The sequence below is a fragment of the Arthrobacter sp. 4R501 genome, assembly GCF_002929755.1.
Lineage (GTDB): Bacteria > Actinomycetota > Actinomycetes > Actinomycetales > Micrococcaceae > Arthrobacter.
This window is the reverse complement of sequence record NZ_PJIW01000006.1, coordinates 170947-227209: the sequence shown is the minus strand read 5'-3', so window position 1 is coordinate 227209 and position 56263 is coordinate 170947. Positions and strand designations below refer to the sequence as shown.

The 56263-nt window shown below is 65.6% G+C and carries 55 protein-coding genes (2 of these 55 running past the window's edge); 26 read left to right on the top strand and 29 right to left on the bottom strand.

All coding sequences use genetic code 11. The features are described 5' to 3' along the window. Positions 1 to 176, bottom strand: the 5' end (the start) of a protein-coding gene (locus CXR02_RS07960) for an acetyl-CoA C-acetyltransferase (RefSeq protein ID WP_104061469.1). The gene continues 1192 nt to the left of window position 1, outside the view; the window shows 176 of its 1368 coding nt (coding positions 1-176); it begins with the start codon at positions 174 to 176; the stop codon falls past the left edge of the window. Here CXR02_RS07960 and CXR02_RS07955 point away from each other — a divergent pair. Both CXR02_RS07955 and CXR02_RS07950 read left to right on the top strand, forming a co-directional pair. Beyond that, positions 175 to 930, top strand: a complete 756-nt coding sequence (locus tag CXR02_RS07955; protein ID WP_104061468.1) for a TetR/AcrR family transcriptional regulator — start codon at positions 175 to 177, stop codon at positions 928 to 930. The two genes, CXR02_RS07960 and CXR02_RS07955, sit on opposite strands and share 2 nt — an antisense overlap. Before the next feature lie 53 nt (positions 931 to 983). Beyond that, complete coding sequence (locus tag CXR02_RS07950) at positions 984 to 3116, top strand: acyl-CoA dehydrogenase (protein WP_104061467.1); 2133 nt, start codon at positions 984 to 986, stop codon at positions 3114 to 3116. A gap of 135 nt (positions 3117 to 3251) precedes the next feature. Here CXR02_RS07950 and glgA read toward each other — a convergent pair whose 3' ends face one another. After that, a complete protein-coding gene (gene glgA / locus CXR02_RS07945) occupies positions 3252 to 4475 on the bottom strand; it encodes a glycogen synthase (RefSeq protein ID WP_104061517.1) in 1224 nt (407 codons plus the stop codon). A 101-nt stretch (positions 4476 to 4576) separates the two neighbouring features. On the opposite strand from glgA, the gene glgC reads away from it, so the two are divergent. The 3 genes from glgC (at position 4577) to CXR02_RS07930 (ending at position 8108) form a co-directional block, all read left to right on the top strand. Next, positions 4577 to 5986: a glucose-1-phosphate adenylyltransferase gene (glgC, locus tag CXR02_RS07940; RefSeq protein WP_104061466.1), complete on the top strand. Its 1410-nt coding sequence runs from the start codon at positions 4577 to 4579 to the stop codon at positions 5984 to 5986. 82 nt (positions 5987 to 6068) lie between these two features. Then, positions 6069 to 7520: an SDR family NAD(P)-dependent oxidoreductase gene (locus tag CXR02_RS07935; protein WP_104061465.1), complete on the top strand. Its 1452-nt coding sequence runs from the start codon at positions 6069 to 6071 to the stop codon at positions 7518 to 7520. A 45-nt stretch (positions 7521 to 7565) separates the two neighbouring features. Next, on the top strand, positions 7566 to 8108 hold the full coding sequence (locus CXR02_RS07930) for a pyridoxamine 5'-phosphate oxidase family protein (RefSeq protein WP_258060867.1): 543 nt from the start codon (positions 7566 to 7568) through the stop codon (positions 8106 to 8108). Positions 8109 to 8153: 45 nt separating this feature from the next. Here the strand turns inward: CXR02_RS07930 and CXR02_RS07925 are convergent, their stop codons facing one another. The 3 genes from CXR02_RS07925 to CXR02_RS07915 all read right to left on the bottom strand — a co-directional run bounded on the left by CXR02_RS07925 (position 8154) and on the right by CXR02_RS07915 (position 11560). Then, positions 8154 to 9005, bottom strand: coding sequence for a transglutaminase family protein (locus CXR02_RS07925; protein ID WP_104061463.1), 852 nt, complete (start codon positions 9003 to 9005; stop codon positions 8154 to 8156). Next, positions 9002 to 9928: an alpha-E domain-containing protein gene (locus tag CXR02_RS07920; RefSeq protein ID WP_056339904.1), complete on the bottom strand. Its 927-nt coding sequence runs from the start codon at positions 9926 to 9928 to the stop codon at positions 9002 to 9004. Before CXR02_RS07920 ends, CXR02_RS07925 begins: the two co-directional genes overlap by 4 nt. Before the next feature lie 75 nt (positions 9929 to 10003). Continuing rightward, positions 10004 to 11560 carry a circularly permuted type 2 ATP-grasp protein gene (locus CXR02_RS07915; RefSeq protein ID WP_104061462.1) on the bottom strand — a complete coding sequence of 519 codons (1557 nt, stop codon included), beginning with the start codon at positions 11558 to 11560 and terminating at the stop codon, positions 10004 to 10006. A 193-nt stretch (positions 11561 to 11753) separates the two neighbouring features. Between CXR02_RS07915 and CXR02_RS07910 the strand changes: the two genes are divergently transcribed. Beyond that, a complete protein-coding gene (locus CXR02_RS07910) occupies positions 11754 to 12743 on the top strand; it encodes a YeiH family protein (protein WP_258060872.1) in 990 nt (329 codons plus the stop codon). A gap of 53 nt (positions 12744 to 12796) precedes the next feature. Then, on the top strand, positions 12797 to 15412 hold the full coding sequence (gene pepN, locus CXR02_RS07905; protein ID WP_104061460.1) for an aminopeptidase N: 2616 nt from the start codon (positions 12797 to 12799) through the stop codon (positions 15410 to 15412). Positions 15413 to 15430: 18 nt separating this feature from the next. Here the strand turns inward: pepN and CXR02_RS07900 are convergent, their stop codons facing one another. The 5 genes from CXR02_RS07900 to CXR02_RS07880 form a co-directional block, all read right to left on the bottom strand. Beyond that, complete coding sequence (locus tag CXR02_RS07900; protein WP_104061459.1) at positions 15431 to 16522, bottom strand: biotin/lipoate A/B protein ligase family protein; 1092 nt, start codon at positions 16520 to 16522, stop codon at positions 15431 to 15433. 114 nt (positions 16523 to 16636) lie between these two features. Then, a complete protein-coding gene (locus CXR02_RS07895; RefSeq protein WP_056339888.1) occupies positions 16637 to 16894 on the bottom strand; it encodes a type B 50S ribosomal protein L31 in 258 nt (85 codons plus the stop codon). 122 nt (positions 16895 to 17016) lie between these two features. Next, positions 17017 to 17841, bottom strand: coding sequence for an RNA methyltransferase (locus tag CXR02_RS07890; protein WP_104061458.1), 825 nt, complete (start codon positions 17839 to 17841; stop codon positions 17017 to 17019). Between the two features lie 7 nt (positions 17842 to 17848). Then, positions 17849 to 18634: a sulfite exporter TauE/SafE family protein gene (locus CXR02_RS07885; RefSeq protein WP_104061457.1), complete on the bottom strand. Its 786-nt coding sequence runs from the start codon at positions 18632 to 18634 to the stop codon at positions 17849 to 17851. A gap of 18 nt (positions 18635 to 18652) precedes the next feature. Beyond that, a complete protein-coding gene (locus CXR02_RS07880) occupies positions 18653 to 19438 on the bottom strand; it encodes an ABC transporter ATP-binding protein (RefSeq protein ID WP_058932497.1) in 786 nt (261 codons plus the stop codon). 167 nt (positions 19439 to 19605) lie between these two features. Here CXR02_RS07880 and serB point away from each other — a divergent pair, with 167 nt between their 5' ends. Further along, complete coding sequence (serB, locus tag CXR02_RS07875) at positions 19606 to 20499, top strand: phosphoserine phosphatase SerB (protein ID WP_104061456.1); 894 nt, start codon at positions 19606 to 19608, stop codon at positions 20497 to 20499. A 63-nt stretch (positions 20500 to 20562) separates the two neighbouring features. Here serB and CXR02_RS07870 read toward each other — a convergent pair whose 3' ends face one another. Then, a complete protein-coding gene (locus CXR02_RS07870) occupies positions 20563 to 21408 on the bottom strand; it encodes a VOC family protein (RefSeq protein WP_258060866.1) in 846 nt (281 codons plus the stop codon). A gap of 161 nt (positions 21409 to 21569) precedes the next feature. Then, positions 21570 to 22322, bottom strand: coding sequence for an SDR family oxidoreductase (locus CXR02_RS07865; protein WP_058932500.1), 753 nt, complete (start codon positions 22320 to 22322; stop codon positions 21570 to 21572). Positions 22323 to 22469: 147 nt separating this feature from the next. Between CXR02_RS07865 and CXR02_RS07860 the strand changes: the two genes are divergently transcribed. After that, positions 22470 to 22847: a DUF5655 domain-containing protein gene (locus CXR02_RS07860; RefSeq protein WP_104061454.1), complete on the top strand. Its 378-nt coding sequence runs from the start codon at positions 22470 to 22472 to the stop codon at positions 22845 to 22847. A gap of 26 nt (positions 22848 to 22873) precedes the next feature. Here CXR02_RS07860 and fabG read toward each other — a convergent pair whose 3' ends face one another. After that, positions 22874 to 23599, bottom strand: coding sequence for a 3-oxoacyl-ACP reductase FabG (gene fabG, locus CXR02_RS07855; protein WP_104061453.1), 726 nt, complete (start codon positions 23597 to 23599; stop codon positions 22874 to 22876). A gap of 143 nt (positions 23600 to 23742) precedes the next feature. On the opposite strand from fabG, the gene CXR02_RS07850 reads away from it, so the two are divergent. The 4 genes from CXR02_RS07850 to CXR02_RS07835 are packed head-to-tail and all read left to right on the top strand — an operon-like array spanning position 23743 to position 25826. Continuing rightward, positions 23743 to 24177: a DUF3099 domain-containing protein gene (locus CXR02_RS07850; RefSeq protein WP_181037163.1), complete on the top strand. Its 435-nt coding sequence runs from the start codon at positions 23743 to 23745 to the stop codon at positions 24175 to 24177. After that, complete coding sequence (locus CXR02_RS07845) at positions 24174 to 24449, top strand: hypothetical protein (RefSeq protein ID WP_058932504.1); 276 nt, start codon at positions 24174 to 24176, stop codon at positions 24447 to 24449. The genes CXR02_RS07850 and CXR02_RS07845 overlap by 4 nt, the downstream gene beginning before the upstream one ends. Then, a complete protein-coding gene (locus CXR02_RS07840; RefSeq protein ID WP_104061451.1) occupies positions 24450 to 25343 on the top strand; it encodes an SURF1 family protein in 894 nt (297 codons plus the stop codon). Between the two features lie 3 nt (positions 25344 to 25346). Then, positions 25347 to 25826, top strand: coding sequence for a YbaK/EbsC family protein (locus tag CXR02_RS07835; RefSeq protein ID WP_104061450.1), 480 nt, complete (start codon positions 25347 to 25349; stop codon positions 25824 to 25826). Positions 25827 to 25959: 133 nt separating this feature from the next. Here the strand turns inward: CXR02_RS07835 and CXR02_RS07830 are convergent, their stop codons facing one another. After that, a complete protein-coding gene (locus CXR02_RS07830) occupies positions 25960 to 27558 on the bottom strand; it encodes an ABC-F family ATP-binding cassette domain-containing protein (RefSeq protein WP_104061449.1) in 1599 nt (532 codons plus the stop codon). Positions 27559 to 27839: 281 nt separating this feature from the next. Here CXR02_RS07830 and CXR02_RS07825 point away from each other — a divergent pair, with 281 nt between their 5' ends. The 3 genes from CXR02_RS07825 to CXR02_RS07815 are packed head-to-tail and all read left to right on the top strand — an operon-like array spanning position 27840 to position 29813. Beyond that, on the top strand, positions 27840 to 28469 hold the full coding sequence (locus CXR02_RS07825) for a biotin transporter BioY (protein ID WP_104061448.1): 630 nt from the start codon (positions 27840 to 27842) through the stop codon (positions 28467 to 28469). A gap of 7 nt (positions 28470 to 28476) precedes the next feature. Beyond that, positions 28477 to 29193 (top strand): energy-coupling factor ABC transporter ATP-binding protein, encoded by a 717-nt coding sequence (locus CXR02_RS07820; RefSeq protein WP_104061447.1) that lies wholly within the window; start codon positions 28477 to 28479, stop codon positions 29191 to 29193. Then, positions 29190 to 29813: an energy-coupling factor transporter transmembrane protein EcfT gene (locus CXR02_RS07815; protein WP_104061446.1), complete on the top strand. Its 624-nt coding sequence runs from the start codon at positions 29190 to 29192 to the stop codon at positions 29811 to 29813. The genes CXR02_RS07820 and CXR02_RS07815 overlap by 4 nt, the downstream gene beginning before the upstream one ends. Positions 29814 to 29834: 21 nt before the next feature. Here CXR02_RS07815 and CXR02_RS07810 read toward each other — a convergent pair whose 3' ends face one another. After that, positions 29835 to 31037: a thiolase family protein gene (locus tag CXR02_RS07810; RefSeq protein WP_104061445.1), complete on the bottom strand. Its 1203-nt coding sequence runs from the start codon at positions 31035 to 31037 to the stop codon at positions 29835 to 29837. 16 nt (positions 31038 to 31053) lie between these two features. Then, the gene (locus CXR02_RS07805; RefSeq protein ID WP_104061444.1) at positions 31054 to 32460 is read right to left on the bottom strand and encodes a class I adenylate-forming enzyme family protein; all 1407 of its coding nucleotides are present in this window, start codon (positions 32458 to 32460) and stop codon (positions 31054 to 31056) included. A 61-nt stretch (positions 32461 to 32521) separates the two neighbouring features. On the opposite strand from CXR02_RS07805, the gene CXR02_RS07800 reads away from it, so the two are divergent. Continuing rightward, complete coding sequence (locus tag CXR02_RS07800) at positions 32522 to 33403, top strand: neutral zinc metallopeptidase (protein ID WP_104061443.1); 882 nt, start codon at positions 32522 to 32524, stop codon at positions 33401 to 33403. Between the two features lie 78 nt (positions 33404 to 33481). On the opposite strand, the gene CXR02_RS07795 is transcribed toward CXR02_RS07800, so the two are convergent. The 6 genes from CXR02_RS07795 to CXR02_RS07770 form a co-directional block, all read right to left on the bottom strand. Beyond that, the gene (locus tag CXR02_RS07795) at positions 33482 to 33814 is read right to left on the bottom strand and encodes a metal-sulfur cluster assembly factor (protein WP_056339832.1); all 333 of its coding nucleotides are present in this window, start codon (positions 33812 to 33814) and stop codon (positions 33482 to 33484) included. A 12-nt stretch (positions 33815 to 33826) separates the two neighbouring features. Beyond that, a complete protein-coding gene (sufC, locus tag CXR02_RS07790; RefSeq protein ID WP_104061442.1) occupies positions 33827 to 34615 on the bottom strand; it encodes a Fe-S cluster assembly ATPase SufC in 789 nt (262 codons plus the stop codon). A gap of 101 nt (positions 34616 to 34716) precedes the next feature. After that, positions 34717 to 35076 (bottom strand): non-heme iron oxygenase ferredoxin subunit, encoded by a 360-nt coding sequence (locus tag CXR02_RS07785; RefSeq protein ID WP_056339825.1) that lies wholly within the window; start codon positions 35074 to 35076, stop codon positions 34717 to 34719. Positions 35077 to 35092: 16 nt separating this feature from the next. Beyond that, on the bottom strand, positions 35093 to 36379 hold the full coding sequence (gene sufD / locus CXR02_RS07780) for a Fe-S cluster assembly protein SufD (RefSeq protein ID WP_104061441.1): 1287 nt from the start codon (positions 36377 to 36379) through the stop codon (positions 35093 to 35095). Positions 36380 to 36381: 2 nt separating this feature from the next. Beyond that, positions 36382 to 37845, bottom strand: a complete 1464-nt coding sequence (sufB, locus tag CXR02_RS07775) for a Fe-S cluster assembly protein SufB (RefSeq protein ID WP_104061440.1) — start codon at positions 37843 to 37845, stop codon at positions 36382 to 36384. Beyond that, complete coding sequence (locus CXR02_RS07770) at positions 37845 to 38687, bottom strand: metalloregulator ArsR/SmtB family transcription factor (RefSeq protein ID WP_258060865.1); 843 nt, start codon at positions 38685 to 38687, stop codon at positions 37845 to 37847. Before CXR02_RS07770 ends, sufB begins: the two co-directional genes overlap by 1 nt. A gap of 106 nt (positions 38688 to 38793) precedes the next feature. Between CXR02_RS07770 and CXR02_RS07765 the strand changes: the two genes are divergently transcribed. The 3 genes from CXR02_RS07765 to CXR02_RS07755 are packed head-to-tail and all read left to right on the top strand — an operon-like array spanning position 38794 to position 41481. After that, entirely contained in the window at positions 38794 to 39762 is a 969-nt protein-coding gene (locus CXR02_RS07765) for an ABC transporter ATP-binding protein (RefSeq protein ID WP_104061439.1), read from the top strand. Further along, positions 39759 to 40529 (top strand): ABC transporter permease, encoded by a 771-nt coding sequence (locus CXR02_RS07760; protein WP_104061438.1) that lies wholly within the window; start codon positions 39759 to 39761, stop codon positions 40527 to 40529. Before CXR02_RS07765 ends, CXR02_RS07760 begins: the two co-directional genes overlap by 4 nt. Positions 40530 to 40536: 7 nt before the next feature. Beyond that, positions 40537 to 41481, top strand: coding sequence for a heme A synthase (locus CXR02_RS07755; RefSeq protein ID WP_104061437.1), 945 nt, complete (start codon positions 40537 to 40539; stop codon positions 41479 to 41481). A gap of 273 nt (positions 41482 to 41754) precedes the next feature. Here CXR02_RS07755 and CXR02_RS07750 read toward each other — a convergent pair whose 3' ends face one another. Continuing rightward, entirely contained in the window at positions 41755 to 42714 is a 960-nt protein-coding gene (locus tag CXR02_RS07750) for a heme o synthase (protein ID WP_104061436.1), read from the bottom strand. 510 nt (positions 42715 to 43224) lie between these two features. On the opposite strand from CXR02_RS07750, the gene tkt reads away from it, so the two are divergent. Genes tkt through pgl form a run of 6 tightly spaced genes read left to right on the top strand, consistent with a single transcriptional unit; the run spans position 43225 to position 51455 of the window. Beyond that, the gene (gene tkt, locus CXR02_RS07745) at positions 43225 to 45342 is read left to right on the top strand and encodes a transketolase (RefSeq protein WP_104061435.1); all 2118 of its coding nucleotides are present in this window, start codon (positions 43225 to 43227) and stop codon (positions 45340 to 45342) included. A gap of 23 nt (positions 45343 to 45365) precedes the next feature. Continuing rightward, positions 45366 to 46481, top strand: coding sequence for a transaldolase (tal, locus tag CXR02_RS07740; protein ID WP_104061434.1), 1116 nt, complete (start codon positions 45366 to 45368; stop codon positions 46479 to 46481). 6 nt (positions 46482 to 46487) lie between these two features. Next, positions 46488 to 48122 carry a glucose-6-phosphate isomerase gene (locus CXR02_RS07735; RefSeq protein ID WP_104061433.1) on the top strand — a complete coding sequence of 545 codons (1635 nt, stop codon included), beginning with the start codon at positions 46488 to 46490 and terminating at the stop codon, positions 48120 to 48122. 15 nt (positions 48123 to 48137) lie between these two features. Continuing rightward, entirely contained in the window at positions 48138 to 49709 is a 1572-nt protein-coding gene (gene zwf, locus CXR02_RS07730; protein WP_104061432.1) for a glucose-6-phosphate dehydrogenase, read from the top strand. Then, positions 49706 to 50647: a glucose-6-phosphate dehydrogenase assembly protein OpcA gene (locus CXR02_RS07725; RefSeq protein ID WP_104061431.1), complete on the top strand. Its 942-nt coding sequence runs from the start codon at positions 49706 to 49708 to the stop codon at positions 50645 to 50647. The genes zwf and CXR02_RS07725 overlap by 4 nt, the downstream gene beginning before the upstream one ends. After that, positions 50637 to 51455 (top strand): 6-phosphogluconolactonase, encoded by an 819-nt coding sequence (gene pgl / locus CXR02_RS07720; RefSeq protein WP_104061430.1) that lies wholly within the window; start codon positions 50637 to 50639, stop codon positions 51453 to 51455. The genes CXR02_RS07725 and pgl overlap by 11 nt, the downstream gene beginning before the upstream one ends. Here the strand turns inward: pgl and CXR02_RS07715 are convergent. The 6 genes from CXR02_RS07715 to CXR02_RS07690 all read right to left on the bottom strand — a co-directional run. Continuing rightward, complete coding sequence (locus tag CXR02_RS07715) at positions 51408 to 51803, bottom strand: RNA polymerase-binding protein RbpA (RefSeq protein ID WP_104061429.1); 396 nt, start codon at positions 51801 to 51803, stop codon at positions 51408 to 51410. The genes pgl and CXR02_RS07715 overlap by 48 nt on opposite strands. 123 nt (positions 51804 to 51926) lie before the next feature. After that, positions 51927 to 52184, bottom strand: a complete 258-nt coding sequence (gene secG / locus CXR02_RS07710) for a preprotein translocase subunit SecG (RefSeq protein ID WP_058932520.1) — start codon at positions 52182 to 52184, stop codon at positions 51927 to 51929. A gap of 51 nt (positions 52185 to 52235) precedes the next feature. Beyond that, positions 52236 to 53051: a triose-phosphate isomerase gene (gene tpiA, locus CXR02_RS07705; protein WP_104061428.1), complete on the bottom strand. Its 816-nt coding sequence runs from the start codon at positions 53049 to 53051 to the stop codon at positions 52236 to 52238. Positions 53052 to 53138: 87 nt separating this feature from the next. Beyond that, complete coding sequence (gene pgk / locus CXR02_RS07700; protein ID WP_104061427.1) at positions 53139 to 54365, bottom strand: phosphoglycerate kinase; 1227 nt, start codon at positions 54363 to 54365, stop codon at positions 53139 to 53141. A gap of 10 nt (positions 54366 to 54375) precedes the next feature. Further along, a complete protein-coding gene (gene gap / locus CXR02_RS07695) occupies positions 54376 to 55386 on the bottom strand; it encodes a type I glyceraldehyde-3-phosphate dehydrogenase (protein WP_058932523.1) in 1011 nt (336 codons plus the stop codon). Between the two features lie 264 nt (positions 55387 to 55650). After that, a protein-coding gene (locus CXR02_RS07690; RefSeq protein ID WP_104061426.1) for a superoxide dismutase crosses the window boundary here: on the bottom strand, positions 55651 to 56263 show its 3' portion. Its footprint extends 14 nt past the window's final position; 613 of the gene's 627 nt are visible here — the last part of the coding sequence; its start codon lies beyond the right edge, outside the window — the gene reads right to left on this strand; its stop codon occupies positions 55651 to 55653.

Genomic DNA, 56263 nt, shown 5'->3' with positions numbered 1-56263 from the left:
AGTGCGGCAGTGAGCATGTCCTGGTTGGAAGACTTCGTGTAGGCCCCGCCGGACCGGGCAAACGGGATCCGGTTACCACCCACAATTACGGCCCGGCGGACTGGACGCGCCGCGCCGGAAGTCGTGGGGCTGGCGAATTCGTGGGGTCCGGTGCCGGACGGTCCATTGACGGACATGGGTGACTCCTCTGATCTGCGACGGTTACCGATACCCAGCGTACCTGATACGCTGAGTATCGTGAACAACCTCCACCCAGAAGTCCAGGCGCCGGCCACCGGCGCAATTGCCGACGGCCGTTCGGCCCGCTGGCAGACCCACCGGGAGGAACGACGCCGGGAGCTCATCAAGTCCGCACGCCGCGCGGTCCACGCGCTGGGCAGCGATGCCTCCATGGAGGAGATTGCAGCGGCCGCCGGCACCTCAAAGTCGGTCTTCTACCGCTATTTCGGCGATAAGGCAGGACTTCAGCACGCCGTCGGGGAAGTTGTCCTGAGCCAGATGCAGCGCAAGATCCGCGAAGCGGCGCAGGGTGCCCAGACTCCTCGGGAAGGGCTGCTGGCCATGATTTCTGCCTATCTCCAGATGGCGGAAACCAGCCCCAATGTCTACAGTTTCGTCACCCGCTATGCGCCGGTGGATGCGGAAAGCCACCAGGGATCGGCGGCCATTTCGGGAGCCCTTGGCCACTTCTTCGACTCCATCGCTGAGATGATCGCCGCGCCAATGCGGACCCACCTCGGCGAAGGCAAGGAAGCGGTGATCGGCTACTGGCCCACGGCGGCCATCGGCCTGGTCCGAAATGCCGGTGAGCAATGGCTCAGCACGCCGGCTTCGGCGGCGAAGCCGGACCAGGAAGCCATGGCCCGCCAGATCACGGCCTGGTTATGCGTGGGGATCGCCCCCGAGCTTAGCCCCGCCAGCGCGGCATGATTCCGCCCCAAGAACCTCACACCCTCCTGTCAGAACCAACGAAGGACATTGACATGACCGAAGTAGTGGACCGCCCCACCGGCCCGGACGCCGCCGTAACGAATACAGCCGCTGCGGGCCCAGCGGCCACCAGCCCCAGCGCCAACGATGGCTCGGCTGTGCAGCCCGCCGTCGACGTTGCCGCCCTCGGCGAGCAACTCCTGGGCAAATGGGCGGACTCCCGTCGCCAATCCCGCGCGCTGGCCAGTGACCCTGCACTGCACAAAATTGAAGGACTGACGCACACCGAACACCGGACGCGAACCTTCGGCCAGTTGAAGTACCTCGTGGACAACAGCGCCGTACACCGGGCCTTCCCGTCGGCGCTGGGCGGTTCCGATGACCACGGCGGCAACATCGCGGCGTTCGAGGAACTGGTCACCGCCGACCCGTCCCTGCAGATTAAGGCTGGTGTCCAGTGGGGCCTCTTCGGCTCGGCCGTGATGCACCTGGGCACGCAGCAGCACCACACCGACTGGTTGCCAGGCATCATGAGCCTGGAGATTCCCGGCTGCTTCGCCATGACGGAGACCGGTCACGGTTCCGATGTGGCCAGCATCGCCACCACCGCGACCTACGACGTCAAAACCCAGGAATTTGTGGTCCACACACCGTTCCGCGCTGCGTGGAAGGACTACATCGGCAATGCAGCCATCGATGGCCTCGCCGCTGTTGTGTTCGCCCAGCTCGTGACAAATGGCGTCAACCATGGCGTGCATGCCTTCTACGTTGACCTCCGGGACCCCCAGACCAGGGAGTTCATGCCCGGGATCGGTGGGGAGGACGACGGAGTCAAGGGCGGCCTCAACGGGATCGACAACGGCCGGCTGCATTTCGACAACGTCCGCATCCCCCGCACGAACCTGCTGAACCGCTACGGCGATGTGGCACCGGATGGGACCTACACGTCGTCGATAGCCAGCCCAGGCCGCCGCTTTTTCACCATGCTGGGAACCCTCGTCCAGGGCCGTGTGTCCCTGGACGGCGCCGCCGTGGCGGCGTCGAAGGTCGCCCTGACAGCAGCCATCCGCTACGCCACCGAACGCCGCCAGTTCAACGCGTCATCGCACACTGACGAAGAGGTCCTCCTGGACTACCAGCGCCACCAGCGGCGCCTGTTTACCCGGCTGGCCACCACGTATGCCGCGGGCTTCGCGCACGAGCAGCTCCTCCAGAAGTTCGATGATGTGTTCTCCGGTGCCCACGACACCGATGAGGACCGGCAGGACCTGGAGACCCTCGCCGCAGCCCTGAAGCCGCTGAGCACCTGGCACGCACTGGACACCCTGCAGGAATGCCGTGAGGCGTGCGGCGGGGCGGGCTTCCTGATCGAAAACCGCTTCGCCTCCCTCCGCGCGGACCTGGACGTCTATGTCACGTTTGAGGGCGACAACACCGTCCTGCTCCAGCTTGTGGCCAAGCGCCTCCTGGCCGACTATGCCAAGGAGTTCAGGAATGTCGATTTTGGCGTCCTGGCCCGCTACGTGGTGGCTCAGGCAACGGGCGTGGCGATCCATCGCACCGGCCTGCGGCAGGTGGCACAGTTTGTCGCCGATACCGGATCAGTCCAGAAGGCTGCCATTGCGCTCCGGGACGAGGAAGGCCAGCGCGCCCTCCTGGCGGACCGCGTCCAGACCATGGTGGCCGACGTCGGGGCGGCCCTGAAGGGCGCCAGCAAGCTGCCCGTCGAAAAAGGGGCGGCCCTCTTCAACCAGCACCAGAACGAGCTGATAGATGCTGCCCAGGCCCACGCGGAGCTCCTGCAATGGGAGGCGTTCACGGCGGCCCTGGAAGACGTCACGGACCCCGGCACCAAGCGGGTCCTGACCTGGCTGCGCGACCTGTTCGGCCTGTCCCTGATCGAAAAGAACCTGTCCTGGTACCTGATGAACGGCAGGCTCTCCATGCAGCGGGCACGCACGGTGGGTGACTACATCAACCGGCTCCTGGTCAAGATCAGGCCCCACGCCCTGGACCTGGTGGACGCCTTCGGGTACGGCGACGAGCACGTGCGCGCATCGATCGCCACCGGTGCCGAGAAGACCCGGCAGGACGAGGCCCGCGCCTACGTCAGGGCACAGCGGGCCAGCGGCAACGCGCCCGTCGACGAAAAAGTGCTACTGGCGCGCACAACTACCTCCCGATAAAGCAACGCGAGGTCAGTTCAGGCCCCTCCGACACCCCGGAATGGGCACTATGTGACCCCGCGTTGGATCAAGCGTTATGAACGAACGACGGCGCCGGTCCCCTCGGTGGGGGCGGCGCCGTCGTTCGCTGCTTGGTCAGTAATGCTGTTGTTCCTGCCGTCCGCCAGGAAGCACTGAGCGGTAGACCTCAAGGGTGGTCTCGGTGATGGAGTCCCAGGAGAAGTGCTCCTCCGCGCGGCGGCGGCCGGCCTGGCCCATGGCACGTGCCCGATCGGGATCGGACACCACCTCGGTCAGAGCGGCGGCAAATTCCGTCACGAACTTCTCCGGATCAAGCGGCGTGCCGGTACCGTCGGTGACCTGCTCCAGGTCCACCAACAGACCCGTCTCGCCATGCTGGACCACCTCGGGAATGCCGCCCGTAGCGCTGGCCACCACGGCAGCACCGCAGGCCATCGCCTCGAGGTTGACGATGCCCAGCGGTTCATAGATGGACGGGCAGGCGAACGCTGTGGCGTGGCTGAGGACCTGGATGAGTTCGTTCCGCGGCAGCATCCGTTCGATCAGGACGACGCCGGTCCGCTGGCTCTGCAGCTCCTCGATCAGGCGTGCAGTTTCTGCGGCGAGCTCGGGGGTATCCGCCGCGCCAAGGCACAGCACGAGCTGCACATCGGCCGGAAGCTTCGCGGCGGCACGCAGGAGGTACGGCACGCCCTTCTGGCGCGTGTTGCGGCCGACAAACACCACGCTCGGCTTGTCCGGATCAATGCCCAGGGCGCGGATGGCGTCCTGGTTTTCGTCGCGCTGCCACAGTTCGACGTCGATGCCGTTGTGGACCACCCTGACTTTGGCAGGGTCAACGTCGGGGTAGCTGCGGAGGATGTCCTGGCGCATGCCTTCCGAAACGGCGATGATCGCTGCTGCCGCCTCGTAGGCGGTTTTCTCGACCCAGGAGGACAACGCGTAGCCGCCGCCAAGCTGCTCGGCCTTCCACGGCCTCAGCGGCTCCAGGCTGTGGGCACTTAATACGTGCGGGATGCCGTGGAGCAGGGACGCCAGATGGCCGGCCATGTTCGCATACCACGTGTGCGAATGGACCAGATCGGCACCTGCCACGTCCGGCACGATCCGCAGGTCCACCCCGAGCGTCTGGACGGCGGCGTTGGCGGAGCCCAGGTCTTCGGGAACGGAATAGGAGGTCACCCCGGCACCGTGGTAATCGGCGTCGCGGGGTGCACCGAAGGCACGAACCTGCAGGTCAACATGCTTACTAAGCACCCTGCTCAATTCGGCCACGTGGACTCCGGCGCCTCCGTAGATCTCGGGCGGGAACTCTTTAGTCACAATGTCTATTCGCACGTTACCCAAGGTAGTCCTTCCGCACTATCTGTTCTAGTGTGAAGGAGTCCGGGCATGCCGGACTGTTTGGGGAGTTACGAAGGCGTACAGGAGCTACTACCATGCCGTTGAATAAAAGAGTCCTGGCCATTGTCCTCGCGGGCGGCGAGGGAAACAGGCTGATGCCACTGACGGCAGACCGGGCGAAACCTGCAGTGCCCTTTGCCGGCAGTTACCGGCTGATCGACTTTGCGCTGTCCAACCTGGTGAATTCACGCTACCTGCAGATCGTGGTCCTGACCCAGTACAAGTCCCACAGCCTTGACCGCCACATTTCCGAGACCTGGCGGATGTCCACGCAGCTGGGCAATTACGTGGCGTCCGTGCCGGCGCAGCAGCGCGTCGGCAAGAGCTGGTTCCTCGGCAGCGCCAACGCCATCTACCAGTCCCTGAACCTGATCCATGACGCCAACCCCGACATCGTCGTCGTGGTTGGTGCGGACCACGTGTACCGCATGGACTTCGCCCAGATGGTGGAGCAGCATGTGCAGAGCGGCGCCAAGGCCACTGTGGCCGCCGTGCGCCAGCCGTTGAGTATGGCCAACCAGTTCGGTGTAATCGAGGTGGACCAGGAGGACCCGCAGAAGATCGCCGCATTTGTGGAGAAGCCCGCCACAACTCCTGGCCTGGCCGCTGATCCCACCCAGTTCCTGGCGTCCATGGGCAACTACGTCTTTGACGCCGACGCGTTGGTGGATGCCCTCCATGTCGACGCCGAACGGCTCGATACCAAGCACGACATGGGCGGGGACATCATCCCCTACTTCGTCAGCCAGGGTGAGGCCGGAGTCTACGACTTCACCCTCAACGACATTCCCGGCTCCACGGAACGCGACCGGACTTACTGGCGCGACGTCGGCACCATCGATTCGTTCTACGACGCCCACATTGACCTCATCTCGCCGTTGCCGGTGTTCAACCTCTACAACTCTGAATGGCCCATCTACACGCGGCAGAGCATCTCCCCGCCGGCCAAGTTCGTCCGCGGCGAAAACGACACCGTGGGCACCGCCCTGGACTCCATTGTGTCCAGCGGCGTGGTCATCTCCGGCGGCGTGGTGGAGGGATCCGTCCTGTCCAACGACGTCTTTGTGGGTAACGGCAGCAGGGTCATCGACTCGGTCCTGATGGACAAGGTGAACATCGGCGAAGGCGCCGTAGTCAACCGGGCCATCCTGGACAAAAACGTGAAGGTGCCGGCTGGCGCCGCGATCGGCCTGGACCATGACCTGGACCGCGCCCGCGGATTCAAGGTGACCGAGTCCGGCATCACCGTGCTCGCCAAGGGCCAGCAGGTGCCTGAGCCCGGGGAGGCGGAACGGGCGCTTGCCGCCAGGAACCTTCACCTTGTACCCAATGCCATCAAAGCGGCCACGGCCAACTATCCAGAAATCCGCGAATCTGTGGAACAGGTTGCTGCGGTCCATGCGGAGGCGGCATCCCAGGCCGCCCCGGGCGGCCGCCGCTCCTAGGCGAGGGACGGGCAGGCCCGGCAGGACAGCGACAGCTGGACCCGGTCGGGCCGGATCTTCCCCAGGCTGTAAAATCGGTACAATGAGCTCCCCCGATCTGTCGCCTGAGGAAATCCAGGCCTGCCTCAAGGTTTTGAACACCATCCACGTCTATGACGAGGAACACCCCGACTATGTCTCGGTGCGCCGTGCCACCGGGAAGATGTTCAAGGCCGTGAAGCGTCACCGCCGCGTCACCAAACGGGACCTGATCTCCGAAGCCGACCGGGCCGTCATCGCCCAGACGGCAACGGCAGCACCGGACCGGATCGACGACGAGACCCGCGGCAACAAGCTGGAGACGTCGGCGACAGGCAAGGTGGCGGGGCACCTGATCCGTTCCCGCCCCTGCTACATCTGCAAGAAGCACTACACGCAGGTGGACGCTTTTTATCATCAGCTCTGCCCGGAATGCGCCGCCTTCAGCCACAGCAAGCGGGATGCCCGCACGGATCTGACAGGCCGGCGGGCGCTGCTCACCGGCGGGCGCGCCAAAATCGGCATGTACATTGCGCTGCGCCTGCTCCGGGACGGAGCCCACACCACCATCACCACCCGGTTCCCCAAAGACGCGGCGCGCCGATTCGCGGCAATGGAAGACAGCGGCGACTGGCTGCACCGGCTCCGGATTGTGGGCATCGACCTGCGCGATCCGTCACAGGTGATGGCCCTGACGGATTCGCTCAACGCCGCGGGCCCTTTGGACATCATCATCAACAACGCCGCCCAGACCGTGCGCCGGTCCGGCAACGCCTACAAGCCCCTGGTGGACGCCGAGGACGAGCCATTGCCCGCCGCGCTGGAGCCCGCCAACGGCGGACCAGAACTGGTTACGTTCGGCCACGCCCACGACAAACACCCACTCGCCCTGGCGAGCAGTGTCACCGATCACCCGGTGCTGGCCGGCGACGCCATCACTTCACTGGCGCTCTCCACCGGCTCGGCCTCGCTGGAGCGGATCGCCGCCGGTACAGCAATCGACGCCGGCGGGCTCGTCCCGGACCTGGCCGGCATCAACAGCTGGACCCAGGTGGTGGACGAGGTTGACCCCCTGGAAATGCTGGAGGTCCAACTCTGCAACGTCACGGCCCCGTTCCTGCTGGTCAGCAGGCTCCGGGATGCCATGAAACGCTCCACCGCGCACCGGAAGTACATCGTCAACGTTTCCGCCATGGAAGGCCAGTTCTCGCGGGCCTACAAGGGCCCCGGCCATCCGCACACCAACATGGCCAAAGCGGCCCTGAACATGATGACCCGGACCAGCGCCCAGGAAATGCTGGACGCCGACGGGATCCTGATGACCGCGGTGGACACCGGCTGGATCACCGACGAACGCCCGCACTTCACCAAGGTCCGGCTTATGGAAGAGGGCTTCCACGCGCCCCTGGACCTGGTGGACGGCGCCGCCCGCGTCTACGATCCGATCGTGATGGGCGAAAACGGCGAGGACCAGTACGGGGTCTTCCTCAAGGACTACAAGCCCAGCCCCTGGTAGGACGGGCACTGTCCTGAGCAGGGTGTTGGGCGTAGGCTCGGCGGCATGAGCAGCGAGCCAATGTCCGGTGAACCACTGTCCGGCGACCCAGCGTCCAACGAGTCAACGTCCCGAGAGTCCAACTCCGGCGAGTCAACGTCCCAGGTCCAGAACCTGGAACACCACGAATGCTGGTCCCTGCTGCGGACGGTTTCGGTAGGCAGGCTGGCCGTCCTGGTGGACGGCCAGCCTGACATCTTCCCCATCAACTACACGGTGGACGGCGGAACATTAGTGTTCCGCACCGGCGCTGGAACCAAGCTGGCCGCCGCCTCAGGAGGTGCCGCTGTGGCGTTGGAGGCCGACGGCGTGGATGCCGTCAGTGGCCTGGCCTGGAGCGTGGTGGTCAAGGGACCGGCAAAGGTCATCACAGGAACCGAAGGCATCCTGGACTCCGCAGCCCTGTACCTCTTCCCATGGCAGGCCGGGAAAAAAGACACCTTTGTCCGGGTGAGCCCGGGAACAGTGACCGGGCGCCGGTTCAAAGTCACCGCACCCATGACCTGGTGGACCCAGCTCAGCGGAGCGGCCAAGGCATCCCCGGAGTAGTCCTTGGCCGGACCCTGGGCAGGACGAGGAAACGCCCCCGACTGCCTAAGCGAGGCGGGTGATTTCCACGCTCACGCTGAGCGCCGATCCGCCGCCGCCGGACAGGATGCCCTTCAGCGGTGGTACGTCCCGGTAGTCCCGGCCCCTGGCGACGGTGACATGGTAGTCCCCTGCCGGCTTGTGGTTCGTAGGATCCCAGCTGCGCCACTCGCCGTCCCAGAACTCCAGCCACGCATGTGACTGGCCGGCGACTGTCTCGCCGATGGCCGCCGTCGACCGCGGGTGCAGGTATCCGGAGACGTACCGGGCGGGAATGCCGCAGCTGCGCAGCGCGCCGATGGCGAGGTGCGCGAGGTCCTGGCAGACGCCCTGCCGCTGTCCCCACGCTTCCTCGGCGTTGGTGGTGACCGCGGTGGAACCGGACATGTAGGTCATCTCGCCGCGCATCCATTCGAAGATGGCCATGGCGGCCTCGTGCGGGTTCTTGCCCTCCACGACACCTGGAATGATGCCCAGTACCTCGTCACCGGGACCGCTCAGCTGGGACTGCGGCAGCCAGTCGCTGAACGTATTCAACGATTCCTTCGATGCCAGGACGTCCCAGCCGGCGATGTCTGCGTCAGCCGGGATTTTTTCCGCCCGGTGAACTTCAACGGTGATGTTGGAAACGACCTCAAGGTGGTCGTGCGGCATCTGCATGTCGAAGGCGGTGACCCTCGTGCCCCAGTAGTCCCGGTAGTTGCTCACGGCCGCCTGCGTCGGCGAGACCTTGAGCACGGATTCAAGGACCACCTGCTGGGGGTCGGTCAGCGGCGTCATGCGGGCCTCGTTGTACGAGAGCGTGACGCGCTTGTTGTACTTGTAGGCCGTGGTGTGGATGATGCTCAGCCGGGTCATGAAACTTCTCCCACCCAGGCGAGTTCGTCTGCCTGATTGAAGTACTTACGGGAAATGGCGTCCGAGGCCTGCGAGACGGCCTTCTGCACGCGTTCCATGTGCTCGGGCAGTTCGGACATCAGATCGTCCGTCCGGTGGAACTCGAGGAACGTGCGGGCCTGGCCCACAATCCGGCGGGCGTCGTTGATGAAGCCCACGCGCTGTGCCGAAGGGTCCAGCTTCGCGAGGCACTCATCGGCGTCACGCAGGGCATAGACGATGGACCGCGGGAACAGCCGGTCGAGCAGGAGGAACTCGGCGGCGTGCTGGTCCCCGAAGGCGGCCCGGCGGGTCCGCAGGAAGGACTCATAAGCCCCCGCGCAGCGCAGCATGTTGACCCAGGACATGCCGGCAGAGAGGACATCCCGGGTGGAGAGCATCCGCGCGGTCATGTCGGCGCGCTCCAGGGACCGGCCCAACACCAGGAACAGCCAGCTTTCATCATGGCTCACGGTGGTGTCGGCCAGGCCGCTGACCATGGCGGTCCGTTCCAACGTCCAGTTGCAGAAGCGGTACGTCCCCACCACGTCCTTGCGGTGCTGGCTCAGCCCGTAGTAGGTGGTGTTGAGGCTTTCCCAGAGGCCCGAGGATACGGTCTCGCGGGCACGCCGTGCGTTTTCGCGGGCCGCGCCCAGCGACCCGGCGATGGACGTTGCGCTGGTTTTGTCGTATGCCAGGGCGTGGAGGAGTTCGGGCAGGCCGAAGTCTTCGCTCTGCGGCCGGGCGCCCATGACTGCGAGCAGCTCCTGGGCCACCCTGCGGCGTTCGTCCATGGGCAGGTGGTTCAGGCGTTCCAGGTGCACGTCCAGGATGCGGGCGGTGCCGTCGGCCCGCTCCACATAGCGTCCGATCCAAAATAGGGACTCAGCAATACGGCTAAGCATTCGCGGTGACCTCCTGCGCGTCCGAAATCTGTGGGGATGAACCCGTGAACATTTGTGCCGGTTCGATGGCCCGGCTCACTGCTGCTGCTCCGACTGGCGGTCGCGCCAGTTGCTCTCCACTGGCCAGACGGATACTCGCTCGCGGATGGAAATGGTGGGCCGGGGAACAGTTTCCACCGGCACCTGGGGTGAGTCTGCCAGCACCCAGGTGTCCTTGGAGCCGCCGCCCTGGCTGGAGTTCACAATGAGGGAGCCTTCCTTGAGCGCCACCCTGGTGAGTCCGCCGGGAAGCACCCAGACGTCGTCGCCGTCGTTGACGGCAAAGGGGCGCAGGTCCACGTGCCGCGGGCCGAACTTGTCCCCGCCGAGTGTGGGCACGGTGGAAAGCTGCAGGACCGGCTGGGCGATCCAGCCCCGAGGGTCAGCGACGACCCGCTTGCGCAGGGCCTCAAGTTCGTCGTTGGAGGCGTCCGGCCCGATGACCAGGCCTTTGCCGCCGGAGCCGTCCACGGGCTTCACCACAAGCTCAGCCAGGTTGTCCAGGACATACTCCCTGGAATCCTTCTCCTCCAGCCGGAACGTATCCACGTTCGCGATGACGGGCTCCTCACTGAGGTAGTAGCGGATGAGGTCCGGAACGTAGCTGTAGACAAGTTTGTCGTCGGCCACGCCGTTGCCCACGGCGTTGGCGATGGTCACGCCGCCGGCCCGGGCGGCGTTGACGAGTCCCGGGCAGCCGAGCATGGAATCCGAGCGGAACTGCAGGGGGTCCAGGAACTCGTCGTCGATGCGTTTGTAGATCACGTCCACGCGCTGCTCACCGGCCGTGGTGCGCATGTAGACGCGGTTGCCGCGGCAGATGAGGTCGCGGCCCTCGACAAGCTCCACGCCCATCAGGCCGGCCAGCAGGGTGTGTTCGAAGTAGGCGCTGTTAAAGACGCCGGGGGTCAGCACCACTACCGTGGGATCGTCGACGCCGGCGGGCGCCGTTTTGCGCAGGGCGGACAGCAGCCGGCGGGGGTACTCTTCAACCGGCCGGATGAGCTGCTGGCCAAATGCCTCGGGCAGGCCCTTGGCCATGGCCCGCCGGTTTTCCAGGACGTAGCTGACACCGGAAGGCACCCGCACATTGTCTTCCAGGACGCGGAAAGTGCCTGCTGCGTCGCGCACCACATCGATGCCGGAGATGTGCACGCGGACTCCGCCGGCCGGCTCGAAGCCGTGCACCTGGCGGTGGAAGTGGGCGCTGGTGGTGACGAGCTGGCGCGGGATGACGCCGTCCGCCACCACGTTCATTTTGTCGTAGACGTCGTTGAGGAAGGCTTCCAGGGCCCGGACGCGCTGCGCCACGCCCTTTTCCAGCACGGTCCACTCATCGGCGGGGATAACGCGCGGGACGATGTCGAGCGGAAACGGCCGCTCCTCCCCCGCGAAGTCAAAGGTCACGCCGCGGTCCAGGAAGGTCCGTGCCATGGAGTCCGCCCGGGCGGAGACATCGGCGAGGGAGAGCTTGCTAAGGGCATCGGCCACCTGGCCGTACGACTCGCGTGCTTCCTGGCCGGGAGTGAACATCTCGTCGTAGGCGCCCGTGCGCCCGGCGGCCTCGGAGTAATCCTGGAATAGGTCTGACATGTCCTTTAGCCAACCATCTTTTTGTTTCGAAATCATTACCGCGATCCATTGTGGCGTGTTGCAGGGAGGCAACGGCGGTTCGTTGAATCCGTGTCCTATCCGGCAAGGTTAGTGAGTGCCAGAGACAACTAATCCCGGGAGCTTCGGAGACGGCGGGAACAGCCGCCTGAGGGCCCGCGTGCGTGACGCGACGATACGTTCCGGCAGGCTCCTGCCCGGCCTCCTGACGGCCACCCCCGCGCTGGCCGTGGCCTTCGCTGTACATGCTGTGGTGCCGGCCCTGCCCGCCATGACCGTCGCGGTTGCGCTGGGCGTGCTCGCCGCGAACCTGCCCGGCACGGCGGTGTGGATCGCCGGACGGGCGCGTCCGGGCCTGGACTTCGCGGGCAAGCACCTGATGCGGGGCGGCATCGTCCTGCTGGGCCTCAAGGTGAGCATCATGGACATCCTGGGCCTCGGCTGGCTGGCCATGGTCCTGATAACAGGCGTGGTGCTGCTGAGTTTCGGCGGCACCTACCTGCTGGTGCGGCTGTTCCGGCTGCCGCGTGAGACCGCGCTGCTGGTGGCAACCGGCTTTTCGATCTGCGGGGCGTCCGCCATCGGTGCCATGGCGGCCGTGCGGCGGATCCGGCATGCGGATACTGTCCTGCCGGTGGCGCTGGTGACACTGTGCGGCACGCTGGCGATCGGCATTCTGCCGCTGCTGATGCATCCCCTGCAGTTGAGCCCCCTCGCTTTCGGCGCATGGACGGGTGCGTCGGTGCACGACGTCGGCCAGGTGGTGGCCACGGCGCAGACCGCCGGCACGGCAGCACTGGGCATCGCCGTCGTCGTTAAGCTCACCCGAGTGCTGCTCCTGGCACCGGTGGTGGCCGTGGCGGGCGTGCACCACCGCATGAGCACGTCAGGACAACATGCGCTGCCGCCGCTGGTGCCCCTGTTCGTGGTGGGGTTTGTGGCCATGGTGGCGCTTCGGTCCACGGACTGGCTCTCGAAAGGCTGGCTCGACGCCGGTGCGGGGCTGCAGGACATTCTCCTGGGAGCGGCGCTCTTCGGGCTCGGGTCGGCCGTGCGGATCCGCACGCTCCTGCACACCGGAGCGAGGGCGCTGCTCGCGGCGCTGGCGGCCTGGCTGCTGATCGCGCTGCTGGGCCTGGCAGCGGCCCTGCTGATGACGGCCTAGGCCGGCAGCCGGATGGTGACCGGCACGCCCGGGTCCCGTGATTAGATAGCTGAGTGTCACATGAGAATCTGCAGCGCGATGAAGCCGCTCAACGGTCAGCCCTGATCAGCACCCACAGTTACGACGTGTCCCTGGATGTGCGGCAGGCAGCGGACCCGGACGTGGCGGGCTACATGAGCCGCAGCGTTATCCACTTCTCCGCCGCTGTACCGGGCCAGGGGCAGGTGGCGTCCACGTTTCTGGATTTCATCGCCGACGAAGTCCACAGCGTGTTCTTCAACGGCAAAGCGCTGCCCGTGGCCGACGTGGTGGAGGGTTCCCGGATCCGCCTGGACAACCTGCAGGCGGAGAACCAGGTCACCGTTACCGGCACTGCGCTGTACAGCCGGTCCGGCGAGGGCATGCACCGCTTTGTGGATCCGGCTGACGGCCAGTGCTACCTCTACACGCAGTATGAGCCCGCCGACGCCCGGCGAGTGTTCGCGAACTTTGAGCAGCCTGACCTCAAGGCCGAGTACACCTTCCACGTCACGGCACCGTCCGGCTGGGAGGTGGCCTCAAACGGGGTGGAAGCGGCCCGCACGCAGCTGACCAGTGATCCGGACACCAGTCGCTGGGACTTCGCCACCACACGCCCCATGTCCACCTACATCACCACAGTCCTTGCCGGGCCCTACTTCAAAGCCGAGGACCACTGGAGCACCACGCTCGACGACGGCACGCCGCTGGAGGTGCCCCTATCGCTGTACTGCCGGGCTTCCATGGCGGAATCCTTCGATGCCGCGGAGATGTTCCGCCTGACCAAAAACGGGCTGGACTTCTTCAACCGGCTGTTCGACTACCCGTACCCCTGGGGCAAATACGACCAGGCCTTTGTGCCCGAATACAACCTGGGCGCGATGGAAAACCCGGGGCTGGTCACGTTCACCGAAAGCTACGTGTTCACATCCCGCGCCACCGACGCGCAGTACCAGGCCCGGGCGAACACTCTGATGCACGAGATGGCGCACATGTGGTTCGGGGACCTGGTCACGATGCAGTGGTGGGACGACCTGTGGCTGAAGGAGTCCTTCGCGGACTACATGGGCACCCTCGGCGTGGACCGTGCCACCGACTGGGACACCGCGTGGGTGAACTTCGCCAACAAGCGCAAGGCCTGGGCCTATGTCCAGGACCAGCTGCCCACCACCCACCCGATCGTGGCCGACATTCCGGACCTCGAGGCCGCCAAACAGAATTTTGACGGCATCACCTACGCCAAGGGTGCGTCCGTGCTCAAGCAGCTTGTGGCGTACGTCGGGTTCGATGCTTTCATCGCCGGCTCACGGCAGTACTTCCGCGATCACGCCTACGGAAACACCACCCTGGCGGACCTGCTGAAGGCCCTCAGCGCTGCTTCCGGCCGCGACCTTGGCGACTGGGCTGCCGCCTGGCTGCAGACCTCCGGCATCTCCACACTGTCCGTGGAGACCGGGACGCACGACGGCGAACTGGGCGCCGTGACGATCGTCCAGGCTGCGGTGGACCCCGTTACCGGACGGGAGGAACTGCGGCCGCACCGTCTGCGCGTGGGCTCGTACAACTTCGATGCCGACGGCGCCCTGGTCCGCACCGGGAGCGTCGAAACGGACGTTGCCGGAGCGCGGACAGAGGTCCCGGAACTGGCCGGGCAGCCGCGGCCCGCCCTCCTGCTCGTCAACGATGATGACCTGACCTACGCAAAGGTCCGGCTGGACCCGGTGTCCGAGGAAACAGTTTTGGCATCCCTGGACCGCATCACCGATCCGATGGCCCGCGCCCTCTGCTGGACCGCGCTGTGGAACTCCGCCCGCGACGGGGAAAGCCCGGCCTCCCGCTACGTGGAGGCCGTGACGTCGTTCGGCCCGTCCGAAACGGGAGTCGGCGTGCTGCTGAACATCCTCGAGAACGCCGCCACCGCCGTCGAACGCTACATCCCCTTGGCCCAACGCGACGCGGTGCGCGGCGCCTTCCGGGCGGAGGCCGACGCCCAGCTGGGTAAGGCAGCGCCGGGCTCGGACCACCAGCTGGCCTGGGCGCGGACGCTCGCCGCCATCAGCCGTCATGACGCTGCCCTCCTCCCCCGGCTCAGGTGCCTTCTGGACGGCACGGTGGTGGTGGACGGCCTGGCCGTGGACGCCGAGCTGCGCTGGAGCTTCTGGCACGCCCTGGCGGCCAATGGGCAAGCAACCCCCGAAGAGCTGGACGCAGAACTCGAACGCGGCACCACCGCCTCGGGCCGGGCGGGCCACGCCACAGCCCTCGCCGCACGTCCGGAGCCTGGTGTGAAGGCCGCCGCATGGCACTCTGCCGTGGAGGGGACGGAGCTGTCGAACCAGCTGCTCAGCGCCACCATCGTTGGATTTGCCACCGCCTCTGCTGCCCTGCTGGAACCCTATGTGGAGCCGTACTTCGAGTGCCTCCGCGGTGTCTGGGACAACAGGAGCATTGAAATCGCCAGCCGGATCGTCCGGGGGCTCTATCCCGTGGCGCAGGATCTGCCGGCGGGGACCTCGCCTGCGGAGCACGCCGTTGTGCTCCGCACGGATGCCTGGCTGACGGCCAACTCTGACGCGCCGCGGGCGCTGCGCCGGATCATTGTGGAGCAGCGGAGCCACCTTCTGAGGGCGCTCAGGGCACAGGCTCTGTAGATCACCCGGCAAGGGCTCTTACGGGACCCGGTGCAGCCAATCCTCGGCGCCGAACTTGGTGGTCACCCGGTCCCGGGCGGCACTGAGCTCGGCGGCAGTGAGTTCGGACGAGGTGGCGACGTACCGTTCGCTGAACACTTCCATCATGGCCGCGATGATCTCCGTGCGGGCCAGCCCGGTCTGCCGGCGCAGAGGATCAACCCGTTTCTTGGCGCTGCGCGTCCCCTTGTCCGAGAGCTTCTCCTTACCGATGCGCAGCACCTCGACCATCTTGTCGGCGTCGATGTCGTAGCTCATGGTGACGTGGTGCAGCATGCCCCCGTTGGCCAGGCGTTTCTGGGCGGCGCCGCCGATCTTGCCCTGGTCCGTGGCGATGTCGTTCAGGGGCACGTAAAACGCGGTCACCCCGATTTTCTCGAGGGCGGCCATCACCCAGGCGTCGAGGAATGTGTAGGAGTCCGCGAAGCTGATCCCGTCCACGAGGGTCTGCGGCAGGTACAGGGAGTACGTGATGCAGTTGCCGGCCTCCATGAACATGGCTCCGCCGCCGCTGATCCGCCGGACCACGGTGATGCCATGCCGGGCGACGCCGTCGGGATCCAGCTCGTTCCTGAAGGACTGGAAACTGCCGATCACCACGGACGGTTCTTCCCAGTCCCAGAACCGCAGGGTGGGGTTGCGACGGCCGGCGCCCACCTCTTCGGTCAGCACCTCATCCAGGGCGACGTTGATATGCGTGGGCAGTACCGTGGGGGCGATGATGTTCCAGTGGTGGTCGGTCCAGGCCGTGGCCTTCGCCAGCGCGCGGCGGACCGTGACGGCCACGGCGTCGGCCGAAAAGCCGAACAGGACGGCGCCGGGAGGCAGTGAAGCGGTGACGGCCGCGGACAGCTCCGCCGCCGTAGTGCTTTCCGGAAGTCCTGTCAGCGCCCGGTTGATGGCGGGCAGCGACTCATCGGGTTCGAGGAAAAAGTCGCCGCTGAGGGAGACATCGGCGAGGACACCGTCCACAACGTCGAAATCCACCACCACAAGTTTGCCACCGGGGACTTTGTACTCACCGTGGTGGCTGCGGGGGCGGTCTTCCGCGGCAAACGGCGAGGCAGTCATGACATCCATCCTGCCCCACGATCTGGGCTCCCCGAAACGACAAAACCCCAGACGCAAAAAGCCCGCACCGTTGCCGGTGCGGGCTTTCCAAAGAACCTTGGGGGGTGAAGTGAATTACTTCGCGCCGCCGAAGCCCTTGAAGCGAGCGTTGAAGCGCTCGACGCGGCCTGCAGAGTCCATGATGCGCTGCTTGCCCGTGTAGAACGGGTGGGACTCGGAGGAGATTTCGACGTCAATGACCGGGTAGGTGTTTCCGTCTTCCCACTCGATGGTCTTCTTGGAAGACACGGTGGACTTGGTCAGGAACTTGACGCCGGAAGCCAGGTCGTTGAAAACAACAGCTTCGTACTTCGGGTGGATATCAGACTTCATAATGGGGCCTTTGTTCGCACAACTGGATTTTGCCAGCTGCCAGGTATGAATGGGATGGCTGGTGCCTGCTTCACTGCCGCAAGGCAGAAAGCGCAGGACAGCCAGCTGTTAATAATAGCTGATCAGCGCGGACCCTGCGAACCGCGTGGCCGGAGTTCCCAGAACGCCACGGCAGAGGCCGCGGCCACGTTGAGGGAGTCCACACCGGCGCGCATGGGGATCTTCACGGCGAGGTCGACGGCGGCAAGCGTCTCGGCGCTCATGCCGGCGCCTTCGGTGCCGAGCACCAGGGCCAGCCGGTCCGGATTGCGTGCGGCAAGCGCGTCCACGTCCACGGCGTCCCCGGTGAGTTCCAATGCGGCCACGGTGAAGCCGGCTTCCCTAAGCAGCGACAGGTCCTGCGGCCAGGACTCCAGCCGCGCCCAGGGCACCTGGAAGACCGTTCCCATGCTGACCCGGACGCTGCGGCGGTAGAGCGGATCGCCGCAGCGCGGAGAAATCAGGACGGCATCGATGTCCAGGGCCGCGGCCGACCGGAAGATGGCACCTACGTTGGTGTGGTCCACGATGTCCTCCAGGACCGCGACCCGGCGCGCGCCTGCCAGCAAGTCGTGGAGAGGCACCGGTTCCGGCCGTTGCATGGCTGCCATGGCGCCGCGGTGGAGGTGGAACCCGGTGATCTCTTCAAGCAGGGCAGCGCTGCCAATATAGGCGGGAACGTCGGGGTAGGCACTGAGGACATCCTGCAGGTCAGCCAGCCATTTCTCCGCCAGGAAGAACGACCTTGGCCGGTGGCCGGCCGCCAACGCCCGGCGCAGGACCCGTGAGGATTCGGCGATGTACATTCCTTCAGCCGGTTCACGGAGCTTACGCAGGTGAACGTCCGTCAGCTGCGTGTAATCGGAGACGCGGGGATCCGCGGCGGATTCAAGATAGTGGATTGTCACCGGCTGATTATTTCAGCAGGTTGGCGATCATAAAGCCCAGCGCCATCAGGCCGAGCGCAAAGATGACAGTCCGCAGCACAGCCGGGGACAGCCGCCGCCCCACTTTGGAGCCTAGGAGGCCGCCGATCGTGGAGCTCACCGCAATCAGGAGCACCACCAGCCAGTTGATCCGGTCAAAGGCGAAGAGCAGGTAGGACACCGCGGCCACGAGGTTCACGCCGAGGACCAGGATGTTTTTCATGGCATTGGCGTTCTGAATGGTGCCGGTGAGGAACACCCCCAGAATGCCGACCAGGAGGATGCCCTGGGCGGCCACGAAGTAGCCCCCGTAGACGCCGGCCAGGTACACCAGCACGATCAGGAGGATGCCATGGCGCTTGTCCTTGATGGCGTGCTCGGGGTTTTCCTCGCGGTTGCGGACCCAGGCCTGGAGCCGCGGCTGGAACACCACCATCAGCAGGGCAAGGACCAGGAGGACCGGTGCGACGTAGTGGAAGACCTTCTCCGGCAGGTGCAGCAGCAGCCAGGCCCCGGTGATGCCGCCCAGCAGCGACGCCGGGAGGAGCTTCAGCAGCTGCAGGCCGCGGCCCTTGAGCTCGCGGCGGTAGCCCCACGCGCCCGCTGCGGTGCCGGCCACAAGGCCCATGGCGTTGCTCATGGAAGCGACCACCGGAGTGACTCCGAGGGCGATCAGGACCGGGAAGGTGACCAGGGTGCCGGAGCCTACAACGGCGTTGATGGTGCCGGCCCACAGGCCGGCAAAAAACACAAAGATGCTGCTGAGAAGATCCACGGTTGGCGGCGCCGCGGCCTAGCGGCGGGCGGTGGCGGTGTAGCGGCCGGCGTTGACGGTGACGTCGAGTTCCACGCCGAAGGTCTTGCTGAGGTGCTCCGCCGTGAGCACACCCTCGAGGGGTCCGGCCGCCACCACGTTGGATTCACGGAGCAACATCGCGTGGGTGAAGCCAGGCGGCACTTCTTCGAGGTGGTGGGTGACCAGGACAATGGCCGGAGCGGCGTCATCACGGGCCAGTTCGGTGAGGCGGTGCACCAGGTCCTCGCGCCCACCCAGGTCCAGGCCGGCGGCAGGTTCGTCCAGCAGGAGGAGTTCCGGGTCGGTCATCAGGGCACGGGCAATCTGGACGCGCTTGCGCTCACCCTCGGACAGGGACGCGAAAGCCCTGTTCAGGAACGGGCCCATGCCCCAGTCATTCAGCAACCGGAAGGCCCGGCGTTCGTCAGCCCTCTCATAGCCCTCACGCCACCGCCCCGTCACGCCGTACGCCGCGGTGACGACTACGTTGAGGACCGTTTCGTGCCCGGGAATCTGGTTGGCCAGTGCGGCGGAGGACAGTCCGATGCGGGGGCGGAGTTCAAACACGTCCACGGAGCCGAGGATTTCCTCCAGGACGCCGGCTATGCCGCTGGTGGGGTGAAGACGGGCTGCAGCAATCTGCAGGAGAGTGGTCTTGCCTGCGCCGTTGGGTCCCAGGATGACCCAGCGTTCGCCCTCCTTGACCTGCCAGTCCACCTTGTTCAGGAGCGTCTTAGACCCACGGACAACGCTGACGGCGGCCAATTCAAGAACATCACTCATAGGAGTAGACACTAGGACAAAACAGGGACGGACTGATAACTGAAACGTGGACAGGGACGCGTGTCACAGTCCCAGCCACGGCCCGTCTGCTGGCTGGCCCACGGGTTCGCCATCAACGTGGCGCAATCAATTCGGGCGGCTCTCCCCCGCTGGCTAAGATTGCAGCCATGACTTCGAACGTGACTGCGGTCAGCTATGGCCCAAAACTGACTGCCTCCGGGCTCGACAAGCTGCGCTCGGCCCTGACCGGCAGTGGCGCCACGCTCCAATCCGAATCAAGGGGCGGGGACAGCCGGTTTGAGGTCCACACTGCCGAGGTCGCCGTCGCGGATGGCACGGACGCCGGCATTTCGGCGCTCCGCCGGGCGGTGGCCGAGGCGGCGCAGGATGGCCTGGACACCGCCATCGTTCCCGCTGGCCTGCGTGCGGCTCCGCGGAAGCTCTTGATCATGGACGTTGATTCGACGCTGATCCAGCAGGAAGTCATCGAGCTCCTGGCGGCCTATGCGGGCAAGCGGGAGGAGGTGGCGGCAGTCACCGAAGCGGCGATGCGCGGTGAACTGGACTTCGCGCAGAGCCTCCACGCACGGGTTGCCGTGCTCGCAGGGCTGCCGGCCGCCGTCGTCGATTCCGTCCGGGCGGAAGTGAAGCTGAGCGAAGGTGCCGCTGAGCTGGTTGCGGCGTTCAAGGCTGCAGGCCACGTGGTGGCCGTGGTGTCCGGCGGGTTCAACCAGATCCTGGGGCCCATCGCTGAGGATCTGGGCCTGGACTACTGGCTGGCGAACGAACTTGAGATTGTGGACGGGGCCCTGACCGGCAAGGTGCTCGGTGCCGTCATCGACCGTGCGGCGAAGGAAAAGTACCTGCGCGAGTGGGCGGCCGCAGAAGGAATCGCGATGGAACACACAATTGCCGTGGGCGACGGCGCCAACGACCTGGACATGCTCGGGGCCGCCGGGATGGGAGTGGCGTTCAATGCCAAGCCTGCGGTCCGGGCAGTTGCGGACTCTGCGATCAACATGCCGTACCTCGACGCCGTCCGCCACATCGCCGGCGTCTGAGCCGCAGGCTCCGTCCCGTCCCGCCGGCCGGTCCACCAACCTGGTCCGCTCAGCCTGGTCCGCTCAGCCCGTGGGCGGCGTGTACTGCCTCGCGGTGAATACGGCCCCGCCGGGATCCCGGATCAGGACGGTGCGCGTCCACTCGGTATCGTCCTGCCCCAGGATGACGGCGCCGAGGCGCTCCGCATCCTCGGCCGTACGGTCCCGGTCGGCGACAGTAAACGTCACGTGCCACTGCGGACGCTCACCCGGCGCCGCGGAGGCAAGCCAGGCAACAGCATCCTCGAAGCGGCGGGGCACGAGGTCGCCCGACTGGCGAGCCCTGATGTTGGGGTCCACGGTGGCCTCAAGGTGATCACCGTATCCGGGGCAGCGGATCATGATTCCGAAGTCCAGGTTGTCGAACTGCCAGCCGAAGGCCTTCGTGTAGAAAGCGACTGCTGCCTCGGTGTCTGTGGTGTGGAGATCACTGAAGTTCCATCCGCCGGGAAGGTTGACGGCCTGGGCACCGAGCCGCTCGCAGGCCTGCCAGATGCGGAACTCGGCGCCTTCGGGATCTGCCAGTACTGCCTGCACGCCTCCTGAGCCCGCATCGGCAGGGGCCGATTTCAGTGTTGCGCCGATGGAGAGCAGGTGGCGCGCGGCCGCATCTGCTTCGTCGACGGAGACGTAGGTGTTCCACGTGGCGGCACCGGTTCCGGGGCCCGTGATGGCACCGGCATCCTGGCCGTCAAGGGCGGCTATGACGTACCTGCCGGTGTCGCCGGACGGGGCGGTGTCCTCGAATTCCCACCCGAAGATTCCGCCGTAGAAGTGCATGGCGGCCTCCACGTCGGGCTGCTCGGTGTCCACCCAGCACGGAACACCTGCCGGATAGCTACCACCTGTCACCTCTGGTTGCTGTGCCATCCATAAACCCCTAGGCGGCGTTGCCCTCATAGACAACGCCGTCGAGGTACTGGAGGATTCGCGACAGACAAAAGCTCCGGGCAGGGGTACTGCCCGGAGCTCGTCGTGGTGATGGGGTTTTGGCGCGGGCAACTACGGCCCTCGCGGGATGCCCGGAACCGCTACTCGGCGCCCTTGCCGAAGTAGTCGGAGCCGCCGGCGTACTCCGTGTGGCCGGATTCGACGTCCGCGGTCGCCATGCTGGCCACAACCTCAGCGAACTCCTCCACGGAATAGAGCTTTCCGGCCTCGGCGCGGCGGGCTTCGATGGCGCCCGGATTCGAGCGGTCCAGCAGCGTCGCCGTGACGGTTCCTTCGATCATGTCGCCGGACACCACCACCAGCGAGATGCCCTTCTCAGCCAGGTTCGGCAGGAGCTCACGCAGGGCGTCTTCGCCGGCACGCTTGCTGCGGGCCACGGGCTCGTATTCGGGCATGGTGGGCACGGAATTGATGAAGTGGGCCTGGTGGCTGGTCACGAAGACCACGCGTGATCCTTCCTTCATCAGGGGCACGGCGGCGTTGAGCATGTTGACCTGGGCGTCGCGGTTCAGCTTCAGGGCGTAGTCGTCTGCCATGCCGGACTCCATGCCGCCGGAAGCGTTGAGCACCAGGACGTCCAGCGAACCGAAGTTCTCCATGGCAGCGCTGGCCAGGGCCTGCACGCCTTCCTGGGTGGTGAGGTCCGCGCCCACTGCGGTGGCGCGGCCGCCGGCAGCTTCAATTCCCGCAACCACCTTGTTGGCGCGCGGCGCCTTCTGGCGGTAATTAACTACGACGGCGGCGCCCTCGGCAGCGAGGTTCTTGGCCACTTCAGCGCCGATTCCCCGTGAGGATCCGGTCACAATGGCGGTTTTGTTGTCCAGCAGTCCCATATGGGCTCCTTTGTTTGAAACGTCTAAATCGCTTGAAGTCTGAAGTCCATCATGCCAGCGCCTGCACCGCATTCGCTTGTGTGACCCCCACAAAGAAGACGGTTCGCGCTAGTTCCGCGAAGCGTCCCGGCGGCGTATGCTCCCCCCATGACGGGCAGCACTGGCACTGCGTCCACACCGGACGAGGTCTTCAGCAACTCCCCTGCCGGCCTTCAACTCTGCCAGGCCGTCCACGACGCCATCATGAACGCCGTGCCGGCGACCGTGCGCACCACCACCAGCCAGGTGGCCTTCCGGAACAGGCGCGGCTTCGCATACGTCTGGAATCCACGCCGGCACCTCACAACCGGAGTGCCGGCGGTTCTCTCCATCGCACTCTCCCGGCGGGATGAGTCACCCCGATTCAAGGAAGTGGTCCATCCGTCCCACGGCGTGTGGATGCACCACCTGGAACTGCGCGCGCCTGGGGACGTCGACGCCGAGGTCGCCGCCTGGCTCAGGGAAGCCTTCGACGCCGCCGCCTGAGCGGAAGCCTGGCCAGGGTTCGGTGGTCAGTGGCCCATGCCAAGGCCGCCGTCAACGGGAATAACGGCACCTGAAATGTAGGCCGCCTCGTCACTGGAGATCCAACGGACCACGTTCGCCACTTCCGTTGCCTCGGCAAACCGGCCGGCAGGAATGCTGGAAAGGTAGCCCTTCTGCGTGGCTTCGGGCAGTTCTGCCGTCATGTCGGTGTTGATGAATCCGGGAGCCACAACGTTTGCCGTGATCCCGCGTGAACCGAGCTCTCGGGTCAGGGACCGGGCAATGCCCACCAGACCGGCCTTGGAGGCCGAGTAGTTGATCTGTCCCGGCGCGCCATAGAGGCCGGAGACCGAGGAAATGAGGACCACGCGGCCCTTGCGCATGCGGATCATGCCCTTCGAAGCGCGCTTGATGACGCGGAAAGCGCCGGTGAGGTTGGTGTCGATCACGGACGTGAAGTCATCTTCACTCATGCGCATCAGGAGGGTGTCCTTGGTGATTCCCGCGTTTGCCACCAGGACTTCAACGGGACCGTGGGCAGCTTCCACCTCGGCGAAGGCAGCATCCACAGAGGCCTCGTCAGTCACATCGGCCTTCACGCCCAGAATCCCGGCAGGCAGCTCCGACGCGCTCCGGTAAGTCACGGCCACCTTGTCGCCGTTGGCCACAAAAGCCTGCGCGATGGCCAGGCCGATGCCGCGGTTTCCACCGGTGATCAGGACGCTGCGGGCCGCTGTAGCTGCTTCAGACATAAAACGCTCCGGGATTCTGCGGCATGTGCAGCCGCGGTTGTAAGGGGGTGTGATTTTGCTGCCTCCGATCTTAGCCCGCGTTTGGGCGCCACTGACGATGGTGAGAGAATTGAGGCAAGCCTTTGGAGCGTGATCAATCAGCCGTGACCCTTGACAACCATGCTGGACAGTCCGTGCCCGGAGATCCCGAAAGGTTCTCTGGGGATTCAGGTGTCCACAGCATTACGGACGCGGCGGCCGCCCACTCGGAGGACATGCGCCAGCGCATGATCAAGTACGCGCTGGCCATGGGAATCCGCATGGTCTGCCTCATCCTCATCTTTGTGGTGGACGGCTGGTTCAAGCTCGTGATGGTGGCCGGCGCAGTCTTCCTCCCTTGGATCGCTGTGGTGATCGCGAACGGGAGCGATAAGGCGGAGGTCCACAGCGACTCGCTGCTGGACTCGGCTCCGCTTGCCGAGCTCGAAAGCCCATATTGGCCGCCGGAACAGGACGACTCCACGTCCGCGGTCATCCAGGGCGAGCTCATTGATGACGACGACGAACCCACGCACGGACAGGAACGGCGCGCCTCATGAACATTTTTGACCTGGCTGCAGGGACCGCTGGTCCCCCGCCTGCTATGGCGGCCATGTGCTCCCGCAAGGCCTGCCGCTCGGAAGCTTCCTGGCAATTGCTCTGGAACAACCCCAAAATCCATACGCCGGAACGCCGCAAGACCTGGCTTGCCTGCGATGACCACCGTGACTGGCTGGAAGATTACCTCCAGACCCGCGGGCTATGGAAGGAAACCCTGGTCCTGGATTCGGGGCAGGACACCGGCCGGGCGCCGGTAGGGCAGGACGGCTGAATGTACCGCTTCCTCTTTTCCAGCAAGTGGCTGGGATACCTCCTGCTTGCCGCCATCTTTGCCGCTGCCTGCGTCTTCCTCGGCCGCTGGCAGATGGACCGTCGCGCAGAGACCCTCGCGGAGATCAACCGCGTGGTCACCAACTATTCCGCCACACCCATCTCCTTTGACGAGGCGAGGGACGAGTTCTCCGCCCTGGACCCGTCGAAGGAATGGACCCAAGTGGAACTCCGGGGCACGTATGATCCCGACGGCCAGCGGATTGTCCGCAACCGTCCACTGAACGGGCAGCCCGGGTATGAGGTGGTTGTCCCGTTCAGGCTGGAGACCGGTGAAACCGTGGTGATCGACCGCGGCTGGCTGCCCATCGGCAACAAGAACCCGGGCAGTCCCGATTCCATCCCGGCGCCTCCCGCCGGACCCGTGACCGCCGTCGTCCGCCTCAAGCACGGCGAGCCGCAGTTGGACCGCGGCGCCCCCGACGGCCAGCTCGCATCCATCGATCTCCCCACCTACTCGGAGCAACTGGGCTATCCCGTACTCACCGGCGCTTACGGGCAGCTGGCGTCTGAATCTCCCGCCCCCGCTGACATGCCGTTCCCGTTCCCGAAGCCGGCCACCGAAGAAGGCACGCACCTCTCCTACTCGTTGCAGTGGTTCGCCTTCGGCGTGCTGATGTTCGTGGGCTTCGGGTACGCCGCGCGGCAGCAAGCCAGGAACGCCGCGATCGACGCCGAAGATGCCGCAGAGGGCGAAGAAGGCTGGACGGATTCGGGCAGTACCGTCCATTCCGCCGCCGCGGCAGCCCGCCGTCGTCCCCCCGTTGCCCGCAAACGCAAGAAGGCGACCGCCGAGGAAGAGGAAGACGCCCTCCTGGACGCGCAGGGTTACTGACGCATGCGCAGTGTGGAAGTTGCCGCCCCAGTGGCGAATGTGAAAAGCGCCCTGACCGCGGGTGGTGTCCAGGACACAGTGCGGGTCTTCGACACGAAGGTCCCGACGGCGGCTGCAGCGGCTGAGGCGCTCGGCTGCGACGTCGCGGCCATTACCAACAGCCTGATCTTCGACGTCGACGGCGCCCCGCTCCTGATCCTGGCCAGTGGCGCCGCCAAGGTAGACACGGCGCTCGTGGCGGCGCAGCTGGGAACAGGAAAGATCCGCCGGGCCACTGCCACCTTCGTCCTGCACCACACAGGCCAGGAAGTAGGCGGAGTAGCCCCGATAGGCCACCCGGAAAAGATCAGGACACTCCTGGACAACTCCCTCAGGGCCCACAAACTCCTCTGGGCCGGAGCCGGAGACCACAACTCAATGTTCAGCATCACCTACGAAGACCTACAGCGCATCACAGACGCAGAGGAACTAACGGTCCGCTAGCCCTGCCACGGTGGGTGGACCGCCAGCGCAGCGACGCGGTGGATTTGCGTAGCGTGCGTCCAAGCGAGGAACGAGCGAGCACGCGGCAAATCGAGCGCGGCGCTAAGCGGAAGGCGACCGGACGCCGAGAAGGCTAAGCCAGCGTAATCAGGTCCAGGTAGTCTTCGTTCCAGTGGTCCTCGATGCCGTCGGGCAGCAGCACGACGCGCTCGGGGTTCAGCGCTTCGACGGCACCTTCATCGTGGCTTACGAGGACGACGGCGCCGGTGTAGTTGCTCAGGGCCCCGAGGATTTCGGCGCGGCTGGCCGGGTCGAGGTTGTTAGTGGGCTCGTCAAGGAGCAGCACGTTCGCGCTTGAGGCCACGATGGTGGCAAGGGCCAGCCGGGTCTTCTCGCCGCCGGAGAGCACACCGGCGGGCTTGTCGACGTCGTCTCCGGAGAACAGGAACGAGCCCAGGATGTTGCGGACCTCGGCGTCGTTCATGTCCGGGGCGGAGGAGCGCATGTTCTGGAGGACGGTGCGGTCCACATCGAGCGTCTCGTGCTCCTGGGCGTAGTAGCCCACCTTCAGGCCGTGGCCCGCCACGACCTCGCCGGTGTCCGGCTTGTCGACGCCGGCAAGCATCCGCAGGAGCGTGGTCTTGCCGGCGCCGTTGAGGCCCAGGATAACCACCTTGGAGCCGCGGTCGATGGCCAGGTCCACATCGGTGAAGATCTCCAGTGAGCCGTAGGACTTGCTGAGTCCGTCCGCGGTTAGCGGGGTCTTGCCGCAGGGTGACGGATCCGGGAAGCGCAGGGCTGCCACGCGGTCGGTCGCGCGGACGGCTTCGAGGCCGCCCAGGAGACGTTCGGCACGCTTGGCCATGTTCTGCGCTGCGACAGCTTTGGTGGCCTTGGCGCGCATCTTGTTGGCCTGGTCGATGAGGACCTGGGCCTTCTTTTCGGCGTTGGCGCGCTCACGCTTGCGGGCGCGCTCGTCCGTTTCGCGCTGCTGGAGGTAGCGCTTCCAGTTCATGTTGTAGAAGTCGATCTTGGCGCGGTTGGGATCCAGCAGGAACACTTTGTTGACGGTGGCTTCGAGCAGCTCGGTGTCGTGGCTGATCACGATCAGGCCGCCCTGGTGGTTCTTCAGGAACTCGCGGAGCCAGGTGATGGAATCCGCGTCGAGGTGGTTGGTGGGCTCATCGAGGAGCATGGTTTCGGCGTCCGAGTACAGGATCCGGGCGAGTTCCACACGACGGCGCTGGCCGCCGGACAGGGTCTTGAGCGGCTGGTTCAGCAGCCGGTCCGGGAGGGCCAGGTTGGAGCAGATCGCGGCGGCCTCGGCCTCGGCCGCGTATCCGCCGGCGGCCAGGAATTCGGATTCCAGCCGGTCATAGCGGTTCATCGCCTTGCGCTGGATCTCGGTGTCCTCGCTGGCCATGTCCTCATGGGTCTTCTTGAGGTTGTTGACGGCGATGTCCAGGCCGCGGGCGGAGAGGATGCGGTCGCGGGCCAGCTGTTCCATGTCCGGGGTCCGGGGATCCTGCGGCAGGTAGCCGATCTCGCCGCTGCGGGTCACCTTGCCGCCGGCGGGCTGGCCTTCGCCAGCGAGCACGCGGGTCAGGGTAGTCTTGCCTGCGCCGTTACGGCCGACGAGGCCGATCTTGTCGCCCTTGTCGATGCGGAAGCTCACCTGGTCCATGAGGAGCCGGGCGCCGGCGCGCAGTTCAAGATCCTGGACAGTAATCACAGCAGGTAAGGCCTTTCACAACAGGGAAACGCCGCAGCTCAACGGGTGATGTCTGGAAGCAGCCGGCAGAATGGCCGACAGAACGGCCTTTCCAAGTCTACCGGCCACAGCTTGACCCCATAACCGCTGCACCGCCGTCGTGCGTTGGCTCAGCGTTTGTGCCCTGCCGTCAGTCCCGGGCTTCCCGCTTAGTAGGTCCCCTACAAAATGGCGCCCGACGGCGGCCGGTATCGTCAGGATCACCCCATGCTTCGCTTGTACAACCACGACAGGAACACCCCATGAGCCAGACTGACACCGCCGGCACCGGCACCGCTTCCCGCTTCCGGAGCCGCTGGAACGCCACCGACCTGGGCCTGATCGCCGTCTTCGCTGCGCTCGTGGCCGGCTCTGCCATGGTGCCAGGCATCGCGGCGAACGTGTTCGGCATCCCCATCACTTTCCAGACCCTTGCGGTGATGCTCACCGGACTGATGCTGGGCCCGGGCCGGGGTTTCGCCGCCGTCGGCCTATACACCCTCCTGGGCCTGGCCGGCCTGCCGATCTTCAGCCAGGGCCGCAGCGGCCTGGGCATCCTGGCCGGACCGTCGGCCGGCTACATCATTGCTTTCCCCATCGCAGCAGCCGTTGTAGGCTGGCTCGCCACCGTGGTGATCCGGCGGACAACACGTGCCCGGGCGCTGTGGTTCTTCGCGTCCGCGATGGTCACCAGCATCGCTATCGTGCACACGCTCGGCGTTGCCGGGATCGCCCTGAACACCAAAGCGTCAGTGGGTGAAGCCTTCCTCGCAGACCTGGTCTTCTACCCCGGTGACGTGATTAAGAACATCCTCGCCGCGGTGATCGCCGTGGCTCTGCACCGGGCGTTCCCCGACGTCCTGGTCCGCCGGGTGAAGCGGATCAACAACTAGTCCCGCCATGGCACCCATTTCATTCCGGCAGGCATCCGTGGCCGTCGCCGTTGACAACCGCCCGGAACCCAAGTTCCTGCTCCAGGACGTCTCGCTTGAGCTGACCGAACAGCGCATCGGCGTGATCGGAGCCAACGGGTCCGGCAAGTCCACGCTGCTGCGAATGATTAACGGCCTCGTGCAGCCAACTTCCGGCGCCGTGTCGGTGGACGGCGCCGACAGCGTCCGTGCCGTGCGTGCGGTCCGCAGGCAGGTGGGGTTCGTCTTCACGGATCCCTTGTCGCAGCTGGTGATGCCCACGGGGCGCGAAGACGTGGAGCTTTCGCTCCGCCGCCCGGTCCGCAACGGGGCGGAGCGGCGCAGGCTGGCTGAAGCGGCCCTGGAGCGCCTCGGCCTGCTGCCGCTCGCCGACCAAAGCATCTACGAACTCTCCGGCGGCGAACGCCAGCTGATGGCCCTCGCCGCTGTACTGGCAGTGAACCCAGCTGTGCTGGTGCTGGACGAACCGTCAACCCTCCTGGACCTCCGGAACCGTGAACTCCTGCGCCGCACCCTGTCCGGCCTCGACCAGCAGATCGTGATGTCCACACACGACCTCGACCTCGCCCTGGAGATGGACCGTGTGCTGGTGGTGGAGGCCGGACGCGTGATGTTCGACGGCGGCCCTGCCGCGGCCGTGGACACATACCGGGCGCTGGTCAGCAACGGCCTGGCCGCGCCGTGAGGGGGCACGGCTTCCTGCTGGCCAACTACGTCCCGGGGAATTCTGTCATCCACCGGACGCCGCTGGCACTGAAATTCCTGCTGGTGGTGGGCTGCGGCCTGGTGTCCTTCCTGGTGGTCGACTGGCTGGTCTCCGCCGCGGTCCTGGCCGCCCTCGGCGTGCTGTTTCTCCTGACCGGCGCCGGAACCCGGCGGCTCGTAAGTGCTGTCCGTCCTGTTGCCCTGGTACTGGTGGTGATCGGCCTGTTCCAGTGGTGGCAGCTGGGTGGACCCACGGCCGCCCGGATTGTCGTGAATATCCTGGTCTGCGTGGTGGCGGCGTCCCTGCTGACGGCCACCACGCCCATGCAGCGGATCCTTGACGGCGTGGTATCGCTGGCCACGCCGTTCCGCCGCTTCGGCGCGGACCCCGAGCGTTTTGCCCTGACCATCGCCATTATGCTCCGCAGCATCCCGTACATCGCCGGGGCCTTTGCAGACGTCAGGGATTCCGCCCGGGCCCGCGGGCTGGAGCGCAACCCGCGTGCCCTCGTACTGCCCGTCTTCATCACCACCGTGGCCTTTGCCCGCCAGACCGGCGAAGCGCTGGCTGCCCGCGGGCTGGGCGACGCGGAAGACTGATTTTGGTCCTTCGTGTGCGGCTTAGGAGTCAAGGTGGTTTCCGGCCAGCAACTCATAACGCAGCAGCGCCGCCGTGCCCATGCCGCCGGCAATACTGATCAGGGCCAGCGCCAACGATCCATGATTCGCGGTACGGCGGGCCTGGGCGAGAAGCCGGGTCACCAGCACCGCACCGGACGCCCCGTAGGCGTGGCCCAATGCCAGCGCCCCGCCGTCGAGGTTGACCCGGTCCGGATCAATGCCCAACTGGTCCAGGCAGGCCAGGGTCTGGGCCGCGAAGGCTTCGTTGAATTCCACCAGATCCACGCTGGCAGCCGACAGCCCCCTCGCCTGTAGGAGCCGCTCAGCGGCAACCGCTGCGCCGATCCCCAGCAGTTCGGGGTCCACACCGGCAGTGTCCGTGGCCAGCACCAGGAGCCCGTCTGTGGCTCCGAGTTCCCGTGCCCGCTGCAATGAAGTAACGACGACGGCGGAAGCGGCGTCCGCGTCGAAGCATGAGTTCCCGGCGGTGACAGTGCCCCCTGGCACAAAGGCGGGCGGGAACCGCTTGAGAACGGCGGCGGACAGGCCGGGGCGGGGGCCGTCGTCGGCACTGATGGGTCCAGCGGACGTCTCCAGGGTGGTGATCTCGCCGGCAAAGAAGCCTGCTTTAGCCGCGGCCAGCGCCCGCTGGTGGCTGCGCAGCGCGGAGGCATCCTGCCGCTCCCGGCTGACCGTGAACCGGGCCGCTACATTCTCGGCGGCAACCCCCATATCCGGGTCGCCGAAGCTGTCCGGCACAAACTGTGCCCGGGCAAAAAAATCAGGCTCGCCGCCCTCGTTCCGGTGTGCCCGCAGCGGAGCCGTGCTGATGCTCTCCACTCCCCCGGCGAGATAGACGGGGTTGCCGCCGGCGGCAACCAGCCGGGCGGCCAGAACGATCGCATCCAGGCCTGACCCGCACTGGCGGTCAACGGTCAGTCCCGGCACACCGACCGGCAGGCCCGCCTCGAGCAGGGCCAGGCGGGCCACGTTGCCGCCGCCGCCCACGGCGTTGCCGATTACCACATCCGTGACTTCTTCGGCCGGCACGTGGGAGTCTTCCAGGAGGTTGACCAGGACCGGTGCGAGAAGCTGGTGCGCACGCAGTTCCTTCAGCGCAGCGTTCGCGCGCCGGACCGCGGTACGCCGCGCCGCGATGATCACGGGCTGCCGGTCCGGCGGCAGCACGTCGCCGGGCGGCATGCCATGGGGCCGCAAGTCAGCGGTCAAGGTGCCGCGCCCTGGGGTCCTGGGAGCCGATCCAGTCGAGGAGAGTGTTCCGGCTGACCTTTCCACGGTCCGTGGTGGGGAGTTCGGAGAGTGCGAAGTACTGGTGGGGCCGCTTGTCCCGCGGCAGGATGTTTTCGAGTCCGGCCTTCAGCTGCGTGGCCGTGACGCCGCCATGGGAAGGAACGACGCCGGCGACCACCCGCTGGCCGCGGAGATCATCGGGTATTCCGGCGGCCACCGCAGCAGCCACCCCCGGCACGGACGCCAGGGCGAGTTCCACTTCGTGCGGATAGACGTTCTTTCCCGAGGTCAGGATCATGTCGGCGCGCCGGCCCAGGATGTGCAGTTCGCCGTCGGCGAGGTAGCCCTGGTCCCCCACCGTGAACCAGCCGTTGAAGGAGCGCAGCGCCTGGCCGTCGTCACCCCACAGGTAGCCGTTGCTGACCATGCCGCTGCGGACACAGATATTGCCGGCTTCGCCGTCCTGCAGTTCGGAACCCTCATCGTCCAGGATTCTGACGTCCACGCCAGGGAACGGGTGTCCGATGCCTGTTCCCCCGGCGTCCAGGAGCTCCCCCGCCGCCAGCCCCACACCGGAGACAAAGCTCAGTTCGGACGCGCCGTAGTACTCGAACATGGTGGCGTTCGGCGCCCAGCGCCGTGCTGCTTCCAGGGTGCGTGCGTCCAGCTTCGAGCCGGCGCAGATGATGGTACGGATGCCAGAGGCATCCACGCCGCCGGTCAGGCCGCGCTCACTGAGCAGCCGCAGCATGGTGGGCACGAGGATGAGCCGGGTCACGCCGTCGTGCCTGATGGCGGCGTGGACATCACCGACATCGAAACTCTCCAGCGTCTGGAATTCCGAGCCGGCGTAGAGGCACTCAGCCAGGGCATAGAGGTTAAGGCTGGCGGCCAAGGGCCCGGGCGCGAGCGTGACGTCGTCCTGGGCGAGGCCGAAGAACGCCACGGACGCGTCAAAGGACTGCCGCCAGGACTGCCTGGACCGGGTAAACGCCTTGGGCACTGACGTGGTGCCGGAGGTGAGTCCGATCAGGAACGTCGAGTCCGGCGGCCCGTCCGCCAAGGCATCCGCTGCGGAAACCGTCCCGGGCTTGGCCGACTCCGCCAGCCTTTGAACGATCTCCTGGTGCAGGGACTCCGGCCAGGTCGGGTCCAGGACGGCGCATTGCCGCCGGCCGGCAACGGCTGCGGCGAACCTTGCGGCGAACTCGACGGAGTTGGCCTCCGCAAGCACGGTGACGGCAGCTGTCCCTGGAAGGGCGGCGGCGGCGGCGTCCCGGAGTTCAGCCCAGCGCAGGCGCCGGCCCGCCACCACGACGGCGGTGTCATGGGGGCGTTCTTCGGCCCAGCGCTGGATTCTATCGAGAAAAGGCATCGTCCCAACTTTACCGGCCGGACTCCGCTTCGGTGGTGCCGGTAACGGCTATTGTGACTTCATGAGCTTCAATGACAACGTGCAGCTGGACCCTTCCCAGGTCCAGGACCGGCGTGGCATGGGCCGTGGGGCCAAAGTCGGCGGCGGCATCGGTGGCGGAATCGTCCTGCTGATAGCCGTGCTCCTCGGCGTCAACCCCGCCTTGCTCGAAGGCCTGACCGGCGGGGCTGGCACGGCGGATCAGAACCAGGGCACGGCCCCGGCCTGCACCACAGGCGCCGACGCCGACGCGCGGCTGGACTGCCGGATCACCGGCACCGTGAACAGCCTGAACGCGTTCTGGCCCGCGTATCTCCAGCAATACAACGTGCAGTACCCGCAGCCGGAGACCGTGATCTTCGACCAGGCCGTCAACAGCGCGTGCGGGACGGCATCCAGCGCGGTGGGCCCCTTCTACTGCCCGGCTGACAGCACCGCCTACTTCGATCCCGGGTTCTTCCAGGATCTCGTGGACCGCTTCGGATCCTCGGGAGGTCCCCTGGCGCAGGAGTACGTGGTGGCGCACGAATTCGGCCACCACATCCAGAACGTGCTGGGGTACATCGACCGCGCGCAGCAGGACCCGCAGGGGCCCGAGTCCGGTGCCGTCCGCGTGGAACTCCAGGCCGACTGCTATGCCGGCCTCTGGGTAAAGCACGCCTCAACCCAGCCCGGACCCGACGGCCAGCCGTTCCTGGAACCGATCACCCAGCAGGACCTGAACGATGCCCTGTCCGCAGCGTCAGCGGTGGGCGATGACCGGATCCAGGAAGCCGCCACCGGACGGGTCTCACCCGAGGCCTGGACGCACGGGTCCAGCGAACAGCGGCAGAAATGGTTCTACACCGGCTACCAGACCGGCGACATCAACCAGTGCGACACTTTCTCGGCGCCCAGCCTCTGATTCCATCGAGGACGACGACGGCCGGCTACCTCCGCGGGGGAGGTGACCGGCCGTCGTCGTGCTTTAAGCGGTGAAAACTTAGATGTTGAAGCCGAGGGCCCGCATCTGGTCCTTGCCGTCATCGGTGATCCGCTCCGGACCCCACGGCGGCATCCACACCCAGTTCAGGCGCCAGTCGTCAACGACGCCGTCAAGCGACTTGCCTACCTGCTCCTCGATGACATCGGTGAGCGGGCAGGCGGCCGTGGTGAGCGTCATGTCGATCAGCAGCGCGCCGTCGTCGTCGGAGTACTTCAGGCCGTACAGCAGCCCGAGGTCCACGATGTTCACACCGAGTTCCGGGTCGATGACGTCCTTGAGCGCCTCTTCGACATCTTCGAGGCCCGTGCGGGCCGCATTGATTTCGGTCATGGCAAGTCCTATCTAGGCCTGTGCGGCAGCAGCGATGGTGGCTGCGCCGGCGCCCGTGGCGTACCGGTCGTAGCCTTCGTCTTCGAGGCGGTCAGCCAGCTCCGGGCCGCCTTCTTCGACAACCTGGCCGTCGACGAAGACGTGGACGAAGTCAGGCTTGATGTAGCGCAGGATGCGGGTGTAGTGCGTGATGAGCAGCGTGCCCATGTTGCCCGTTTCGTGTGCACGGTTGACGCCTTCGGAGACAACCTTCAGGGCGTCAACGTCCAGGCCCGAGTCGGTCTCGTCCAGGATGGCGAACTTCGGCTTGAAGAGCTCCAGCTGGAGGATCTCAACTCGCTTCTTCTCGCCACCGGAGAAGCCTTCGTTGACGTTGCGCTCGGCGAAGTCTGCATCGATGCGCAGCTGGGCCATGGCCGCCTTGACGTCCTTGGTCCAGGTACGCAGCTTGGGTGCTTCGCCGTCGATGGCGGTCTTGGCGGTGCGCAGGAAGTTGGTCATGCTGACACCGGGGACCTCCACGGGGTACTGCATGGCCAGGAAGACGCCGGCGCGGGCACGCTGGTCAACGGTCATCGCGAGGACATCTTCGCCGTCGAGCGTGATGGTTCCGCGGGTGACCTTGTAGCGCGGGTGCCCGGCAATGGTGGAGGCCAGGGTGGACTTGCCCGAACCGTTGGGGCCCATGATGGCGTGGGTCTGACCGGTCTTGATGGTCAGGCTGACGCCCTTCAGGATCTCCTTGGTGCCCTGCTCCGTGTCAATGCTGACGTGCAGGTCCTTGATCTCAAGAGTAGACATAGGTCTTGTTCTCCTCTGCACCGCGCCCTCCGGCGGTGGTGCGGTCTGTATCTGGAAGTTTGATTCTGTTGCTTGGTGTCCGGCTCGCGCCGGGGATGCTGCTAGCTGAAGTTCGGGGCTTCCGCTCCGTTGAGCACGTTCGTGAAGTCCACGTACACCTCGTCGCCGACGATCTCGACGGCGAACACCGGGACGGGATCGTAGGCGGGCAGCTGGAGCGGCTCGCCGCTGCGCAGGTCGAACTGGGAGCCGTGGCCCCAGCATTCGATCATGCACCCTTCCACTTCACCCTCGGACAGTGAGATGTCCGCGTGCGAGCAGGTGTCCCCGATGGCGTGGATGTCTCCCATGGAGTCCTTCACGATGGCTACAGGGTAGTCATCGATCAGGATCCGGAGCGCCTGCTTGAGCTGGATTTCATCTGTCTTGCAGACAAATTCGCCCTTTGGCTGGTCAGTCATCTGTTTTCCGCGCCGTCTAGTTGTTCGTCACGGCGAGTTCGCGCTCAACAGCCTCGGTGAGCCGCTCTTCGAGGGCCGGTACCTTGATCTGCTGGATGATCTCGTGCAGGAAGCCACGGACCACCAGGCGGCGGGCAACATCCTCGGGGATGCCGCGGGCCATGAGGTAGAACAGGTGCTCGTCGTCCAGCCGGCCGGTGGCGCTGGCGTGGCCGGCGCCCTTGATCAGACCGGTTTCGATCTCGAGGTTCGGCACGGAGTCGGCGCGGGCGCCGTCCGTGAGCAGCAGGTTGCGGTTGGCCTCGTAGCTGTCGGTGCCTTCGGCTTCCTTGCGGATCAGGACGTCGCCTACCCACACAGCGTGGGCGTTGCGGCCCTGCAACGCGCCCTTGTAGAGCACGTTGGAGGTGCAGTTCGCCACCGCGTGGTCAACAAAGAGCCGCTGCTCCAGGTGCTGGCCGGCGTCGGCGAAGTACAGGCCGAACATTTCCGCTTCACCGCCGGGGGCGGTGAAACGGGTCGACGGCGTGACCCGGACCAGGTCCCCGCCGAGGCTGACCACGATGTGCTTGAACTTGGCGTCGCGGCCGATCTTTGCCTGCTGGGAGGAGGCGTGGACGGCGTCGTCGTTCCATTCCTGGAGCGAGACAACCGTGAGGTTGGCGCCGTCTTCAACAACGATTTCGATGTTTTCGGACACAACGGCCGAGCCCTGGTGGTTCAGGACCACAACGGCCTTGGAGAATTTCTCCGCCACGATTACCAGGTGCTGGGCGGCTGCCTCCGTGGAGGTGCCTTCGATCACGACGGTGACCTCGGTGTCTGCTTCAAACTCGGCCGGGATGGTGAGGACGGTGGCTTCGCTGAAGTTCTCCCAGGCGTTGGCGGACACGCGGTCCTCCGGGATGCCGGCGGAACCGATGCGCTTATCGCCGCGTGCCACGGTCTCAACCGTGACCTGCTCCGGGCCGCTGACGGTGACGGTGGGAGCCGCCCCTGACAGGACCTCGCTGTGCAGGCCACGAAGGCGCTTGAGGGGGGTGAAGCGCCAGTCTTCCTCAAGCCCGGTGAGCGGCTTGAAATCAGCCAGGTTGTACGAGGTCAGCCGGCCGGCACGTGAGCTGTCCGGAATGCCGACGCCGCCGCCATGCGAGTGGCGCTTGACCGCTTCGCCGGCCAATGGGGCCTTGGACGTGGCCGAATTGATCGGGGACAGGCTTTCGCCCTCTTCCGTGAAACCGTTAATAAACGGCTGGGCCGAGGGCGCGCCGATGCGGGCCTTTTCAGTAGTGATTTCAGTCATCGTTATCCGACGGACCCTTCCATCTGCAGTTCAATCAGGCGGTTCAGCTCAAGTGCGTACTCCATCGGGAGTTCGCGGGCGATGGGCTCGATGAAGCCACGGACGATCATCGCCATGGCCTCGTCTTCGCGCATGCCGCGGGACATCAGATAGAAGAGCTGCTCTTCGCTGACCCGGGAAACAGTTGCTTCATGGCCCATCACCACGTCATCCTCACGGATGTCGATGTACGGGTAGGTGTCAGAACGGCTGATGGTATCCACCAGCAGCGCGTCGCAACGGACGGTGTTCGCCGAGTGCTTGGCACCTTCACGGACCTGGACCAGGCCGCGGTAGGCAGCACGCCCGCCGCCGCGGGCCACGGACTTGGAAATGATGGAGCTCTTGGTGTTCGGCGCGATGTGGACCATCTTCGAGCCGGTGTCCTGGTGTTGGCCGGCGCCGGCGAAGGCGATGGACAGGGTCTCGCCCTTGGCGTGCTCACCTACGAGGTAAACGGCCGGGTACTTCATGGTGACCTTGGAGCCGATGTTGCCGTCGACCCATTCCATGGTGGCGCCTTCTTCGCAGATGGCACGCTTGGTCACCAGGTTGTACACGTTGGTGGACCAGTTCTGGATGGTGGTGTAGCGGACGCGGGCGCCCTTCTTCACGATGATTTCCACTACGGCGGAGTGCAGCGAGTCCGAGGTGTAGATCGGAGCGGTGCAGCCTTCGATGTAGTGGACGTAGGAGTCCTCGTCGGCGATGATCAGGGTGCGCTCGAACTGGCCCATGTTTTCCGTGTTGATACGGAAGTATGCCTGCAGCGGAATGTCCACGTGGACGCCCTTGGGGACGTACACAAAGGAACCGCCGGACCAGACGGCCGTGTTCAGCGACGCGAACTTGTTGTCGCCCACGGGAATGATGGTGCCGAAGTACTCCTGGAAGATCTCCGGGTGTTCGCGCAGCGCGGTGTCGGTGTCCAGGAAGATGACGCCCTGCTTTTCAAGGTCCTCACGCAGCTGGTGGTAGACAACCTCGGACTCGTACTGGGCGGCGACGCCGGAAACCAGGCGCTGCTTTTCGGCCTCAGGGATGCCGAGCTTGTCGTACGTGTTCTTAATGTCATCGGGCAGGTCCTCCCAGCTGGTGGCCTGCTTCTCGGTGGACCGCACGAAGTACTTGATGTTGTCGAAGTCGATGCCGGAGAGGTCTGCACCCCAGGTGGGCATGGGCTTGCGGTCGAAGTACTTCAGGCCCTTGAGCCGGAGATCGAGCATCCATTGGGGCTCGCTCTTCTTGGCCGAGATGTCACGAACGACTTCTTCATTGATACCGCGGCGGGCGTTGGCACCGACGTCGTTCTTGTCGGACCAGCCGTACTCGTACGTGCCGATGCCGTGGAGCTCGGGATTCTTTTGCAGAATCTCCGAGATCACAGTGTCTTCGGCTACCGCTTTCTCTGATAGTTGGTCCGTCATCACGGCCTTTCTTGCTGATGGTTGGTTACTTCATCCAGGCTGGCGGGGGCTGTCTGCGGGACCTGGGGTCCCCCGGCAGCCAGCCGGCCTGTGGGTATGTGGGTGGTGCAGACGTGTCCGCCGCGCGCCAGCGTGGACAGGCGGCGCACGTCGACGCCGACGAGACGGGAGAACACTTCGGTCTCCACGTCGCAGAAGACCGGGAACTGGGCGGCGAGCTGCTGGATGGGGCAATGCCCCTGGCACAGCTGGACGCTGGACAGTGCTGCCGGCAGCGGGGCCTTGGCCTCGATCGACGCGGCCGACGCCACGAAGCCATCCCGGCTCAGCGCCGCGGACAGTGCCTGCGCCCTGGCGGTGATGTCCGGTCCGGCCTGCTCGACCTCCGGTGCGTACCGGCGTTCCATGTCGGCAAAACGTTCGACGGCGAACGCGCGGACGGCGTCGTCGCCCGCCACTGCTTGGAGCTGCTTGAGCGCCAAGGTAGCGATGTCGAGGTAATCGTTGCCAAGCGTGGACTGGCCCTGCGAACTCAGGACGTAGCGGCGGGCGGGACGTCCCGCGCCTGCGCCGGCCTTGGCCACGCGCTTGACCTCAATATCCCCGCTGCGGGCCAGATGATCAAGATGCCTCCGGACCGCGGCGGGTGTGAAACCGAGCATGTCGCCGAGTTCCGCCGCACTGATGGGGCCGTGCTCCAGCACCGCACCAAGGACCCGGTCCCGGGTACGCTCGTCCGAGTCCGCCACCGGCACAGCGGCCACGTGGCCGCGGTCAGCGGCGGTACGCGGCGCTCGGTGCCCGGCAAACGGCACAGCAGCAGCATTGGTCATGGAATACACAACACAATCATGTCGTAATTTACTCCCCCGTACTAGTAAGGTCAGGCTGACCTGCGGCCGGGGTCCACTGCGGGGCCGCCAGTACTACATCACGTAGAATGCTGGGGTGCGATCCCCCGAATCCCCGGTTCTGTCCATCAGCGGGTTAATTAAGGATGTTGGTCCGCTGGCCAGCCTGGACGGAAAAATGCTCCGGGTGGTCAACGGCGTATCCCTTATGGCCGAACGCGGCCAGGTCACGGCCCTCCTGGGCGCCAATGGAGCCGGCAAAACCACCACCATCGAATGCGCCCAGGGCCTGCAGAAGCGCAGCGGCGGCAGCATCTCGCTGCTCGGCCAGGATCCGGGCCGAGCGGGCGCCGACCTGCGGTCCCGCGTAGGCGTGATGCTCCAGGACGGCGGCCTACCGCCGTCGGCCCGTCCCATCCCGCTCCTCCGGCACATCGCCGGAATGTACGCGAGGCCCCGCTCCGTTGACGAACTCGTGGAACGGCTCGGCATTGATACTTTCGCCAGGACCAGCGTGCGCAGACTCTCCGGTGGGCAGAAGCAGCGTCTGGCCCTCGCCGCAGCACTGATCGGCAATCCGGAAGTCCTTTTCCTGGACGAGCCCAGCGCCGGCCTGGATCCCCAGTCCCGGCAACTGGTCTTCGAGCTGATCTCGGAACTGCGGGCGTCCGGGATGGGCATCATCCTGACAACACACCTGATGGACGACGCCCAGCGGCTGGCGGACTACGTGTACATCATCGACGCCGGCAGGAACGTCGCCGAGGGGACAGTTTCCCAGCTGCTGCAGCGGGACCCGGCTATGGAGGCCGGCACCGACCACGTCCGCACCCTGGTGTTCGAGGCTCCCCCGGGGCTGGATTTCACCGGCGTGCTGCCCGATGCCATCGCCGTCTCTGAAACGCGGGCCGGAAGCTACGTGGCCTCGGGTGCATTGACACCCCACGATCTCGCGTCGTTGACCGCCTGGTGGGCTGCCCACGGCGTGATGCCCGGTTCCATGAGCCTGGCGGCACGAAGCCTGGAAGATGTCTTCCTCGACATCTCGGGAAAGGACCTCCGATGACGGCTCCCGCAGCCACCGCCGCCCAGGGAGCACCAGCCACGCTGCTGCGCCGCATCCTGCTGCAGGGTAAGTACGAATCACTGGCCATGCTCCGGAACGGCGAGCAGCTGATCCTTGCAGTCGTCCTGCCGCTTCTGGCGCTGGTGGGGCTCACTGTCACTCCCTTCCTGGACGGTTTCGGAGCCAGCCGCATCAATGTGGCCGTCCCCGGCATCCTGGCATTGTGCGCCATGTCCACGGCCTTCACCGGGCAGGGCATCGCCACCGGCTTTGACCGGCGGTACGGGGTTCTCCGGTTCCTGTCCACCACACCCCTGGGCCGCGAAGGCCTCATCGCGGGTAAGGTGCTGGCAGTCCTGGCGGTGCTCTGCCTCCAGGTGGCAGTGGTGACGCTGGTGGCGCTTCCGTTGGGCTGGCAGCCGCCTGCCTCCGGCTGGCTCCCTGGGCTGTCGCTACTGGCCCTGGGCGCCGTGGCGTTCACCGCGCTGGGGCTCCTGGTGGCAGGCACGGTCCGGCCCGAGGCAACCCTCGCCATCACCAATCTGCTGTGGATCCTGCTGGGCGCCCTGGGAGGGATAGTTATTCCCGCGGAACGTCTGCCCGCACTGGCACAGGGAGCGGTCCACTACCTGCCCTCCGGCGCACTCGGCGAGGCCATGCGCGAAGCTTTCCTGCACGGCTCGCTGAACGGCGGCGCCGCGCTTATCCTGCTGCTCTGGACGGTTCTTGCCGGAGCAGCAGCCATCCGTTGGTTCAAGTGGAATTGAGATATCCGTGAGTACGGCTTCACGCCTCCCCCAGATCGCCGGCCGCCTTATCGCGAGGCTGCCCCGAACCGTGGACGACAGCGTCCGCCGCCTCGCGGTGGCGTCCCTGGTTGGCCAGACGCTGCTGGTGGTGACAGGCGGCGCGGTGCGGCTGACTGCATCCGGCCTCGGCTGCCCCACCTGGCCGCGCTGCACCGAGACCTCTTTGGTCAACACGGCCGAAATGGGGATCCACGGCTTCATTGAGTTCGGCAACCGGCTCCTGACGTTTGCCCTGGCGGCGGTTGCGCTGGCCATGCTGGTGTACTTGTGGAACCTTCGCAAGGAGCGCCGGGACCTCTTCCTGCTGGCGCTGGGCCTGCTGGCCAGCATCCCGGCACAGGCGGTGATCGGTGGCATCACCGTGCTGACCAACCTCAATCCGTGGGTGGTGGGCCTGCACTTCCTCGTGTCCATGGCCCTCGTGGTGATTGCCACGCTTCTCGTCAACCGGGCCTATGGCAGGACGGGCCGCCATGCCGGTGTCCAGCTCCCCGCGTTGCCGGGCGTTATGCGTCCGGTGACTGCCGCCGTCGGGCTTTTCTCCGCCCTCGCCGTAATGCTCGGCGTAGTGGTAACCGGCTCCGGTCCCCACGCCGGTGACGCCGATGCTCCACGCAACGGCCTCGACTGGGACCTGTTCTCCCACATCCATGCCGTTCCGGCGTACGTGATCACGGCCGGCACACTGTTTGCACTGGTGCTGGTCATTGTCCGCCGGATCCAGGGCCCGTTCCGCACGTCCGTCCTGCTGCTGCTTTCCGTGACCCTGCTGCAGGCCGTCATCGGCTTCACCCAGTACTACAACGGTATCCCCGCGTTGCTGGTGGGCGCCCACATGCTCGGCGCCGCGTTGCTGATGAGCGCGGCAGCGAACTCCGCCGACCTCGCCCGCTCGAGCCCGGTCACGTAGCCTCCACTGTTTTTGCCCATCAGGAGTGCCACGGTTCCCGACGAACCGTGGCACCCCGCATTTAAGGACCCTTTCTCACTTAATGCAGGAAGTGGGCAGACCCTCTCTCACTGCATGTGGTGTTTCGCAGGATCTTCCCCGACCTCCCGGAGACAAAGAAGCGACCCTCCTCCACCGTTGGTGAGAGAGGGTCGCTAAGAAAGCTGCAGGTACTGATTGAGGGTCGGTAAAAAACCCACACAAGTAGTGAGAGAGCGTTGGGTGGGGGTGCTGTTAACCGATGATCGCTGATCCGACGAACGGATCCACGGCCAATGCGATGAACAGCAGCGTCAGGTAACTGATGGAGCCGTGGAAGACCTTCATGGCGCGCTTGTCCGAGATGTCCTCGCGCTGCGCCCGGTTGTAGAGGGAGTGCGACTCGTAAAGGAACCATGCACCCGCCAACACTGCGGTGGCCGTGTAGACCCAGCCCGCGCCACCGGCGGGGACCAGCAGCAGCGAGCAGGCCACCATGGCCCAGGCGTAGAGGACCACCTGGACGGAAACCACCTTGGCGCCGGCAATTGCCCCAAGCATGGGCACATTCGCGTTGCGGTAGTCCTCGCCGTAACGCATCGAAAGCGGCCAGTAGTGCGGCGGCGTCCAGAGGAAGATGACCATAAACAGGATGACGGCCGGCCATTCGACGGTATTGGTCACGGCGGCCCATGCAATCAGCACCGGGAAGCAGCCCGCAGCTCCACCCCACACAATGTTCTGTGCGGTGCGGCGCTTGAGGATGATGGTGTAGATGACTACATAGAAGAAAATTGCGGCCAACCCGAGCCACGCGGCCAGCGGGTTGGCGCCGAACCAGAGAATAACGATGGCGGATGCCCCGAGCAGCCAGGAGAACACCAGCGCCTCACGCGGGGTCACCTCGCCGGTGACGAGCGGACGGTTCTCAGTCCGGTGCATCAGTTTGTCGATGTCGCGGTCAAGGTAGCAGTTGAAGGCACCGGCACTGCCGGCAGCAAACGCGCCGCCGACCAGCGTGGCCAGGATTAGGCCGATCGGCGGGAAGCCGCGCTCGGCGTAGATCATGGTGGGCAGGGTGCTGACCAGCAGCAACTCAATGACACGCGGCTTGGTGAGGGCGAAATACGCCTTGGCCTTACGGGCGAACCCGGCTCCCCCTCTGGTGCGGGAAGCATTAAGCGGCGTATCTGTTGTGCTCACGGTGGCAGTCACCCGTTCTGGTTGGCAGTTCTGTCTGGCGGTGCAGCTGTGTCTTGCGGCCGTTCGCCAGGCAGCCCACCAATGGTCATCAGAAGAGGTCCCGGCAACGGCCCGGGTCTGCCGCCGCCCCGAAAGGGCTCGGCTACCGGCGTCGGCCTCTAAATATCATACCGTGCGCATTTGTAACAGATGCCCCCTGATTAGGCCCTGATGATTGTGCGCAGGGTGATTCGAGCAGATTAACTCAACCTCACGAAATGGCGATTCACATAAGGGGAAATTGCGTCCAAAAGGTGAGATTTGCGCTGACCGCAGAGTGGAATCGAGCTAAGCTGTCACCAGATCAGCAAGCGGCAGAAAAGCGTTGGATAACGCGTTCCCATAGCCCTGCTGAATGATAGATCAACGTTTCGATGGTGAACGGCTGGTACACACCGCAGCGGGCACCATAGCGTGCCCCGAAACGGATCCCGTGTACCGCCCACCATCAGCACAGAGAGGGGCCCGGTTTTCGTGCCACATTTGGAAGAGCAAGAACTGTCATGGACCAGCTTGGACCAGCGCGCGGTGGACACTATCCGCGTTCTGGCTGCGGATGCCGTCGAGAAGGTCGGTAACGGCCACCCGGGCACGGCCATGAGCCTGGCGCCCGCCGCCTACCTTCTCTTCCAGAAGCTGATGCGCCACGACCCGCGCAACCCGGACTGGCTGGGACGCGACCGGTTCATCCTGTCTCCCGGCCACACGTCGCTGACCCTTTACATCCAGCTGTTCCTGTCGGGCTACGGCCTGGAACTGAAGGACCTTGAGGCACTTCGCACCTGGGATTCCCTGACCCCGGGCCACCCGGAGTACAAGCACACCGCTGGTGTGGAGATCACCACCGGGCCGCTGGGCCAGGGCCTTGCCTCCTCGGTCGGGTTCGCCTACTCCCAGCGCCGGATGCGCGGCCTGTTTGACGCCGATGCTGCGGCCGGCGAAAGCCCCTTCGACCACACCATCTGGGTTATCGCCTCCGACGGGGACCTGCAGGAAGGCGTCACTTCCGAGGCGTCCTCGCTGGCCGGCCACCAGGAACTGGGCAACCTTGTAGTTGTCTACGATGAGAACCACATCTCCATCGAGGACGACACCGACATCTCGTTCACCGAGGATGTCCTCAAGCGCTACGAGGCGTACGGCTGGCACACGCAGCGCGTCGACTGGACCAAGACCGGCGAATACAAAGAGGACGTGCAGGAGCTTTACTCCGCACTGCTCGCCGCCAAGGCAGAGACGTCCAAGCCCTCCATCATCTCGCTGCGCACCATCATCGGCTACCCGGCGCCCAAGAAGCAGAACACGGGCAAGATCCACGGTTCCGCACTGGGTGCAGAGGAAGTCGCAGGCCTGAAGTCCGTGCTGGGCTTCGACCCCGCCAAGTCCTTCGACGTTGACCAGGAAGTCCTGGCCCACGCCCGCTCCGTCGTGGACCGCGGCGCCGCTGCCAAGAAGGAATGGGAAGAGTCGTTCAACGCCTGGCAGGCCGCCAACCCCGAAGGCTCTGCACTCCTGCAGCGCATCGAGGCCCGCGAACTGCCCGACGGCCTGGACGCCGCGCTTCCGGTCTTCCCGGCCGGCAAGGACGTCTCCACCCGCGCCGCGTCCGGCAAGGTCCTGAACGCACTCGGACCGGTCATGCCGGAACTCTGGGGCGGCTCGGCCGACCTCGCCGAGTCCAACAACACCACCATCGAGGGCTCGCCGTCGTTCGTGCCCGCCTCGAAGCAGACCGATACCTGGACCGGCAACCCCTACGGCCGGGTCCTGCACTTCGGTATCCGTGAGCACGCCGCGGCATCGATCGTGAACGGCATCGCCCTGCACGGGCGGACCCGCGCGTTCTCCGGCACGTTCCTGATCTTCAGCGACTACCAGCGGCCCGCCATCCGGCTCGGCGCCCTGATGGGTGTTCCGTCCCTGTATGTCTGGACGCACGACTCCATCGGCCTGGGCGAAGACGGCCCCACCCACCAGCCGGTGGAACAGCTCGCTTCCCTGCGCGCCATCGTGGGCCTGGACGTGGTCCGCCCCGGCGACGCCAACGAGGTCGCGGTGGCATGGAAGACCATGCTGGAGAACCACGAGAACCCTGCCGGCATTGTCCTGACCCGCCAGAACATCCCCACCTATGCCCGTGGTGAAAGCGAAGCCGACGGCGACACGTTCGGTTCCGTTTCCGGCGTCGCCAAGGGCGGCTACGTCCTGGCTGAAGCTTCCAAGGACGGCGCCACCGTCCCCGCCGACGTGATCCTGATCGGCACCGGCTCCGAGGTCCAGCTGGCCGTCCAGGCCCGCGAAGCCCTCCAGGCTGAAGGCATCGCTGCCCGCGTTGTCTCAATGCCGTGCGTGGAGTGGTTCAACAAGCAGGACGCCGCTTACCGCGAGTCCGTGCTCCCCGCTGCCGTCAAGGCCCGGGTCTCCGTCGAGGCAGGGCTGGCCCTGGGCTGGAGGGAATTCGTCGGCGACGCCGGCCGTTCCATCTCGCTCGAGCACTATGGCGCTTCCGCCGACTACAAGCGCCTTTTCCAGGAGTTCGGCATCACCGCGGTGGCTGTCGCCGCCGCTGCCAAGGACTCCCTCGCTGGCCTGCAGGCCTGAACCAGATTTTAGGAGATATCACCATGACTACCCCTACACAGCAGCTCTCCGACGCCGGAGTATCCATCTGGCTCGATGACCTTTCCCGCAGCCGCCTTGAGACCGGCACGCTGCAGAAGCTGATCGAAGAGAAGAACGTTGTTGGTGTGACCACCAACCCGTCCATCTTTCACGCCGCCATCACGGCCGGCACGGACTACGACGCCATTATCGCGGCGCAGGCAGCAGCCGGCGCCAGCGTCGAGGAGACCATCTTCGAAATCACCACCACCGACGTCGCCGACGCCTGCGACCTCTTCGCACCGGTGGCAGCAGCCACCAACGGCGTTGACGGCCGCGTGTCCATCGAAGTTGACCCGCGCCTTGCCTGGGACACGGCCGGCACCATTGCCGAAGCCAAGCACCTGTACAAGAAGGTCAACAAGGACAACGTCCACATCAAGATCCCGGCAACCCTTGAAGGCCTCGAAGCGATCACCGCGACGCTGGCCGAGGGCATCAGCGTCAACGTGACCCTGATCTTCTCGCTCGAGCGCTACCGCGCCGTCATCAATGCCTTCCAGTCCGGCCTGGAGCAGGCCAAGGACAACGGCCACGACCTGTCCAAGATCCACTCGGTCGCGTCGTTCTTCGTGTCCCGCGTGGACTCCGAAATCGACAAGCGCCTTGACGCCATCGGCACCGACGAGGCCAAGGCACTCAAGGGCAAGGCAGGCGTGGCCAACGCACGCCTGGCGTACCAGGTCTACGAGGAGCTCTTCGCCACCGAGCGCTGGGCACTTCTGGCTGAAGCCGGCGCGCTCCCCCAGCGTCCGCTGTGGGCCTCCACCGGCGTCAAGGACCCGGCCTACCCGGACACCCTGTACGTGACCGAACTGGCCGCTCCCGGCGTCGTGAACACCATGCCGGAGAAGACCCTGGATGCCACGTTCGACCACGGCGTCGTCACCGGCGACACCGTCTCCGGCACGTACATCGAGGCCAACGCCACGCTGGACGCGCTGGACGCGCTGGGCATCTCCTACAACGAGGTTGTCGCCCTCCTCGAATCCGAAGGCCTGGACAAGTTCGTGGCCAGCTGGAAGGAACTCCTGGGCGACGTCGAAGGTGCCCTTGCCGCTGCACGGAAGGCTTCCTAACCCACTATGAGCACTCTCAGCTACGACGCCACCGGTGCCGCGCAGCAGGCACTCGAGCAGCACCTGCCCGCCCTCGTGGCGGACCGCATCGCCACCCGGATCTTCGCCAAGGACCACACCCTGTGGGGTCTCGACGCCGAGGCCGAGTCCGCTGTCCGCCTCGGTTGGGTGGAGGCGCCCACCGTCTCCCAGGCCCTCGTGGCCGGCATCCTCGAGCTCCGTGATGCCCTCAAGGCTGACGGCGTGACCCGCATCGTGCTTTGCGGCATGGGCGGATCTTCGCTGGCTCCCGAGGTCATCGCCGGCACCGCTGGCGTCGAGCTGACAGTGCTGGACAGCACCGACCCCGACCAGGTCCGTGCTGCCCTCGCAGACCGGCTGGCCGAAACCGCGATTGTGGTTTCGTCCAAGTCCGGTTCAACCCTGGAGACCGACTCCCAGCGCCGGATCTTCGAGCACGCCTTCACCGAGGCCGGCATCGATGCGAAGAGCCGGATCATCATCGTCACCGATCCCGGTTCCCCGCTGGATAAGGCATCGCGTGAGGCCGGCTACCGCGCCGTCTTCAACGCCGATCCGAATGTGGGCGGCCGCTACTCGGCCCTCACCGCATTCGGGCTGGTCCCCTCGGGCCTGGCCGGTGTGGATATCCAGGCCTTCCTGGATGAGGCCGAAGAAGCCGCCGAGATCCTGAACGAGGACGCCGCCGAGAACATCGGTCTGGCCCTCGGGACAGCCCTGGGCGGAACCAACCCGCTGCGCAACAAGATTGTCATCGCCGAGGACGGCTCAGGCATTGTGGGCTTCGCGGACTGGGCCGAACAGCTCATCGCCGAATCCACGGGCAAGCTCGGTACCGGTGTCCTGCCGGTGGTTGCCGGTCCCACGTCGCCGGAGGTCACCTCCGGCGCCCCCGACGTCCTGGTGGTGCGGCTGGTAGCCGCGGATGCCGACATCGAACTCGGTGACAATGAGGTAGCCATCGCGGGTGGCCTGGCCACCCAGATGATGGTGTGGGAGTTCGCCACTGCCGTGGCCGGACGCCTCCTGGGCATCAACCCGTATGACCAGCCGGACGTGGAGGCAGCCAAGGTTGCCGCCCGCGGCCTGCTGGATGCCCAGCCCGAACCGACCCCTGCCGCCTTCGTGGACGGCGCCATCGAAGTCCGCGGCGGTGACTGGCTCCGTGGGGCAGCCACGGCGGAGGAAGCCGTCGGCGCCCTCCTTGGAACGCTCGACGACGACAGCTACCTCAGCGTCCATGCCTACTTTGACCGGCTGGCCTTCGCAGAGCTGGAAGGCATCCGCGACCCGCTTGCCGGCGTCAGCGGCCGTCCCGTCACGTTTGGATGGGGCCCGCGGTTCCTCCACTCCACCGGGCAGTTTCACAAGGGCGGACCCGCCATCGGAGTGTTCCTCCAGGTCACGGCCGCTCCTGCGGAAGACCTGGCCATCCCGGACCGTCCGTTCACGTTCGGGGAACTGATTTCCGCCCAGGCCGCGGGCGACGCCCAGGTCCTGGCCGGCCATGGCCGCCCTGTCCTGCGACTGCACCTGACCGACCGCGCCGCCGGAGTTGCGCAGCTGCAGGAGATCATTGCAGCACTCGCAGCCCGGTCAGCTTCCGTCACCGAAAACTAAGGCTCAACAGCAGACATGCCAGAAACTGAAAACGGCAGGAATTCCGCGACGCGTTCCGGACGACCAGGGCGTAATCCGCTCCGGGATCCCCGCGATCGCCGCCTGAACCGGATTGCCGGTCCGTCGTCGTTGGTGCTCTTCGGAGTGACGGGGGATCTTGCCCGTAAGAAGCTCATGCCGGCCGTGTATGACCTCGCGAACCGGGGGCTGCTGCCGCCGAGTTTCGCGTTGGTGGGTTTCGGCCGCCGTCCGTGGAAGCACGAGGAGTTCGCCGCCGAGGTGAAGGCCTCGGTGAAGGCGTACTCGCGGACGCCGTTTGACGAGGCGGTCTGGAACCAGCTCGCCGAGGGTATCCGTTTTGTCCAGGGCGAGTTCGACGACGATGATGCCTTTGAGCGGTTGGGTGACACGATCGCTGAGCTCGATGAGCAGCGCGGGACACGCGGCAATCATGCGTTCTACCTCTCGATCCCGCCGAAGGCGTTTGAGCAGGTCTGCCGGCAGCTGTCCAAGCACGGCCTGGCGCAGGCTGAGGGCGAGAAGTGGCGGCGGGTGGTGATCGAGAAGCCGTTCGGGCATGACCTGGACTCGGCGAGGCAGCTGAACGACATTGTCGAGTCGGTGTTCCCGCCGGATGCGGTGTTCCGGATCGACCATTACCTGGGCAAGGAGACGGTCCAGAACATCCTGGCGCTGCGTTTCGCGAACCAGCTGTTCGAGCCGCTCTGGAACGCCAATTATGTGGACCATGTCCAGATCACGATGGCCGAGGATATCGGCACGGGCGGCCGGGCCGGGTATTACGACGGTGTGGGCGCGGCCCGCGACGTCATCCAGAACCACCTGCTGCAGCTGCTGGCGTTGACGGCGATGGAGGAGCCCATTTCCTTCAACGCCGACGACCTGCGGGCGGAGAAGGAAAAGGTCCTGGCTGCGGTCAAGCTCCCGGACGACCTCTCCACGCATTCGGCGCGCGGGCAGTTCGCCGGCGGCTGGCAGGGCGGGGAACAGGTCCAGGGCTACCTGGAGGAAGACGGCATCCCCGCGGATTCGACCACCGAGACGTTCGCGGCGATCCGGGTGGACATCCATACCCGCCGCTGGTCCGGTGTTCCGTTCTACCTCCGGGCGGGCAAGCGCCTGGGCCGCCGGGTGACGGAGATCGCGGTGGTGTTCAAACGCGCCCCGAACCTGCTCTTCCGTGACCATGGTGAGGATGACTTCGGCCAGAACGCCGTGGTGATCCGGGTCCAGCCCGACGAGGGTGCGACCATCCGGTTCGGGTCCAAGGTCCCGGGAACACAGATGGAAGTCCGCGACGTGACCATGGACTTCGGTTACGGTCACTCGTTCACCGAATCGTCCCCGGAAGCGTATGAGCGGCTCATCCTCGATGTGCTGCTCGGCGAGCCTCCCCTGTTCCCCCGGCACGCGGAAGTGGAGCTGTCCTGGAAGATCCTGGACCCCTTTGAAGACTACTGGGCCGGGCTGGCTGAGCAGCCGGAGCCCTACGCCCCGGGGTCCTGGGGCCCTGCCTCGGCGGATGAACTTCTGGCCCGCGACGGACGAACCTGGAGAAGGCCATGATTGTAGATTTGCCGGACACCACCACCTCGAAGATCTCCAAGAAGATCACCGCCCTGCGTGAGCAGGGCGGCGTGATTGCCCTGGGCCGGGTCCTGACCCTGGTGGTCGTGACCCGCTCCGGGCTCGAGGAAGAAGCGATTGAGGCCGCGAACGAGGCCAGCCGCGAACACCCCTGCCGGATCATCGTCCTCGCCGACGCCGGCTCTGAGGCTCCGAACCGGCTCGACGCGCAGATCCGGGTCGGCGGTGACGCCGGCGCCTCGGAGGTGATCGTGCTGCGCGGTTACGGCGAGCTCGCGCACGAAAGCGAATCCCTGGTCGCGGCCCTGCTCCTGCCGGACGCACCGATCGTGGCCTGGTGGCCGCACGGGGCACCGGAGAACGCCTGCGAAACCTCCGTGGGCCGGATCGCGCACCGCCGGATCACCGACTCCGCGAACGAAGCCGATCCTCAAATGGCGCTGGAGAACATCCGGGCCACGTACAAGGCCGGCGACACCGACCTCGCCTGGACCCGGCTGACGAACTGGCGGATCCAGCTCGCGGCGGTCCTGGATCAGGTGGACTCCTCACCCGTCACCGCCGTGGCCGTGGAAGGCGCCTCCGACTCCCCGTCCACGATCCTGCTCGCGGCCTGGCTGACCCTGGCCCTGGACGCGCCCGTGACCATCGTCGCGGACCCCGCCGGCACAGGCATCCGCCGCGTAAGGCTCACCCGCCACAGCGGCGACGTGCAGCTCTTCCGCCCCGGACTCTCCGTCGCCGAACTGACCCAGCCCGGACAGCCCGCCCAGCGCATCTCCCTGCCGCGCCGCAGCCTCAAAGACTGCCTCGCCGAAGAGCTCCGCCGCCTCGACCCCGACGAAGTGTTCGGCGAAGTGATTACTATTGGACTGCCACGTACCAATCTAAGGAGCGTCCGACCCAGTGAGCGTTGAGCCAAGAGTTAGCATCCATCCTGATTCGTCCGTCCTGATGGCCGCCATTGCGGCCCGCCTGATCACCAAGCTGGTGGATGTGCAGGACAAGCACGGTGAGGCCACGGTGGTGCTGACCGGCGGCACAGTCGGCATCGGAACGCTGAAGGCTGTTGCGGATTCGCCGGCAGCGCCGGCCGTGGACTGGTCCAGGGTGAACTTTTGGTGGGGTGACGAGCGCTTTGTTGCCGCGGACCATCCCGACCGGAATACGAGGCAGGCGTTTGCTGCACTCCTGTCGAGCATTCCGGTTGATCCTGCAAGGATCAACCAGCCTGCCTCCTCGGATGACTTCGACACGCCCGAAGAAGCCGCCGAGGACTACGCGCGCAGGCTCCGGGAAGCAGCCCGGGCCGAACACGCTGCCGACATGTCCGATAACCGTCCGGACGAACCGGGAGTACTGCCGCGGCTGGACGTTGTGCTGCTGGGCGTTGGCCCGGACGCCCACATTGCCTCGCTTTTCCCGGAGCAGGGCGGAATCCGGGAGAAGGAGCGGACAGTGGTTGGCGTGCGCAATTCCCCCAAGCCGCCGCCCCAGCGGATTTCGCTCACGCTTCCCGCCATAAACACTGCTGCCGAGGTCTGGATGGTGGTGGCCGGCGAGGACAAGGCCGGTGCGGTGGGCCTGGCGCTGGCGGGCGCCAACCCGGTGCAGGTTCCGGCGGCGGGGCCGCGGGGAACCTCACGCACGTTGTGGCTTATCGATGAAAACGCGGCCTCACGGGTCCCGCGGCAGCTCGTCCGGAAGGACGCCACCGGCGCGTAGTTTTTCCAGCGCTCTGGCCAGGACAGCGTCGGCGTCCTGGTCGGAGCGCCGCTCTTTAACGTATTCAAGGTGGGTTTTGAAGCCTTCGTCCAGCGGATCGGGCAGGTCGGCTTCCTTGCCGTCTCTGGATGCCGGAGCCCCGCATCGCCGGCAGTCCCAGACGGTGGGAAGCTGCTCATCCGGCAGCCGCAGGAAGACTAGCTGGGTTTCATGCCCCTTGGCGCACCAAAAGGAAACCTGGATCCGGGGCACCCTTTCGCCCGGGGCAGCTTCTGACTGGTTCTTGGGACCGGCTCCTTCTGTGACACCCACCCGGGTGCCGCGGAACGCTGATGCACTATGTACCATCGGGTCTCCTGGCTGCTTAAACGACGCTGTTTAAACTAAACTGTGGCTGTTGGAATCCAACAGCCACAGTTTAGTTCGGAGATCCCCATCGCGGCAGTGCCGGGCGACGATCAGTTGCAGGAGCTATGAGTCCCCTGCGCCGCTGAAGCGCATGACCAGGCCAAGGGCGATGATCACGACGCCCCAGGTAACGCCCAGAATGACCGTGAACCTGTTCAGGTTCCGCTCGGCCACGCCGGAGGAGCTGAGGCCGGAACTCATACCGCCGCCGAACATGTCCGACAGCCCGCCACCCCGGCCCTTGTGGAGGAGGATAAGCAGGGTCAGCAGAAGGCTGGTGATGCCCAGGAGAATCTGCAGAATGACATGAAGAACGTCCACGACGGCCTTTCAGAAGATTGGAATTGCGGGAGTCTGGAGTTTAGTGACGGACTAGTCCGTCACCAGGTGACTCTCGAACCTGACAATATTAGCAAACTCCGCGGGATCGAGGCTTGCCCCGCCGACCAACACGCCGTCGACGTCGCGTTCCTTCAGGATCGCGGCGACATTATTGGCCTTGACCGAGCCGCCGTAGAGCAGACGGATCTTCGCCGCAACGTCATCGCCGAAGAGCGTGGCCAGTTCAGCGCGGATGGCGGCGCACATTTCCTGGGCGTCCTCCGGCCCGGCTACTTCACCGGTGCCGATGGCCCAAACGGGCTCGTAGGCCACCACAAGCTCTGCCGCCTGCTCGGCCGTCAAACCGGCGACGTTCGCCCGGAGCTGTGTCAGCGTGTGCTCGACATGCGTGCCGGCCTGGCGGATTTCCAGGCCTTCCCCCACGCAAAGGACCGGAGTGACACTGTGCTTGAACGCTGCCTTGACCTTGGCGTTGAGCACTTCGTCGGATTCCTGGTGGATGGTGCGGCGTTCACTGTGCCCCACCAGGACGTAGCGGCAGCCCAGCTTGTTCAGGAACTGGCCGGACGTGTCGCCGGTGTAGGCGCCCGAGTCGAACTGGGAGAGGTCCTGGCCGCCGTAGGCTATGTCCAGTTCATCTCCCTGGACGAGGGTCTGTACGCCGCGGAGGTCGGTGAATGGCGGGAAGACGGCCACCTCAACCCGGGTGTAGTCGTGCTTGGCGTCGGACAGGGTCCAGGCCAGTTTTTGCAGGAGGGTGATGCCCTGGACATGGTCCATGTTCATCTTCCAGTTGCCTGCAATGAGAGGCGTGCGGTCAAAAGCGCCGTTCGTTGACGTAGTCACGTGTTCTCCAAAAGTACTTGATATGTGTGCGGCCGGCAGGGTGCCCGCGGGCACCCTGCCGGCCGGAGGACTTGGCAGTCCAGGTTCCTAACGGTCCAGGACGCTGAGTCCCGGGAGTTCCTTGCCTTCGAGATACTCCAGGCTGGCGCCGCCGCCGGTGGAAATGTGACCGAACTGGTCGTCAGCGAAGCCGAGCGTCCGCACGGCGGCAGCGGAGTCGCCGCCGCCGACCACGGTGAACGCGTCGACCTCGGTGAGGGCCTGGGCCACGGCGCGGGTTCCGCCGGAGAATGCTTCGAATTCAAAGACGCCCATGGGCCCGTTCCAGAACACCGTTTTGGCGCCCTTGATGCGGTCCGCAAAAGCGGCTGCAGAGTCCGGTCCAATGTCCAGGCCGATGCCCTGGGCACCGAAGCTGCTGCCTTCGATGCCGTCCGCGGGGACAGTCTCGTAGTCAGCGTCGGACGCGAACTTACCGGCCACCACAACGTCGGTGGGCACAATGAATTCGGTGCCGGCTCCGGCAGCGCGTTTCAGGTAGTCCTGGACAACCGGGATCTGGTCTTCTTCCAGGAGGCTGCCGGCCACGCTGTGGCCCTCTGCTGCCAGGAACGTGAAGAGCATGCCGCCGCCCACCAGGATGGTGTCGGCCTTGCCGATGAGGTTGTCGATGACCGCCAGCTTGTCGGAGACCTTGGAGCCGCCGAGCACCACCACGTAGGGCCGCTGCGTGTCAGCTGTCAGCTTCCGCAGGACCTCCACCTCGGTGTGCACAAGATCGCCCTGGTAGGACGGGAGCCGGGTGGCGACGTCGTAGACACTGGCGTGCTTGCGGTGCACGGCACCAAAGGCGTCGTCAACGTAGGCGCCGTTGGCCCCGGTCAGGGCCACCAGTTCATCCGCGAAGGCGCCGCGTTCGGCGTCGTCCTTGCTGGTCTCCCGGGCGTCGAAGCGCACGTTCTCCAGGACGAGGACCTCGCCGTCCTGAAGGGAGGCGGCGAGTTCCTTAGCGGAGCTGCCCACGGTGTCCTGCGCGAGCGAGACCTTGAAGGCGGCAAGGTCGGCGAGCCGCGCTACGGCAGGCCGGAGGGAGTACTTTTCCTCCGGAGCGCCCTTGGGGCGTCCGAGGTGGGCTGTTACCAGCACGCGGGCACCGGCGTCCGTGAGCTTTCCCAGTACTGGCAGAGAGGCCTTGATGCGGCCGTCGTCAGTCACTGTAGAGCCGTCGAGCGGCACATTCAGGTCACTTCTGACAAGAATGTACCGCCCGCGGACACCTTCAGCGATCAGTTCGTTGAGGGTGTGGAATGTCATGTGTCTAACCCTAGCCCAGCTTGGCTGCGACGAGCTCCGTGAGGTCCACGAGGCGGTTGGAATAGCCCCATTCGTTGTCATACCAGGAAACAACCTTGACCTGGTTGCCGATGACCTTGGTCAGGCCGGAGTCGAAGATCGACGACGCCGGGTCCCCGACGATGTCCGAGGACACGATCGGTGCGTCCGTGTAGGTCAGGATGCCCTGGAATTCGTCGGACTCCGAAGCCTTCTTCAGCGCCGCGTTGACTTCCTCGACGGTGGTCTCGCGGGAGACCGTGACGGTGAGGTCGGTGGCCGAGCCGGTGGGGACGGGCACGCGGATGGCGAAGCCGTCCAGCTTGCCCTTGAGCTCGGGCAGGACCAGGCCGATCGCCTTGGCCGCACCCGTGGAGGTGGGAACCATGTTGATGGCGGCGGCACGGGCACGGCGGAGGTCGTTGTGCGGGCCGTCCTGCAGGTTCTGGTCAGCCGTGTAGGCGTGGATGGTGGTCATCAGGCCACGCTCGATGCCGAAGGTGTCGTTGAGGACCTTGGCCAGCGGGCCCAGGCAGTTGGTGGTGCAGGACGCGTTGGAAATGATGTTGTGCGCCGCGTTGTCGTACAGGCCCTCGTTGACGCCCATCACGATAGTGATGTCCTCGTCGGAGGCAGGTGCGGAGATCAGGACCTTCTTGGCGCCTGCGTCAATGTGCTTCTGCGCGGCAGCGGCCTTGGTGAAGAAGCCGGTGGACTCGATGACGATGTCAACGCCCAGCTCGCCCCAGGGCAGGTTGGCGGGATCGCGTTCGGCGAGAACCTTGATGACGTTGCCGTCGACGACGATGTTGCCGTCCTTGACCTCAACGGTTTCCTTCAGGCGGCCGCCGACAGAGTCGTACTTAAGCAGGTGGGCCAGTGCCTCAGGGCTGGTGAGGTCGTTGACGGCAACGATCTCCAGGTCCGCGCCCTGTGCGAGGGCTGCGCGGAAGTAGTTGCGGCCGATGCGGCCGAAGCCGTTGATACCAATACGGGTCGTCACTTGTTCAGTCTCCTTGGTGCTTGATTAAGCACAAACTAGTTGAGCGGGCATTGAAGCCAACTAACAGATCCCGCACGCCATTGGGCAGAGATGATTAACAGATCGGAGGGCGACCAGCCACATTGCTGAAGGCAGACCGCCTTCCGTGATCCATCTTACGTTTAAGTAGGTCCGCCCCCGCAAGTGCGGGGGCGGACCTTCCACATTCCGGCCGAAATCACGCCGAAATGTGAAGTTTGTTACACGCTCATGTACTGCGGGTCACTACGGCAGGGTGATGAGGCCCGTGGCGTTCGTGCGTGCAGCATCGAAGCGCTTGGCGACATCGGCCCAGTTGACAATGTTCCAGAAGGCCTTGACGTAGTCAGCCTTGACGTTGACGTAGTCCAGGTAGAAGGCGTGCTCCCACATGTCCAGCATCAGCAGCGGCGTGGTGCCGAGAGCCACGTTGCCCTGCTGGTCGTAGAGCTGCTCGATGACCAGGTTGCCACCGATCGGCTCGTAGGCCAGGAAGCCCCAGCCCGATCCCTGCAGGCCAAGGGCAGCCGCGGAGAACTGTGCGCGGAAGGCGTCGAAGGAACCGAAGGCGTCATCGATGGCAGCCGCCAGCTCGCCCTCAGGCTTGTCGCCACCGTCCGGTGACAGGTTGTTCCAGAACACCGTGTGGTTGATGTGGCCGCCGGTGTGGAACGCGAGGTCCTTCGAAAGGCGGTTGATGTTGGCGAAATCGCGCTTGTCGCGCGCCTCTGCCAGCTGGGCAAGGGCGTTGTTGGCACCTGCAACGTAGGCAGCGTGGTGCTTGCTGTGGTGCAGCTCCATGATGCGCGCCGAAATGTGCGGCTCAAGCGCCGCGTAGTCGTAGCTGAGTTCTGGCAGT

Excerpts from the sequence above, each read along its gene's own strand:
- CXR02_RS07835 (WP_104061450.1), top strand. The coding sequence starts at position 25,347 with ATGCGCAGTGTGGAAGTTGCCGCCCCAGTGGCGAATGTGAAAAGCGCC.
- CXR02_RS07880 (WP_058932497.1), bottom strand. The coding sequence starts at position 19,438 with ATGAGTGATGTTCTTGAATTGGCCGCCGTCAGCGTTGTCCGTGGGTCT.
- CXR02_RS07930 (WP_258060867.1), top strand. The coding sequence starts at position 7,566 with ATGAGCAGCGAGCCAATGTCCGGTGAACCACTGTCCGGCGACCCAGCG.
- CXR02_RS07895 (WP_056339888.1), bottom strand. The coding sequence starts at position 16,894 with ATGAAGTCTGATATCCACCCGAAGTACGAAGCTGTTGTTTTCAACGAC.
- CXR02_RS07955 (WP_104061468.1), top strand. The coding sequence starts at position 175 with ATGGGTGACTCCTCTGATCTGCGACGGTTACCGATACCCAGCGTACCT.
- CXR02_RS07900 (WP_104061459.1), bottom strand. The coding sequence starts at position 16,522 with ATGACTGCCTCGCCGTTTGCCGCGGAAGACCGCCCCCGCAGCCACCAC.
- CXR02_RS07825 (WP_104061448.1), top strand. The coding sequence starts at position 27,840 with ATGAGCCAGACTGACACCGCCGGCACCGGCACCGCTTCCCGCTTCCGG.
- fabG (WP_104061453.1), bottom strand. The coding sequence starts at position 23,599 with ATGTCTGAAGCAGCTACAGCGGCCCGCAGCGTCCTGATCACCGGTGGA.
- CXR02_RS07915 (WP_104061462.1), bottom strand. The coding sequence starts at position 11,560 with ATGTCAGACCTATTCCAGGATTACTCCGAGGCCGCCGGGCGCACGGGC.
- CXR02_RS07925 (WP_104061463.1), bottom strand. The coding sequence starts at position 9,005 with ATGACCCGGCTGAGCATCATCCACACCACGGCCTACAAGTACAACAAG.
- tal (WP_104061434.1), top strand. The coding sequence starts at position 45,366 with ATGACTACCCCTACACAGCAGCTCTCCGACGCCGGAGTATCCATCTGG.
- CXR02_RS07920 (WP_056339904.1), bottom strand. The coding sequence starts at position 9,928 with ATGCTTAGCCGTATTGCTGAGTCCCTATTTTGGATCGGACGCTATGTG.
- CXR02_RS07820 (WP_104061447.1), top strand. The coding sequence starts at position 28,477 with ATGGCACCCATTTCATTCCGGCAGGCATCCGTGGCCGTCGCCGTTGAC.
- glgC (WP_104061466.1), top strand. The coding sequence starts at position 4,577 with ATGCCGTTGAATAAAAGAGTCCTGGCCATTGTCCTCGCGGGCGGCGAG.
- sufD (WP_104061441.1), bottom strand. The coding sequence starts at position 36,379 with ATGACTGAAATCACTACTGAAAAGGCCCGCATCGGCGCGCCCTCGGCC.
- CXR02_RS07715 (WP_104061429.1), bottom strand. The coding sequence starts at position 51,803 with ATGGTACATAGTGCATCAGCGTTCCGCGGCACCCGGGTGGGTGTCACA.
- CXR02_RS07865 (WP_058932500.1), bottom strand. The coding sequence starts at position 22,322 with ATGGGACTGCTGGACAACAAAACCGCCATTGTGACCGGATCCTCACGG.
- CXR02_RS07795 (WP_056339832.1), bottom strand. The coding sequence starts at position 33,814 with ATGACCGAAATCAATGCGGCCCGCACGGGCCTCGAAGATGTCGAAGAG.
- CXR02_RS07805 (WP_104061444.1), bottom strand. The coding sequence starts at position 32,460 with ATGCCTTTTCTCGATAGAATCCAGCGCTGGGCCGAAGAACGCCCCCAT.
- sufB (WP_104061440.1), bottom strand. The coding sequence starts at position 37,845 with ATGACGGACCAACTATCAGAGAAAGCGGTAGCCGAAGACACTGTGATC.
- CXR02_RS07725 (WP_104061431.1), top strand. The coding sequence starts at position 49,706 with ATGATTGTAGATTTGCCGGACACCACCACCTCGAAGATCTCCAAGAAG.
- CXR02_RS07800 (WP_104061443.1), top strand. The coding sequence starts at position 32,522 with ATGAGCTTCAATGACAACGTGCAGCTGGACCCTTCCCAGGTCCAGGAC.
- CXR02_RS07870 (WP_258060866.1), bottom strand. The coding sequence starts at position 21,408 with ATGGCACAGCAACCAGAGGTGACAGGTGGTAGCTATCCGGCAGGTGTT.
- CXR02_RS07810 (WP_104061445.1), bottom strand. The coding sequence starts at position 31,037 with ATGCCGCCCGGCGACGTGCTGCCGCCGGACCGGCAGCCCGTGATCATC.
- CXR02_RS07840 (WP_104061451.1), top strand. The coding sequence starts at position 24,450 with ATGTACCGCTTCCTCTTTTCCAGCAAGTGGCTGGGATACCTCCTGCTT.
- CXR02_RS07735 (WP_104061433.1), top strand. The coding sequence starts at position 46,488 with ATGAGCACTCTCAGCTACGACGCCACCGGTGCCGCGCAGCAGGCACTC.
- sufC (WP_104061442.1), bottom strand. The coding sequence starts at position 34,615 with ATGTCTACTCTTGAGATCAAGGACCTGCACGTCAGCATTGACACGGAG.
- CXR02_RS07845 (WP_058932504.1), top strand. The coding sequence starts at position 24,174 with ATGAACATTTTTGACCTGGCTGCAGGGACCGCTGGTCCCCCGCCTGCT.
- serB (WP_104061456.1), top strand. The coding sequence starts at position 19,606 with ATGACTTCGAACGTGACTGCGGTCAGCTATGGCCCAAAACTGACTGCC.
- pgk (WP_104061427.1), bottom strand. The coding sequence starts at position 54,365 with ATGACATTCCACACCCTCAACGAACTGATCGCTGAAGGTGTCCGCGGG.
- CXR02_RS07935 (WP_104061465.1), top strand. The coding sequence starts at position 6,069 with ATGAGCTCCCCCGATCTGTCGCCTGAGGAAATCCAGGCCTGCCTCAAG.
- CXR02_RS07760 (WP_104061438.1), top strand. The coding sequence starts at position 39,759 with ATGACGGCTCCCGCAGCCACCGCCGCCCAGGGAGCACCAGCCACGCTG.
- CXR02_RS07950 (WP_104061467.1), top strand. The coding sequence starts at position 984 with ATGACCGAAGTAGTGGACCGCCCCACCGGCCCGGACGCCGCCGTAACG.
- zwf (WP_104061432.1), top strand. The coding sequence starts at position 48,138 with ATGCCAGAAACTGAAAACGGCAGGAATTCCGCGACGCGTTCCGGACGA.
- CXR02_RS07785 (WP_056339825.1), bottom strand. The coding sequence starts at position 35,076 with ATGACTGACCAGCCAAAGGGCGAATTTGTCTGCAAGACAGATGAAATC.
- CXR02_RS07860 (WP_104061454.1), top strand. The coding sequence starts at position 22,470 with ATGACGGGCAGCACTGGCACTGCGTCCACACCGGACGAGGTCTTCAGC.